The organism is Streptomyces sp. NBC_00038 (assembly GCF_026343635.1).
Taxonomy (GTDB): domain Bacteria; phylum Actinomycetota; class Actinomycetes; order Streptomycetales; family Streptomycetaceae; genus Streptomyces.
In genome coordinates this window covers 3,896,739-3,954,409 of record NZ_JAPELQ010000001.1, presented here as the reverse complement: position 1 = coordinate 3,954,409, position 57,671 = coordinate 3,896,739, and the positions used below count along the sequence as shown (strand labels likewise).

General features: G+C 69.7%; 48 protein-coding genes and 1 pseudogene (2 of these 49 cut by a window edge). 23 read left to right on the top strand and 26 right to left on the bottom strand.

Annotated features, from left to right (window positions below; genetic code table 11):
• From OG219_RS17945 to OG219_RS17935, 3 genes are all read left to right on the top strand, one after another.
• Positions 1–3,502 carry the 3' portion of an ABC transporter ATP-binding protein gene (locus tag OG219_RS17945; RefSeq protein WP_266827770.1) on the top strand. It extends 218 nt beyond the left edge of the window, so only the last 3,502 of its 3,720 coding nucleotides appear in the window; the start codon falls outside the window, past its left edge; the stop codon is at positions 3,500–3,502.
• Between the two features lie 89 nt (positions 3,503–3,591).
• The gene (locus OG219_RS17940; protein WP_266827768.1) at positions 3,592–3,981 is read left to right on the top strand and encodes a hypothetical protein; all 390 of its coding nucleotides are present in this window, start codon (positions 3,592–3,594) and stop codon (positions 3,979–3,981) included.
• 175 nt (positions 3,982–4,156) lie between these two features.
• On the top strand, positions 4,157–5,605 hold the full coding sequence (locus OG219_RS17935) for a S28 family serine protease (RefSeq protein WP_266827766.1): 1,449 nt from the start codon (positions 4,157–4,159) through the stop codon (positions 5,603–5,605).
• Between the two features lie 64 nt (positions 5,606–5,669).
• Here the strand turns inward: OG219_RS17935 and OG219_RS17930 are convergent, their stop codons facing one another.
• From OG219_RS17930 to OG219_RS17920, 3 genes are all read right to left on the bottom strand, one after another.
• Complete coding sequence (locus OG219_RS17930; RefSeq protein ID WP_266827764.1) at positions 5,670–6,371, bottom strand: hypothetical protein; 702 nt, start codon at positions 6,369–6,371, stop codon at positions 5,670–5,672.
• Positions 6,372–6,491: 120 nt separating this feature from the next.
• Complete coding sequence (locus OG219_RS17925) at positions 6,492–8,315, bottom strand: glycoside hydrolase family 3 protein (RefSeq protein WP_266827762.1); 1,824 nt, start codon at positions 8,313–8,315, stop codon at positions 6,492–6,494.
• A gap of 442 nt (positions 8,316–8,757) precedes the next feature.
• Positions 8,758–9,675 (bottom strand): LysR family transcriptional regulator, encoded by a 918-nt coding sequence (locus OG219_RS17920; RefSeq protein ID WP_266827760.1) that lies wholly within the window; start codon positions 9,673–9,675, stop codon positions 8,758–8,760.
• Between the two features lie 110 nt (positions 9,676–9,785).
• Between OG219_RS17920 and OG219_RS17915 the strand changes: the two genes are divergently transcribed.
• Both OG219_RS17915 and aroA read left to right on the top strand, forming a co-directional pair.
• Positions 9,786–10,706, top strand: coding sequence for an EamA family transporter (locus OG219_RS17915; RefSeq protein ID WP_266827758.1), 921 nt, complete (start codon positions 9,786–9,788; stop codon positions 10,704–10,706).
• A 4-nt stretch (positions 10,707–10,710) separates the two neighbouring features.
• Entirely contained in the window at positions 10,711–11,940 is a 1,230-nt protein-coding gene (aroA, locus tag OG219_RS17910; protein ID WP_266827756.1) for a 3-phosphoshikimate 1-carboxyvinyltransferase, read from the top strand.
• Here aroA and hemC read toward each other — a convergent pair.
• Together hemC and OG219_RS48155 are read right to left on the bottom strand one after the other, a co-directional pair.
• Positions 11,937–12,872 (bottom strand): hydroxymethylbilane synthase, encoded by a 936-nt coding sequence (hemC, locus tag OG219_RS17905; protein ID WP_266827754.1) that lies wholly within the window; start codon positions 12,870–12,872, stop codon positions 11,937–11,939. The genes aroA and hemC overlap by 4 nt on opposite strands.
• 69 nt (positions 12,873–12,941) lie before the next feature.
• Positions 12,942–13,151: pseudogene (locus OG219_RS48155) on the bottom strand (Arc family DNA-binding protein); the annotation flags it as partial.
• A 25-nt stretch (positions 13,152–13,176) separates the two neighbouring features.
• On the opposite strand from OG219_RS48155, the gene OG219_RS17895 reads away from it, so the two are divergent.
• Both OG219_RS17895 and OG219_RS17890 read left to right on the top strand, forming a co-directional pair.
• Positions 13,177–14,460 (top strand): transposase, encoded by a 1,284-nt coding sequence (locus OG219_RS17895; RefSeq protein ID WP_266827752.1) that lies wholly within the window; start codon positions 13,177–13,179, stop codon positions 14,458–14,460.
• 32 nt (positions 14,461–14,492) lie between these two features.
• A complete protein-coding gene (locus OG219_RS17890) occupies positions 14,493–15,005 on the top strand; it encodes an AAA family ATPase (RefSeq protein ID WP_266827750.1) in 513 nt (170 codons plus the stop codon).
• Between the two features lie 421 nt (positions 15,006–15,426).
• Here OG219_RS17890 and OG219_RS17885 read toward each other — a convergent pair whose 3' ends face one another.
• Together OG219_RS17885 and OG219_RS17880 are read right to left on the bottom strand one after the other, a co-directional pair.
• Positions 15,427–16,089 carry a hypothetical protein gene (locus tag OG219_RS17885; RefSeq protein ID WP_266827748.1) on the bottom strand — a complete coding sequence of 221 codons (663 nt, stop codon included), beginning with the start codon at positions 16,087–16,089 and terminating at the stop codon, positions 15,427–15,429.
• Positions 16,090–16,522: 433 nt separating this feature from the next.
• Entirely contained in the window at positions 16,523–17,248 is a 726-nt protein-coding gene (locus OG219_RS17880) for a hypothetical protein (protein WP_266827746.1), read from the bottom strand.
• Between the two features lie 542 nt (positions 17,249–17,790).
• On the opposite strand from OG219_RS17880, the gene OG219_RS17875 reads away from it, so the two are divergent.
• Together OG219_RS17875 and OG219_RS17870 are read left to right on the top strand one after the other, a co-directional pair.
• Positions 17,791–18,420 (top strand): GNAT family N-acetyltransferase, encoded by a 630-nt coding sequence (locus OG219_RS17875; protein ID WP_266827744.1) that lies wholly within the window; start codon positions 17,791–17,793, stop codon positions 18,418–18,420.
• Entirely contained in the window at positions 18,417–18,785 is a 369-nt protein-coding gene (locus OG219_RS17870; RefSeq protein ID WP_266827742.1) for a DUF6086 family protein, read from the top strand. Before OG219_RS17875 ends, OG219_RS17870 begins: the two co-directional genes overlap by 4 nt.
• Here OG219_RS17870 and OG219_RS17865 read toward each other — a convergent pair.
• The gene (locus OG219_RS17865; RefSeq protein WP_266827740.1) at positions 18,778–18,969 is read right to left on the bottom strand and encodes a DUF397 domain-containing protein; all 192 of its coding nucleotides are present in this window, start codon (positions 18,967–18,969) and stop codon (positions 18,778–18,780) included. The two genes, OG219_RS17870 and OG219_RS17865, sit on opposite strands and share 8 nt — an antisense overlap.
• A complete protein-coding gene (locus OG219_RS17860; protein WP_266827738.1) occupies positions 18,966–19,784 on the bottom strand; it encodes a helix-turn-helix transcriptional regulator in 819 nt (272 codons plus the stop codon). Before OG219_RS17860 ends, OG219_RS17865 begins: the two co-directional genes overlap by 4 nt.
• A gap of 120 nt (positions 19,785–19,904) precedes the next feature.
• On the opposite strand from OG219_RS17860, the gene OG219_RS17855 reads away from it, so the two are divergent.
• Positions 19,905–20,327 carry an ATP-binding protein gene (locus OG219_RS17855; RefSeq protein ID WP_266827736.1) on the top strand — a complete coding sequence of 141 codons (423 nt, stop codon included), beginning with the start codon at positions 19,905–19,907 and terminating at the stop codon, positions 20,325–20,327.
• On the opposite strand, the gene OG219_RS17850 is transcribed toward OG219_RS17855, so the two are convergent.
• Positions 20,320–21,258 (bottom strand): LysR family transcriptional regulator, encoded by a 939-nt coding sequence (locus tag OG219_RS17850; RefSeq protein WP_266827734.1) that lies wholly within the window; start codon positions 21,256–21,258, stop codon positions 20,320–20,322. The genes OG219_RS17855 and OG219_RS17850 overlap by 8 nt on opposite strands.
• Before the next feature lie 50 nt (positions 21,259–21,308).
• On the opposite strand from OG219_RS17850, the gene OG219_RS17845 reads away from it, so the two are divergent.
• Positions 21,309–21,893, top strand: coding sequence for an alpha/beta hydrolase (locus OG219_RS17845; protein ID WP_266827732.1), 585 nt, complete (start codon positions 21,309–21,311; stop codon positions 21,891–21,893).
• A 15-nt stretch (positions 21,894–21,908) separates the two neighbouring features.
• Here OG219_RS17845 and OG219_RS17840 read toward each other — a convergent pair whose 3' ends face one another.
• The 3 genes from OG219_RS17840 to OG219_RS17830 form a co-directional block, all read right to left on the bottom strand.
• On the bottom strand, positions 21,909–23,204 hold the full coding sequence (locus OG219_RS17840; protein ID WP_266827730.1) for an MFS transporter: 1,296 nt from the start codon (positions 23,202–23,204) through the stop codon (positions 21,909–21,911).
• A 188-nt stretch (positions 23,205–23,392) separates the two neighbouring features.
• Entirely contained in the window at positions 23,393–24,193 is an 801-nt protein-coding gene (locus OG219_RS17835) for a sugar phosphate isomerase/epimerase (RefSeq protein WP_266827728.1), read from the bottom strand.
• A 17-nt stretch (positions 24,194–24,210) separates the two neighbouring features.
• Positions 24,211–25,149: a helix-turn-helix domain-containing GNAT family N-acetyltransferase gene (locus OG219_RS17830; protein WP_266827726.1), complete on the bottom strand. Its 939-nt coding sequence runs from the start codon at positions 25,147–25,149 to the stop codon at positions 24,211–24,213.
• A gap of 339 nt (positions 25,150–25,488) precedes the next feature.
• Here OG219_RS17830 and OG219_RS17825 point away from each other — a divergent pair, with 339 nt between their 5' ends.
• Positions 25,489–26,916, top strand: a complete 1,428-nt coding sequence (locus OG219_RS17825; protein WP_266827724.1) for an alkaline phosphatase family protein — start codon at positions 25,489–25,491, stop codon at positions 26,914–26,916.
• A 201-nt stretch (positions 26,917–27,117) separates the two neighbouring features.
• Here OG219_RS17825 and OG219_RS17820 read toward each other — a convergent pair whose 3' ends face one another.
• Complete coding sequence (locus OG219_RS17820; RefSeq protein ID WP_266827722.1) at positions 27,118–28,155, bottom strand: S9 family peptidase; 1,038 nt, start codon at positions 28,153–28,155, stop codon at positions 27,118–27,120.
• A 218-nt stretch (positions 28,156–28,373) separates the two neighbouring features.
• A complete protein-coding gene (locus OG219_RS17815) occupies positions 28,374–29,423 on the bottom strand; it encodes a LacI family DNA-binding transcriptional regulator (RefSeq protein WP_266827720.1) in 1,050 nt (349 codons plus the stop codon).
• A gap of 302 nt (positions 29,424–29,725) precedes the next feature.
• On the opposite strand from OG219_RS17815, the gene OG219_RS17810 reads away from it, so the two are divergent.
• From OG219_RS17810 to OG219_RS17800, 3 genes are read left to right on the top strand one after another with little or no spacing between them, the layout of a single operon-like run.
• Entirely contained in the window at positions 29,726–30,877 is a 1,152-nt protein-coding gene (locus OG219_RS17810; RefSeq protein WP_266827718.1) for a Gfo/Idh/MocA family protein, read from the top strand.
• Entirely contained in the window at positions 30,874–32,028 is a 1,155-nt protein-coding gene (locus tag OG219_RS17805) for a dihydrodipicolinate synthase family protein (RefSeq protein WP_266827716.1), read from the top strand. Before OG219_RS17810 ends, OG219_RS17805 begins: the two co-directional genes overlap by 4 nt.
• Before the next feature lie 26 nt (positions 32,029–32,054).
• Positions 32,055–32,852 carry a sugar phosphate isomerase/epimerase gene (locus OG219_RS17800; protein WP_266836132.1) on the top strand — a complete coding sequence of 266 codons (798 nt, stop codon included), beginning with the start codon at positions 32,055–32,057 and terminating at the stop codon, positions 32,850–32,852.
• 158 nt (positions 32,853–33,010) lie between these two features.
• On the opposite strand, the gene OG219_RS17795 is transcribed toward OG219_RS17800, so the two are convergent.
• Positions 33,011–34,000 carry an AraC family transcriptional regulator gene (locus tag OG219_RS17795; RefSeq protein ID WP_266827714.1) on the bottom strand — a complete coding sequence of 330 codons (990 nt, stop codon included), beginning with the start codon at positions 33,998–34,000 and terminating at the stop codon, positions 33,011–33,013.
• An 89-nt stretch (positions 34,001–34,089) separates the two neighbouring features.
• Entirely contained in the window at positions 34,090–35,565 is a 1,476-nt protein-coding gene (locus OG219_RS17790; protein ID WP_266827712.1) for a subtype B tannase, read from the bottom strand.
• A gap of 327 nt (positions 35,566–35,892) precedes the next feature.
• On the opposite strand from OG219_RS17790, the gene OG219_RS17785 reads away from it, so the two are divergent.
• The 4 genes from OG219_RS17785 (at position 35,893) to OG219_RS17770 (ending at position 39,354) form a co-directional block, all read left to right on the top strand.
• The gene (locus OG219_RS17785) at positions 35,893–36,147 is read left to right on the top strand and encodes a hypothetical protein (protein WP_266827710.1); all 255 of its coding nucleotides are present in this window, start codon (positions 35,893–35,895) and stop codon (positions 36,145–36,147) included.
• Between the two features lie 701 nt (positions 36,148–36,848).
• Positions 36,849–37,910: a helix-turn-helix transcriptional regulator gene (locus OG219_RS17780; RefSeq protein ID WP_266827708.1), complete on the top strand. Its 1,062-nt coding sequence runs from the start codon at positions 36,849–36,851 to the stop codon at positions 37,908–37,910.
• 69 nt (positions 37,911–37,979) lie between these two features.
• Positions 37,980–38,399 (top strand): hypothetical protein, encoded by a 420-nt coding sequence (locus OG219_RS17775; RefSeq protein WP_266827706.1) that lies wholly within the window; start codon positions 37,980–37,982, stop codon positions 38,397–38,399.
• 79 nt (positions 38,400–38,478) lie between these two features.
• Positions 38,479–39,354 (top strand): hypothetical protein, encoded by an 876-nt coding sequence (locus OG219_RS17770; protein WP_266827704.1) that lies wholly within the window; start codon positions 38,479–38,481, stop codon positions 39,352–39,354.
• A 32-nt stretch (positions 39,355–39,386) separates the two neighbouring features.
• On the opposite strand, the gene rbsD is transcribed toward OG219_RS17770, so the two are convergent.
• Genes rbsD through OG219_RS17745 form a run of 5 tightly spaced genes read right to left on the bottom strand, consistent with a single transcriptional unit; the run spans position 39,387 to position 45,218 of the window.
• Positions 39,387–39,776, bottom strand: a complete 390-nt coding sequence (gene rbsD / locus OG219_RS17765; protein ID WP_266827702.1) for a D-ribose pyranase — start codon at positions 39,774–39,776, stop codon at positions 39,387–39,389.
• Positions 39,773–40,675, bottom strand: coding sequence for a ribokinase (locus OG219_RS17760; protein ID WP_266827700.1), 903 nt, complete (start codon positions 40,673–40,675; stop codon positions 39,773–39,775). The genes rbsD and OG219_RS17760 overlap by 4 nt, the downstream gene beginning before the upstream one ends.
• 34 nt (positions 40,676–40,709) lie before the next feature.
• Positions 40,710–42,659, bottom strand: a complete 1,950-nt coding sequence (locus tag OG219_RS17755; RefSeq protein WP_266827698.1) for a substrate-binding domain-containing protein — start codon at positions 42,657–42,659, stop codon at positions 40,710–40,712.
• The gene (locus tag OG219_RS17750; RefSeq protein ID WP_266827696.1) at positions 42,649–44,202 is read right to left on the bottom strand and encodes a sugar ABC transporter ATP-binding protein; all 1,554 of its coding nucleotides are present in this window, start codon (positions 44,200–44,202) and stop codon (positions 42,649–42,651) included. The genes OG219_RS17755 and OG219_RS17750 overlap by 11 nt, the downstream gene beginning before the upstream one ends.
• Positions 44,199–45,218, bottom strand: coding sequence for a LacI family DNA-binding transcriptional regulator (locus OG219_RS17745; RefSeq protein WP_266827694.1), 1,020 nt, complete (start codon positions 45,216–45,218; stop codon positions 44,199–44,201). The genes OG219_RS17750 and OG219_RS17745 overlap by 4 nt, the downstream gene beginning before the upstream one ends.
• A gap of 161 nt (positions 45,219–45,379) precedes the next feature.
• Between OG219_RS17745 and OG219_RS17740 the strand changes: the two genes are divergently transcribed.
• Together OG219_RS17740 and OG219_RS17735 are read left to right on the top strand one after the other, a co-directional pair.
• Positions 45,380–47,608 (top strand): ATP-dependent RecD-like DNA helicase, encoded by a 2,229-nt coding sequence (locus OG219_RS17740; protein WP_266827692.1) that lies wholly within the window; start codon positions 45,380–45,382, stop codon positions 47,606–47,608.
• A 261-nt stretch (positions 47,609–47,869) separates the two neighbouring features.
• The gene (locus OG219_RS17735; protein WP_266827690.1) at positions 47,870–49,159 is read left to right on the top strand and encodes a citrate synthase; all 1,290 of its coding nucleotides are present in this window, start codon (positions 47,870–47,872) and stop codon (positions 49,157–49,159) included.
• Between the two features lie 565 nt (positions 49,160–49,724).
• Here the strand turns inward: OG219_RS17735 and OG219_RS17730 are convergent.
• From OG219_RS17730 to OG219_RS17720, 3 genes are all read right to left on the bottom strand, one after another.
• On the bottom strand, positions 49,725–51,986 hold the full coding sequence (locus OG219_RS17730; RefSeq protein ID WP_266827688.1) for a cation-translocating P-type ATPase: 2,262 nt from the start codon (positions 51,984–51,986) through the stop codon (positions 49,725–49,727).
• Positions 51,987–52,094: 108 nt separating this feature from the next.
• Positions 52,095–52,334 carry a heavy-metal-associated domain-containing protein gene (locus tag OG219_RS17725; RefSeq protein WP_266827686.1) on the bottom strand — a complete coding sequence of 80 codons (240 nt, stop codon included), beginning with the start codon at positions 52,332–52,334 and terminating at the stop codon, positions 52,095–52,097.
• A gap of 107 nt (positions 52,335–52,441) precedes the next feature.
• A complete protein-coding gene (locus tag OG219_RS17720) occupies positions 52,442–53,392 on the bottom strand; it encodes a PrsW family intramembrane metalloprotease (protein WP_266827684.1) in 951 nt (316 codons plus the stop codon).
• 148 nt (positions 53,393–53,540) lie between these two features.
• On the opposite strand from OG219_RS17720, the gene OG219_RS17715 reads away from it, so the two are divergent.
• On the top strand, positions 53,541–54,740 hold the full coding sequence (locus OG219_RS17715; protein WP_266827682.1) for a cation:proton antiporter: 1,200 nt from the start codon (positions 53,541–53,543) through the stop codon (positions 54,738–54,740).
• 6 nt (positions 54,741–54,746) lie between these two features.
• On the opposite strand, the gene OG219_RS17710 is transcribed toward OG219_RS17715, so the two are convergent.
• A complete protein-coding gene (locus tag OG219_RS17710; RefSeq protein ID WP_266827680.1) occupies positions 54,747–55,448 on the bottom strand; it encodes a TetR/AcrR family transcriptional regulator in 702 nt (233 codons plus the stop codon).
• A gap of 188 nt (positions 55,449–55,636) precedes the next feature.
• On the opposite strand from OG219_RS17710, the gene OG219_RS17705 reads away from it, so the two are divergent.
• Positions 55,637–57,671, top strand: the 5' portion of a protein-coding gene (locus OG219_RS17705; protein WP_266827678.1) for an MMPL family transporter. 242 nt of this gene lie beyond the right edge of the window; only the first 2,035 of its 2,277 coding nucleotides appear in the window; it begins with the start codon at positions 55,637–55,639; its stop codon lies off the right edge, out of view.

Genomic DNA, 57,671 nt, shown 5'->3' with positions numbered 1-57,671 from the left:
CGTCCTCACCTACATCCGCCGCTACTACGGCGGCCGCCTCGCCCTCGACGTGCAGCACGACCTCCGTACCGAGATGTACGAGACGATCACCCGGCTCGACGGCCGCCGCCAGGACGAGCTGTCCACCGGGCAGGTCGTCGGGCGCGCCACCAGCGACCTCCAGCTGATCCAGGGCCTGCTCTTCATGCTGCCGATGACCATCGGCAACGTGCTGCTCTTCCTGATCTCGCTCGGGATCATGGCCTGGCTGTCCCTCCCGCTCACCCTCGTCGCGCTCGCCGTCGCCCCCGCCCTGTGGGTCGTCGCCAAGCGCAGCCGCTCCCGGCTGCACCCCGCCACCTGGTACGCGCAGGCCCAGGCCGCCGCCGTCGCGGGTGTCGTCGACGGCGCCGTCAGGGGCGTACGCGTGGTGAAGGGCTTCGGGCAGGAGGAGCAGGAGACCGGGAAGCTCCGGGAGGTCGGGCGCAGGCTCTTCGCGGGGCGGCTGCGGACGATCCGGCTGAACTCCAAGTACACCCCGGCGCTCCAGGCCGTCCCCGCCCTCGGGCAGGTCGCGATGCTCGCGCTCGGCGGCTGGCTCGCGGTGCGCGGACAGGTCACGCTCGGCACGTTCGTCGCGTTCTCCTCGTACCTCTCGCAGCTGGTCGGCCCGGTGCGCATGCTCGCCGTGGTGCTGACCGTCGGGCAGCAGGCCCGTGCCGGTGCCGAGCGCGTGCTCGAACTGATCGACACCGAGCCGTCGATCAAGGACGGGACGAAGACCCTTCCCGCCGACGCGCCCGCGACCGTCGAGTTCGACGACGTGTCCTTCGGGTACGAGGAGGGGCGGCCGGTTCTCGACGGGCTGAGCTTCGAGATCCGGCCGGGCGAGACGCTGGCCGTCGTCGGCTCCTCCGGGTCCGGGAAGTCGACCGTCTCGCTGCTGCTTCCCCGCTTCTACGACGTGACGCACGGCGCCGTTCTCGTCGGCGGCCACGATGTGCGCGAGCTGACCACGGAGTCGCTGCGGGCCGCGATCGGGCTCGTCCCCGAGGACTCCTTCCTCTTCTCCGACACCGTCCGCTCCAACATCGCGTACGGCCGCCCGGAGGCGAGTGACGAGGAGATCGCGACCGCCGCCCGCGCCGCCCAGGCGGACCGTTTCATCAGCGAGCTGCCGCACGGCTACGACACCAAGGTCGGCGAGCACGGCCTCACTCTCTCCGGCGGCCAGCGCCAGCGCGTCGCCCTCGCCCGCGCCATCCTCACCGACCCGCGCCTGCTCGTCCTCGACGACGCCACCTCCGCCGTGGACGCCCGCGTCGAGCACGAGATCCATGAGGCGCTCAGCCAGGTCATGGAGGGCCGCACCACCCTCCTCATCGCACACCGCCGCTCCACCCTCAACCTCGCCGACCGCATCGCCGTACTCGACGACGGGCGCCTCGCGGACATCGGCACGCACGACGAACTCCAGGAACGCTCCCCGCTGTACCGTCGGCTGCTGACGGACCCGGACGAGCTGGGCGGCGTCTCCCCGGGACACGCGCTGCCCGTGGCGCCGCAGGAGGACACCTCCGTACGGGACGAGCTGGACGCCGAGTTCGACGCCGAGCGCGGGGTCACCCCACGGCTGTGGACCGGCGACCGCGAGCCCAAGGACAACGCGCTCGCCGGGATGCCTGCGACCCCCGAACTCCTCACCCAGGTCGAGGCGTTGCCCCCGGCCACCGACACCCCCGGCATCGACGAGGCACGAGCGGTCAGGCCCGAGGACTCGTACGGGCTGCGGCGGCTGCTGCGCGGTTTCGGGGCGCCGCTGCTCATCAGCCTCGGGCTCGTCGCCGTCGACGCCGGTATGAGCCTGCTGCTGCCCGTGTTGATCCGGCACGGCATCGACCAGGGTGTCTCCGAGGTCGCGCTCGGTGCGGTGTGGGCGGCGTCCGGGCTCGCGCTGATCACCGTGCTCGTCCAGTGGGTGGCGCAGATCGGCGAGACGCGGATGACGGGACGGACCGGGGAGCGGGTCCTGTACTCGCTCCGGCTGAAGATCTTCGCGCAGCTGCAGCGCCTCGGACTCGACTACTACGAGCGGGAGTTGACCGGGCGGATCATGACCCGGATGACGACGGACGTCGACGCGCTGTCCACGTTCCTGCAGACCGGTCTCGTCACCGCCTTCGTCGCCGTCGTCACCTTCTTCGGCATCATGGCCGCGCTGCTCGTGATCGACGTACAGCTGGCGCTCGTCGTCTTCGTGACGCTGCCGGTGCTGGTCGTCGGCACGTTCTTCTTCCGCCGGGCGAGCGTGAAGGCGTACGAACTCGCCCGCGAGCGGGTGTCGGTGGTCAACGCCGACCTTCAGGAGTCGGTCTCCGGGCTGCGGATCCTGCAGGCGTTCCGGCGCGAGGGTTCCGGTGTGAGGCGGTTCACGGAGGGCAGCGACAGCTACCGGCAGGCGCGTACCCGCGGGCAGTGGCTGATCTCCGTGTACTTCCCCTTCGTACAGCTGCTGGCGTCGGTGGCCGGGGCGGCGGTGCTCGTCGTGGGCGCGCACCGCGTCGACGCCGGGACACTCACCACGGGCGCGCTGGTGGCGTACCTCCTCTACATCGATCTGTTCTTCGCGCCCGTGCAGCAGCTCTCGCAGGTCTTCGACGGCTACCAGCAGGCGACGGTGTCGCTGGGCAGGATCCAGGAACTGCTGCAGGAGCCGACGTCGACCGAGGCCGCGGACAAGCCGCTGGATGTGCTCTCGCTGCGGGGCGACATCGCTTTCGAAGACGTCGACTTCGCGTACGGGGACGACGAAGAGGCCCTCAGTGACGTGTCGTTGAGCATCCCCGCCGGGCAGACCGTCGCCTTCGTCGGCGAGACCGGCGCGGGCAAGTCGACGCTCGTGAAGCTGGTCGCGCGCTTCTACGACCCCACCGGCGGGCGGGTGACGGTCGACGGCACGGACCTGAGGTCGCTGGACCTGACCTCCTACCGGCACCGGCTCGGCGTCGTCCCGCAGGAGGCGTACCTCTTCCAGGGGACGGTCCGGGACGCCATCGCGTACGGCCGTCCCGACGCGACCGACGCCCAGGTGGAGGCCGCCGCACGCGCGGTCGGCGCGCACGACATGATCGCCACCCTCGACGGCGGCTACCTCCACGAGGTCGCCGAGCGCGGCCGCAACCTCTCCGCCGGACAGCGCCAGCTGATCGCGCTGGCCCGCGCCGAACTCGTCGACCCGGACATCCTGCTCCTCGACGAGGCCACCGCCGCCCTGGACCTGGCGACGGAGGCACTGGTCAACCAGGCCACCGACCGCATCGCCGGCCGCCGTACCACCCTCGTCGTCGCCCACCGCCTGACCACGGCGGCCCGCGCGGACCGGGTCGTGCTGATGGCCCATGGGCGGGTCGCCGAGGACGGCACCCACGAGGAGCTGCTCGCGCGGGGCGGTCAGTACGCCGAGCTGTGGCGGACCTTCGTGGGGGCGGCCGAACCCGGGGAGCCCGTGGGCCGCCCGGCCTGAACCTTGCCCGCCTTCGCGCAACCATTCGACGTACCTCGTGCGTCCGTACACCAGTACGCTCATGGGCTGCCGGTACGGGAGGGACGACAGTGGACAGTGGTGCGCTGCGCCGACGGGTGGCGCTCGGTCTGGCCGTGCTCACCGTGTCCGGGCTGCTCGCGCTGGTGAGCCCTGGCAGCGCGGTGGCGGCCGCGTCGTACTGCTCGGGCCGCGAGGTCCGCAAGCTGCCCTTCTCGACCGGGACCGTACGGGTCTACAAGAGCCGCGGCTACGTCTGCGCCGTGACCTTCCCGAAGAGGCAGGGAGCTCGGAAGCAGATGTCCGTCAGCGTGCGGGCGCGCGGCGGCCGGCCGGACAAGGACGAGGGGCTGTTCTCGCACCACGCGGGCCCGGCGAAGGTGCACGCGGGACGGCGCTGCGTGTGGATCACGGGCTCCGTCGGCCGGGGGTCGGTCAGTTCGGGCTGGATCCTCTGCTGAAGCACCTTCCAGGACCATTGCTGAATCACCTTCGAGCACCATTGCCGAAGCACCCTCCGGCACCTTCTCGGCCGAATCACCGCAATCCCACAGGGTTTGCTCAATCACCCCTGGTGTCACGCGAGTTGCTCCGCTAGGTTCCGGCGGACATCTGCGTAACTCCAGGGGAGGGTGCATGCGCAAGGCGCTCAGATGGCTGCTGGCGCTCACGGTGCTCATAGGCACGTTGAGCACGGCGGGGGCGGCCACCGCCGCCCAGCCGGAGGCCACCACCGGCACCAGCACGACCAGTGCGGACATACTGGACAGACTTCTCGCGATACCCGGGATGAGCCTGGTCCAGGAGAAGCCGTACACCGGCTACCGCTTCTTCGTCCTCAACTACACCCAGCCGATCGACCACCGGCACCCGTCCAAGGGCACGTTCCAGCAGCGCATCACCGTGCTGCACAAGGACACCGCCCGCCCGACGGTCTTCTACACCGGCGGCTACTTCGTCTCCACGACGCCCAGCCGCCGCGAGCCGACCCAGATCGTGGACGGCAACCAGATCTCGATGGAGTACCGCTTCTTCACTCCGTCCCGGCCCGACCCGGCCGACTGGTCCAAGCTCGACATCTGGCAGGCGGCCAGCGACCAGCACCGCATCTTCAAGGCCCTCAAGCCGATCTACGACAAGAAGTGGGTCTCCACGGGCGGCTCGAAGGGCGGCATGACCGCCACGTACTACGAGCGCTTCTACCCGCGTGACATGGACGGCGTCGTCGCGTACGTCGCCCCCAACGACGTGGTGAACAACGAGGACTCGGCGTACGACACCTTCTTCGCCAACGTCGGCACCAAGGAGTGCCGCGACAAGCTCAACGCCGTGCAGCGCGAGGCGCTCGTACGCCGTGAGCCGCTGGAGAAGACGTACGCGGCCTACGCGGCCGAGAACGGGTACACCTTCACCACGATCGGCAGCCTGGACAGGGCGTACGAGGCGGTCGTCCTCGACTACGTCTGGGGCTTCTGGCAGTACAGCCTGCTGGCCGACTGCGACACGATCCCGGCGGACGCGGCGAACGCCACGGACGAGGAGATCTGGACCTCCATCGACACGATCTCCGGGTTCTCCTTCTACACGGACCAGGGCCTGGAGCCGTACACGCCGTACTACTACCAGGCGGGTACGCAGCTGGGCGCGCCCACGATCGGGTTCCCGCACATCGAGAAGAGCCTGATCCGCTACGGCTACCAGCCGCCGCGGAACTTCGTGCCGCGGGACATCGCCATGAAGTTCCAGCCGTCGGCGATGCGTGACGTGGACTCGTGGGTCAAGAACAACGCCAACCACATGCTGTATGTCTACGGCCAGAACGACCCGTGGGGCGCCGAGCGCTTCCGTCTCGGCAAGGGCGCGCGTGACTCGTACGTCTTCACGGCACCCGGCCTGAACCACGGCGCCAACGTCGCGGGTCTCGTCGCCGACGAGAAGGCCCTCGCCACGGCCCGCATCCTGGAGTGGGCGGGCGTCGCCTCGGCGGCGGTCCAGTCGGACCCGGCGGCGGCGAAGCCGCTGGCCAAGTTCGACGCGAAGCTGGACCAGCGGGATGTGGAGCGCGAGCCCGCGTTGCGGCCGTAACTCCCGGGCCCGGGGCTGAACTTCAATCCCGGGCATCAACTCCCTTGCTGCGCCCGCCCTTTCGCTACACCGGGCGGGCGCAGCCCACCGGCTTGACGCCTCCGAGCTGGACGTACAGGTCCGTCGAGGGCGGGCACTGCGAGCGGTCCTCGACCGCCGAAGTCACCTTGTACTCCGGGGGTTTGTCGCCCTTGCCGTCGCAGGCGGTCTCGCGGACCTCGCCGCTGCCGGAGCTGTAGACGCAGTCGCCGACGACGGTGCGGGGGCCTCCGCCGCCGCCCGGGTCGCCGGGGTGCGGGGGCGCGAGCTTGCGCATACAGGCGTAGCCCTGCGGGACCGCGCCGTCGCCGTCCTCGTCCGAGGCGGGCCGCGTCTCGCTGATGTGCAGGACGAAGTCCGTGTTCGCGGGGCAGGAGGGGCCGTCCGCCACCTTGCCGTCGTAGCGGGCGACGACCCGGGCGGCCGCCCGTTCGCTGGTGCACGGCACCTCGGTGAAGCTGGTCGTCCCGAACGAGCTGCACTCGTCGACCGCGAGGAACACGGCGCCGTAGCCCGAGGGCCGGACCGACGCGGTGCCTCCGGCGGATGCGGACGCGGAAGGCTCCGAAGGCCCGGAGGAAGTCGACAGTGCGTCACAGCCGGTGAGCGTCGACACCGCCAGCGCACAGGCCGACAGCGCGCCCAGCACGCTGCGGCACAGCGCGCTTCTGCGGAGCCCGCCCCGCCCCGGCGCGCTCCGGCCCAGCACGATATGTGCACCCCGCATGGCTCGCATGGCAATCCCCCCGATACCCCCGCCCAGCGTGACCCGCGACAGCGGCCCACGCCAGGCATACGGGGTGCTTTGCGCTACTTGGGTGGGGTGCGCCGGGTGTGCGGCGTACGTCTAATACGTCAACCCGTGCCCGATCGGGTACAGCACCTGCGTCGGATCGTCCGCCCGCTGCACCGGCACCGGCAGCTCGCCCCGCGGCTCCGCGCGGCCCGCGATCACCCGCGCCGCCGCCCGCAGTTCGACATCGGTCCAGGAGTACGCCGCCAAGTAGGCTGGAACATCGGGGAGTTGGGCCACGTCGTACGGGTTGCGGACGGCGACCGCGACGACCGGGACGCCCGTGGCGAGGAGCTGGCCGACCAGGGTCTTCTGGGAGCTGGTCGCCGACACGTTGTACGTCCCGACGACCACCGCGTCCGCCTCGCCGGCCGCCGTGACCGCGCGGGCGATCGTCGCGGCCGAGGGTGCCGTCCCGGTGGACAGAGCCGTCGCCGAGAAGCCCAGCTCGGTGAGGGCCCTGGCCAGGACGGTGGTGGGCGGTCCGTCGCTGCCGGACGGGGAGGCCGGGTCGGCGCCCACGACCAGCACCTTGGGGGAGTGGCGACGGGAGAGCGGCAGCAGGTCGTCCTTGTTGACCAGCAGCGTCGTCGTGCGCTCGGCGATCCGGTCGGCGCCCCTGAGGTGTGCCGCCGTGCCGACGGCTCGGTCGACACCGGCGTCCGTGACGTACGGGTTCCTGAGCAGCCCCAGCTTCGACTTGAGGCGCAGGACGCGCAGGATCGACTCGTCGAGGCGCGCCTCGGTCAGCTCGCCGTCGCGGACGGCCTTGAGGACGGCGTTCCAGGCGATGTCGAGGGACGGCGGGTTGAGGAGCTGGTCGACACCTGCCTTGAGGGCCAGCACGGGGACGCGGTCGTCGCCGTACTTCGTGCGTACGCCCTCCATGCCGAGCGAGTCGGTCACCACGAGCCCGTCGTAACCGAGTTCGCCGCGCAGGATGCCGGTGAGGATCGCCGGCGAGAGCGTGGCCGGGTCACCGGAGTCGTCCAGGGCAGGGACCATGATGTGCGCGGTCATGATCGAGTCGATGCCGGCGCGGATGGCGGCCCGGAAGGGTGCGGCGTCGAGGGTCCCCCACAGTTCGCGGCTGTGCGTGATGACCGGGAAGCCGTAGTGGCTGTCCACCGCGGTGTCCCCGTGGCCCGGGAAGTGCTTGGCCGTGGCCGCGACGTCCGCGCCCTGATACCCCTTCACCTGGGCGGCGACGAGACCCGCCACGGCGTCCGGGTCGGCACCGAAGGAACGTACGCCGATGACCGGGTTGGCCGGGTTCACGTTCACGTCTGCGACCGGGGCGTAGTCCTGGCGGATGCCGAGCGCGCGCAGTTCGGCGCCGGCGATCCGGCCGGCCGTGCGGGCGTCCGCCCTCGATCCTCCCGCACCCAGGGCCATCGCGCCCGGGAGCAGCGTCGCGGGCTTGCCCACCCGTGCCACTATCCCGTGTTCCTGGTCGGTGGAGATGAGGACGGGCAGGCCTCGGGGCTGTTCCAGGGAGGCCCGCTGGATCCCGTTCGAAAGGCCCGCGATCTGGTGCGGATCACGGGTGTTGTGCGCCCAGGCGAAGTAGATGATCCCGCCGACGCGGTACTTGGCGATCAGCTCGGCGGCCGTCCTGACGCCGATCTCCTTGAGGTTGGCATCGATGTCGGCCTGGTCGGGCGCGGTCGCCGAGTGGCCGTACACCCGCATCACGAAGAGCTGGCCGACCTTCTCCTCCAGCGTCATGCCGGAGATGAGGGCGCGGAGTTCGGTGTCGTCGTGCGGGCCGGCGTACGCGCTGGTGCCGGTGGCGAGGGCGGCGGTGACGCCCGCCGTGGCGGCGAGAACTGTACGTCTGGACGGTCGTGCCGTGCTTCCCGTGCTGGAGTCGCGCACGTGGCGCTCCTTCCCTCATGAAGGAAACTTCCGAGGAGTCACGAATATCCGGGAAGTTTCTTCCAGTCAAGGGTGTGCGCACTGACGCGCGGCGGGGCCGTCACCGGCGCTGTTGGAGGGGGGCGCGCCGGTGACGGCGTGCTGCCGGCCGCAGGCGGCGGAGAGGGTAAGTCAGCTTTCGCAGCCAGCAGCGATGCCGACACCGCTCTGCGGAGACTCATCCGACAGCGTGCGGATTGGACGGAGGGGTCGGGGTCCGGGTTCCCCAACTACAGGGGAAGCCCGAAAGTCGGGACGGGTGGGACAACTGTGGCAACCCCCCGCTGTGGGCATGCGTGCCGCTAGGGGCGGCACGGGTGGGCACAGCGGCACCCCGCAAGCGCCGGGCCGCGCGACCCACCCCGACCCCAGCCCCCACGCCGGGCAACCGGCAATCAGAACCTCAGCCGGACCGCCGCTCGGACACGGACGCCCAGTGCCCCTGCAAGGTCCGCACCATCTCCGCGATAGCGGGCCGCCGAGAAGCCCCGCTGCGCCACAACGCGTACAACCGCCGCACAGGCATGGGATCGAGCGGCACCTCCACAACCCCCTCGGGCAACACCCCCCGCCCGAGCCGAGGAATCAACGCAACCCCCAACCCCGCCGCGACAAGCGCAACCAACGTCGGATTCTCATCGGCCTGATGCACGATCTCCGGCTCACACCCCGCCCCCCGCAACGTCCGCACCAGCCACTCATGACACACCCGCCCCGGCGGCTGACAGATCCACCGCTCCCCCTGAAGATCCTCCCGCCGCACGGCCGCCTGCCCGGCGAACGGATGCCCGGCCGGCACCAGCAGATCGCACAGGTCGTCCCCGATCACCGCCTGCTCCACCCCCTCGGGCGCGGGCAACGGCGCGATGTCCCAGTCGTGCGCGACGGCCATGTCCACCGCCCCCTTGGCGACCAGATCGACGGAGAGATGCGGATCGACCTCGGTCAGCCGGGTGTCCAGCGCCGGATGCCGCCGCGCGAGATCCGCAAGCACGCCAGGCAGCAGCCCCCGCGCCGCACTAGCGAACGCCGCCACCGTCAGCCGCCCCGCCGGCAGCCCACGCCGCTCCTCCAGCTCGGTCTCGGCGCGCTCCACGATGGACAGCAACTCCTGCGCGGCGGCGGCCAGATGATGCGCCTGCTCGGTGAGCCGTACGCCCCGCCCCTGCCGTTCCAGAAGCACGGTCCTGGTCTCCCGCTCCAGCTTCGCGATCTGCTGGGAGACGGCGGACGGCGTGTACCCGAGCGCGGCCGCGGCGGCGCCGACGGTCCCGTGGACGGAGACCGCGTGCAGGGCGCGCAGGCGTTGGAGATCGAGCACGGGGCCTCCCGGGATGCGACGACGCACCCACCTTACGTAAGCATCGCTACATCCGACCATGCAGATATCCGCGCTGGTGCTACACGGTGCGCAAGCCCGATGCTCGACCCATGAGACCCACCCACACCGCTCTCGCCGTCCTCGTCGCCGCCGTCTGGGGCGTGAACTTCACGGTCATCGAGATCGGCCTCGACCACTTCCCGCCCCTTCTCTTCTCGGCCCTCCGCTTCCTGGTGGCCGCCCTGCCCGCGGTCTTCTTCGTGGGCCGCCCGAAGGTGGCGTGGAAGTGGATCGTGGCGGTGGGCCTGGTGCTGGGCGTCGCGAAGTTCGGCCTGCTCTTCATCGGCATGGACGCGGGCATGCCGGCCGGCCTGTCCTCCCTCGTACTCCAGATCCAGGCGGTGTTCACCGCACTGATCGCCATCACGTTCCTCGGCGAACGCCTCACCGGCATACGGCTGTTGGGCATGGCGGTGGCACTCGGCGGGGTGGTCCTGGCCGCCGTGGACGAGGGAGCGGCCGGCCCGCTCGGCGCCTTCGCCCTGGTCATCGCGGCCGCCGCCTGCTGGGGCCTGTCCAACGTCCTCACCCGCAAGGCGTCCCCGCCGGACGCGCTGAACTTCATGGTCTGGGTCAGCACCGTCCCCGTACTGCCCCTGCTAGGGCTCTCCCTCCTCACCGAGGGACCGTCCCGCGACCTCGACGCGCTGCGCGCCCTGGACTGGCAGGGCGCGGGTGTCGTGGTCTACGTCGCCTGGATCACGACGGTCTTCGGCTTCGGCGCCTGGGGCTGGCTGCTGCACCGCCACCCCGCGTCCACGGTCGCCCCCTTCTCCCTCCTGGTGCCGGTCTTCGGGATGTCGTCCGCGGCGGTCTTCCTGGGCGAGTCGATCAGCCCGCTGCGGTGGGGAGCGGCCGCACTGCTGGTGGGAGGGGTGGGGCTGACCTCGCTGGCGACCGGGAAGAGCCGGAGCGCGAGGGTCCACTTGGCGGACGCTCCAGCGCCGGGGCAGGTCAAGGAGCCAGCATGACCCCATGGCCGCAGTCGACATTCCCGGTTCCAAGTCCATCACCGCACGCGCCCTCTTCCTCGCCGCGGCGGCCGACGGTGTCACCACGCTGACCCGCCCGCTCCGCTCGGACGACACGGAGGGTTTCGCCGAGGGCCTGCTGCGGCTCGGCTACCGCGTCGGCCGGACCCCGGACGCCTGGCACGTCGACGGCCGCCCGCAGGGCCCCGCGGCCACGGAGGCGGACGTGTACTGCCGGGACGGCGCGACCACCGCCCGCTTCCTCCCCACGCTGGCCGCCGCGGGCCACGGCACCTACCGATTCGACGCCTCCGCGCAGATGCGCCGCCGTCCGCTGGCCCCGCTGACGAACGCGCTCCGCGACCTCGGCGTCGACCTCCGGCACGAGGAGGCGGAGGGCCACCACCCGCTGCGGATCGCGGCCGCGGGCGTCGAGGGCGGTGACGTGGTCCTCGACGCGGGCCAGTCCTCGCAGTACCTGACCGCCCTGCTCCTCCTCGGCCCGCTGACCCGCAAGGGCCTGCGCATCACCGTCACGGACCTGGTCTCGGCGCCGTACGTCGAGATCACGCTCGCGATGATGCGGGCGTTCGGGGCGGACGTACGACGTGACGGCGAGGTCTTCGTCGTCGAGCCCGGCGGCTACCGCGCCACCACCTACGCCGTCGAACCCGACGCCTCCACCGCGAGCTACTTCTTCGCAGCCGCCGCGCTGACCGGCCGCGAGGTCACGGTGAAGGGCCTGGGCGAGGGCGCGCTCCAGGGCGACCTGGGCTTCGTCGACGTACTGCGGCGCATGGGCGCACGCGTGGAAGTGGGTTCCGACGGTACGACGGTCACCGGCACCGGCGAGCTGCGCGGCCTCACGGTCAACATGCGCGACATCTCCGACACCATGCCGACCCTCGCCGCCCTCGCCCCCTTCGCCTCGGGCCCGGTCCGCATCGAGGACGTCGCCAACACGCGGGTCAAGGAGTGCGATCGCCTGGAAGCCTGCGCGAAGAACCTCCGGCGGCTCGGCATCCGCGTCGAGACGGGCCCGGACTGGATCGAGATCCACCCCGGCACACCCGTCGCAACGGCCCCGGTCACGACGTACGGCGACCACCGCATCGTCATGTCCTTCGCGGTGACCGGGCTCCGGGTGCCCGGCATCTCGTTCGACGACCCCGGCTGCGTACGGAAGACGTTCCCGGGGTTCCACGAGGCGTTCGCGGCGTGGGCGACGAGCTAGTGGGGGATGTTGTCGATGAGTTCGCGCGCCCCCTGGCGGAGCAGGGCAACGGCGACCGACGTGCCCAGGGTCGCGGGGTCGAGGCGGCCCGCCCACTCGTGGGCGTTGAGCACGGTCTTGCCGTCCGGGGTGAACACGCAGGCCCGCAGGGACAGTTCGCCGCCGCGCTCGGACTTCGCGTAGCCGGCGATCGGTGAGTTGCAGTGGCCCTGCAGGACATGCAGGAACATGCGCTCGGCCGTGGCCTCGCGGTGGGTGGCCGGATCGCCGAGGTCGCTGACGGCCTCGATCACGGCCGTGTCGCCCTCGCGGCACTGGAGGGCCAGAATGCCCGCGCCGATCGGCGGCATCATCGTCTCGGGCGACAGGATCTCGGTGATCACGTCCGATCGCCCGATGCGTTCGAGGCCGGCCGCCGCGAGCAGCAGGGCGTCCGCCTCACCGGCCGCCAGCTTCGCCAGGCGCCGGTTCGCGTTCCCCCGGAACGGCACGCAGTCCAGGTGTGGATGGGAGGCGGCGAGCTGCGCGACCCGGCGCACGGAGGAGGTGCCGATCCGGGTGCCCTGCGGCAACTCGTCGAGGGTGAGCCCGCCGGGGTGGATCAGGGCGTCGCGGATGTCGTCCCGCGCGAGGAAGGCGGCGAACATCGTCCCGGCCGGCAGCGGCCGGTCCGCGGGGATGTCCTTGACGCAGTGCACCGCGAGATCCGCCTCGCCCGCCAGCAGCGCGGCGTCGACCTCCTTGGTGAACGCCCCCTTGCCCTCGACCTGGGCCAGATCGCCCATCCATTTGTCACCGGTCGTCTTCACGGGGACGACCTCGGTGCGGATGCCGGGGTGGAGCGCGGCCAGTTCGGCTCGGACCCGCTCCACCTGGGCCAGTGCCATCGGCGAGTCGCGGGAGACGATACGGATGAGTTCCGGGGCGGTCATGGCGTCCACGGTAGCCGCCTGACACCCCTACCGGGATCCACCTTGCTTTCTCGCAGGGTGCCCGGTCCTTCAGGGCCGGGGTGAATGCGAGCCCCTGCGGAGCAGGGCTGGAATAGCCGAATCGCCGCGGGGTGATTCGGCGTCCACGCAAACGGTGGCGAGCCCGACCTCAAGCAGGTAGATGATCTCTGAGTTGAGAGACCGCCGGTCGGCAGCCGCCTGGGTGTCCAGCCGTTCGCGGAGTTCGTCGGGGAGGCGAACGTTCAGCTTGTTCATGGCCCCACTGTAGGGCTAACGTGGGGCCATGGCCAGGTTCCGGATGTACCCCGACACGCAGCAGGAGCAGCAGATGCTCGAACACTGTGCGTCCGCCCGGTACGTGTGGAACCTTGCCGTCGAGCAGCATTCGTACTGGTTCAAGGGCCGGAAGGCCGCTCCGGGCTTCGCGGAACAGTGCAAGCAGCTCACCGCAGCGCGCCGCGATAATGACTGGCTGGCGTCGGGGAACGCGGATGTGCAGCAGCAGGCGTTGAAGGACTTCGCCAAGGCCAAGGCCGCGAAGTTCAACTCGGGGTTCGGCGAGCCGACTTGGCGCAAGAAGTTCACGCATGAGGGCTTTCGGGTCATCGGGACCGACCGCGTTCCGGAGTTCCATGACGACGGCACGGCAAAGATCAGTCCGAAGACCGGTAAGCAGGTCATGAACCGGTCAGTCGTGGTGCAGAAGCTCAATCGCAGTTGGGCTCAGGTCAAGGTGCCCGGATGTGGCTGGGTCCGGTTCCGGCTCAGCCGCGCCGGGCTGCCGCAGGCGAAGACTTTCCGTGTGACCTTCCGCAACGGCCAGTGGCACATCGCCTTCGCGATCGTCCCCGAGCCGATCGCCGCGCCCGGTACGGGTGAGGTCATCGGCATCGACCGGGGCGTGAAGATCACTGCCGCACTGTCAGACGGCCGCAACCTCAACTGCCCCCAGTTCACGACTCGGGAGCGGGCGCAGATCCGCAAGCACCAGCGCCGGGCCGCACGCGCCCCCAAGGCCAGCCCCGCCAAGACTGCCGAGTATGCCAAGGTCGCCAAACTCAAGGCCCGTGAGGCGGACCGCCGCAAGGACTGGTGCGAGAAGCACAGCACCATGCTCGCCCGTACCTACGATCTGGTGCGGTTCGAGAAACTGAACATCAAAAACATGACGCGCTCAGCGAAGGGAACCGTCGAGGAGCCGGGTAAGCGGGTCCGCCAGAAGGCCGGGCTGAACCGGGCGATTCTCGCCCAGGGGTGGGGCCTGCTCCGGCAGCGCACCGAACACAAGGCCCCCGGCCGGGTCGAAGACGTCCCCGCCCCCTACACCTCCCTGCGATGCAGCGAATGCGGATGGATCGACAAGAACTCGCGCAAGAGCCAAGCCGAGTTCGTCTGTTCGTCCTGCGGTTTCACCTGCAACGCAGACACGAATGCAGCAACCAACGTCGCGGCAGGACAGGGCGCAAGCCCCGGGCGCCCAGCCCGTGCCGGAGGGACGGCAACGGCCACCCGCCGTTCGAACGCCCGTGAACCTCAACCCGCCTGGGTTGGAATCCCACTCATTTAAGAGGGGGAGGATGTCAAGTACGCTCGTCCGCCATGATCCTCTGGCTGAACGGCACCTTCGGCGCGGGCAAGACGACCACCGCCAAGGAACTCACCTCCCGCATACCGGAGTCCAGGCTCTTCGATCCGGAGCAGGTGGGCTACATGCTGTGGCACGTCCTCGGGCAGCCGCGGGAATTCCAGGACTTCCCACCGTGGCGCGGGCTGGTGGTGGAGACGGCGCGCCAGGTCCTGGACCACGTGGGCGGCACGCTGGTCGTCCCGCAGACGGTTCTAAATGAGGGGTACTGGCACGAGATCCGCACGGGCCTCGCGAAGGCGGACATCCCCGTACGCCACTACCTCCTCCACACCGACGACGACACCCTCATCCACCGCATAGAGACCGACACCGACCCCGAGAGCATCGGCGCCCGGCAATGGCGACTCGACCACCTCGCCGACTACCAACGCGCCCTGCCCTGGCTCCGCGAGCAGGCGGAAACCGTCGACACGACCGACATCCCGCCCTCTCGGGTCGCGGAACTTATCGAGGGATCTTGGTGAGCTGGGACTTTGCAGATCAGGGGCCTCCTTCTTCGCACCTGAGAGGTCGTCATTGGTAGCCGCTGCCGTAAGAGCGTGCCCCGTGAGTCAGGGTGGCGCCTGCCTGGCGAGAGACGGGCCTTGGCAAAATATGGTCTCCGAAGTCGCGCAATCAGCTTGGGAAGCTGCGATCCATTGCGGCCCGCCATTGCGCTGACCTGAAAAACGGCCGGGTCGAGGACTCGGCGGGCTCGGCTGTGACTCCCCGCAATTCCCCGCTCGTTCTCGTGTGTTTGTGGTGTGGTGCCCAGACGAATGAGTACTCAGGAGGCCGCCCAACGACGCGTACTGCACTCCCGCCTCGCCCGTACTGGCACCTGCTGACAGCACGACAAGGCCTTCCCTCCCTTTGGTTGAAGGGCGAAAGCTCGACGGTGGCTGGTCAGGTGAGGTCGACCAGGGTAGGTGTCACTTCGTTCTCGAGGTCGTACTCGGAGAACTCCCATGTCGTGACTACCGCGTCTTTGGGGAGGCGGTAGACGAACTGCATCTCGTCGTCGAAGCCGGGCTGCAGCTGCGCGTTGCATTCCGGGTTGCCGGCGACGTCGTAAAGATCTTCGATCGTGTCGAAGCGTCGGCCCTGGTCGTCGATGAGAGCGTTGACGATGGGCAGCGAGCAGGTCAGGTCCATGCTGGCCTGGCCCTCGTTACTGACGACGGTCTTGAGGATGACGTATTTGGCGTCGGTCCCTGCGGATTTGCGGGCTCCGGCGAGCGTGATGGTGTCGGTCTCCATCACCTTCGTGACCTTGACGACGGCTCCACCGTTCTTGGCCTCCTCGTCGACCTTGGCGTCTGTGTTCTGGTCGGTTGCCGCTGCGGCGTCCTCTTCGACTGCGGCTTCGGGCTGGACGGTTTCCGTCACGGTGACGGTGGGCTGCGGCCTCGCTGTGTTGTCGCCGCCGCCGGAGATGGCGATCCCGGTGGCGATGATGGCGGCGGCAATGATGCCCGCGCTGCCGATGATGTAGGCGTTGGTGTGGTTCTTCTTATCGGGCCGCGGCGGCTGAGCTGGCATCGGCGGCTGCGTGATGTTGGTACTCATGATCCCCCCTGGGATGGTGCTGTTGTGAGGCGAATCATCCACTGTGGACGGTGGAGCCGATAGCAGATGCGGCCACTCCAGGACATGGACGGTGTGGCGCTGTTGTCGTCGCGGGGGTGGTGGCGATGCGGAGAGCTGGCTCACTTCGACGGCCCGGCTGCGGATCTCTCGGCTGGTGCCGATGACCGTGACGACGTCGACCGTGCCGAAGCGCGGCACCCGCTTCAGGAGTTCGATCTCACTCCGGTGTCGCTGCGGTCCCCCCGGCACACGGGTGCCGCACGTGGCTGCCGGTTGTCAACGCTGTTCGTCGTCGTTGATGTCAGTGTTGGATGTCAGCCGAACAGCTCCGGCATCGGGCAGACCTCCAAGGTCTCGTCCGGCCGGTCGGCCCAGTTCCACAAGACATGTCGACCGGCGCCTCGTGTTGCCTTCAGGGGCGTTGTGCGTTCTGCAGCCGTTCGACTTGTCGGTTGACCAGATCGGTGGGGAAGGACGCGCTGTCGCCGACGTTCAGCTTGTGGAACGTCACGATGGTGTTCCCGGCCCGCACCACGGTGAACTGCTCGTTGCGGTCCCCTGGTTGCTCAGGGCCCATGGGGATGGTTTCCCGGAATCGCACGGCTTCGTCCCCAACGCCCGGGGCCTGTTCCGTCGTCAGCGTGGCCTTGAACTTCCCCACCCAGCCTGTGCCCTCATACGAGCGGCAGGAGCCGAGTGTCTGCTTGAGCTGTGCGAAGGCCTGCTGGGCCTTACCGTCTTCGTAGGCGGCAAGCGTCGAGCCGCCACCCCAGATGTCACCCTTCCAGTTGAAGAGTTGAAGGACGACGGTGGACGCGCGCTTCCCGTTGCGGATGTCGAGCATGGTCTGGCAGGTGGGGTCGGACACCGGCGGGAAAGAGTGCTGTTCCTCTTCCGGCTGGGGGTCCTGCACCGGTATGCCGGCCTCGTGCGCTCCTGCAACCTCGCCTTCCTTGAAGGTGAGCGCCCGCAGCTGTGTCCGCGTCAGAGGTGCGATGGCGGCCTTGGCCGATACGGTCGCCCGTGGGCCTATTGAGTCTGGTGGCGCATCTGAACCGGTGGAACACCCGGAGGCCACCAGGACCCCGGCAATCACAGGTCCGAGTACCGACAAAGGCCGCAGCTTGCGGACGCGCATGGATGCCCCCCCAAGGACAATGAGAATGAGGACGCTGACGGTAGCCGTGCTGGGTCGTCCATGACCAGGGACTTCCTAGGCGAACCAGACGTTCCGCTGCCATGGTGGATTGGCCAGAGCCAGAACAACAGGTACGAGGTGGACTCGGTGGCTCGCAATGAGGCGGATGCCTTCGCTCACGAGGCCGAGCCCAGCGACGCAATGCTGTGGACGCGCCGGTGTTCCTGGGTAGCCGATGACACAAAACCACATCGCCTGAGCCCGCAGCTTGGGAAGCTCGCGTTTTCGGGAGTCGTTGGAGGAGCTTCGATTCCGCACCACTACGTACGCGCCTGTTGAATCTCGTGGCTCGCAGTCGAGAACGCCGATGTAGCGGTCGCGGTTGGGCCTTCGCGGATGATGCTGAACTCGTCATCGCCGGTCTGGGCGACGAGTGAGCTGACGTCGCTGAGCCCGGGTGCCGGGTATTTCGTTCGACGGGTGCAGGTGAGTGGGGGGAGACTCTCCCGGACTTCACAGACTTGCGCGAAGGGGTGCCGGCGTTGGGTTTCATGCTGGAAGGGCCGGTTCTCGAAGGTGCGCTCGTGCGGCTGGAGCCGCTGGACCGACGTCATGCGGCCGACCTCGCGGTGGCGGCGGAGGAGGACCGCGGCTCGTACGCGTTCACCTGGGTGCCGAGGGCCGACGAGGTGGACGCGTACATCGACGCGCAGCTCGGCCGCGCCGCGACGGGGAAGCTCGCGCCGTACGCGCAGATCGACCGGGCTTCCGGGCGGGCCGTCGGAGCGACCTCGTTCTGGGAACCGCGGAGCTGGCGCACGGATGATCAACTCGACGCCATCGAGGTCGGGTTCACCTGGCTCGCGTCCCGTGCGCAGGGGACGGGGCTGAACACCGAGGCCAAGTTCCTCCTCTTCCGGCACGCCTTCGAGGAGTGGGGCGTGGCACGCGTCGACCTGAAGACGGACGCGCGCAACGGCCGTTCCCGCGCGGCGATCGAGCGCACGGGCGCGCGCTTCGAGGGCGTGCTGCGGAACTGGTCCCGCTCGTGGGCACCGGGCGAGGACGGTCGGCTCCGCGACTCCGCCATCTATTCGGTTACGGCGGCGGAGTGGCTGGAGTGCAGGAAGCGGCTGGAGGAGCGGCTGGCGGGAATCCCGGGGGCGCGATGAGCCAGTTCTTCGACCTGGGCGACGAAACCCTGTGGAATCCGTCCAACGGGGCGGCCCGGCTGTTCCTTCGGCAGGTTGCCGTGTTCGAGGCGGAACTCGGTCTGCGCTCGGGCATCGGCCCGATGGAGAACGACGAGTGCCAGATCGAACCCGCTGTCCTCGAAGTCTTCGCCAACGCTCTGCTGGCGCGACACAGGCAAACGAGTCACGCCGTCATCTGGGCCCTCTCCGTAGGGTTCACCGCCACGCTGCTGGCGCTGGCGGAGCGGGCCCGCGTCGAGGTGCGGTGGTTACCTGACGACGGCGACCAGGTCCAGGGACTTCGCGCGAAGGTGCGGGAACTGGACCGTCGCATGGTCAGGTGACCGGCCCGCAGTCTTGCGTGGCGAAGTTGAGGAAGTCTGCCCAGGCGGTGGGGGAGACGGTGAGGTGGGGGCGGTGCGGGGCCTTGGAGTCGCGGATGTGGATGGCGGAGGTGGTGGCCACCTCGACGCATTCGCCGCCGCCCGAGTCGCTGTAGCTGCTCTTGAACCATTTCAGCTCGGTCATAGCTCACCCGCCAACTGCCCGATCAGGTCTACGGATTCCTCCGGCCGGAGGGCCTGGCTTCTGATCATCGCATAGCGACGGGCGAGGACACCGACCTCGGCGGGCTTGGATACCAGCAGGCTCTTGCCCAGTGCCTCCGTGTACACCAGGGAGGTCTGCTCCGAGGTCTCGATCACTGTCATGGGTCCGCGCAGTCCTGCATGGGCGCCGAGTTTCGAAGGCATGACTTGGAGGACAAGGTTGGCGCGCGCGGTGCAATCGACCAGGTACTCGTATTGGCTGCGCATTACGTCCTTGCTGCCGATCTTCCGCCTCAGCGCCTCCTCTTCGAGGATCACATTGATGACACACACAGGCCTGCGGTCGAAGAGAGCCTTGCGTTCCAATCGGGCCTGCGTCAGCTGCTCGATCTCTTCCTCGTCCAGAGGCGGGAAGTCGCTCTGGAGTAGCGCCCGTGCGTACGTCTCGGTCTGCAACAGGCCGTGGATCAGTTGAGCGCTGTACGAGGACACGCTGAGCGCACCCTGCTCCAACTGCACGAACCCCTGGAAGTACTCCGGATACCGCTCCAGCCGCAGATGCTTGGCCGCGGCTGCGATGATCCCGAACGAGTCCAGCGCTTTCTCGGCGGCCTCGATGAACTCGTCCGTCGCGGGCTTGGCGCATGTCTCCACCGCGCTCACGGCCGCGCCCGAATACGCCATCAGGTCGCCCAACTCGTTCTGTGAGAGTCCAGCCCTTGTACGCAGTAGACGCAGCACCTCCGCGAAGTACTGCGCGGCGGGTGAGGACGAGTTCTTCTTGGGCTGCCCCATCGCAGCGACCCCCTCTACGCGGCTCTACGTCAATCAACGCGCGCACAACTCCAGTTGCCGATCGCGGCTGTCGACGCTCGGTCACTGGTGACGGTAGCGACCAGCGCCGACAGTGGTCCCATGAACACAGAAAGTGACGGCGTAAACCCCCGCCCCCGCACCTGGCGGCGGAGTTTTATGCCGGTGACCGGAAACGTCCCGGAGGCCCGCCACGGCGCCCGGCGCGTCCTGGCGGAGTGGGTGATCCCGGAGGACACGTCCTACACGATCGCGCTGATCATCTCGGAGCTGGTGACGAACGCGGTCCGGCATGCTCGCGTACCGGGCCGCTGCTTCGAGGTGGCGCTGACCTACGACGGCGAGAAGACGGTCGAGATCGAGGTCTCGGATGCGTCCCCCCGCCACCCGGTCGCGGTCCTCAACACGCCTGATGTGGAGGCGACTTCGGGCCGTGGCCTTCCCCTGGTGGAGGCTCTGTCCGACGCCTGGGAGGTCCGGGACCGGGAGTACGGCAAGACCGTGTGGGCCCGCGTACTCAGCTAATCAACTCCACTGCCGTAGCGCGTAGTTGTTCCTGTACCGCGGTCAGTACGGGGTCGCCCTCCGAGCCCGTTCGTACGGCCATGAAGACGTTGCGGGACGGTGGTGTTCCGTCGGTGGTCAGCAGGGTGAGGCGGCGGTGGGCGTACAGGGGTCGCACCATGCGGGGGACGAGGGCGACTCCCTGGCCTACCTCGACCAGGGCGGCGAGCGCTGCCCAGTCGTTGACGGCGTGGCGGATGTCGGGCGTGAAACCGGCCGCCGCGCAGACCGTGCGGGCGACCGCGCCGCAGCAGCTGTCGGCGTCGCCGACGATCCAGGGGTCCCTGGCCAGGTCGCAGAGGGCAACCCGGTCGCGGCCGGCGAGGCGGTGGCCGGCCGGTACGGCGAGGTCCAGGACATCGGTCAGCAGGTCGGTGCGGGCGTAACGGCGGTCGGTGTGCGGGGGCGTGGCCGGGAAGTCCACGGCGACGGCGACATCGACCTGGCCCGCGTCCAGGGCCGTGAACAGGTCGGGCGGCTGGGACTCGACGACGTCGATACGGACGTGGGGCAGGCGCTCGGCCAAGCGGCTCAGCGCGCCGGGCAGGAGGCCGAGGATGCCGCTGGAAAGCGCGCCGATGGTCACGGACGCGCGCCCGCCGCCCTCTCCGTACGCCGCCAAGTCGGCCCGTGCACGCTCCAGTTGGGCTGCGATGAGATCGGCGTGCGCCAGCAGTACCCGGGCCTGACCGGTCAGCCGTACGCCCCGGCCGTCCCGCTCCGTCAGCGGGACGCCCGCCTCACGGGCGAGCGCGGCGATCTGCTGGGAGACCGCCGAGGGCGTGAGGTGCAGGGCCTCCGCGGCCCGGGCGAGGCTGCCGCGGCGCTGGAGCTCGCGCAGGACGGTGAGGCGGCGGAGGTCGACAGTGAAGGGCTCGCTTACCTGTTCCACTCGGAAAGATTAACTGGACCGTCGTACCGGTGATCGGAAACCATCACCCCATGACCTCCCGCAGCTTCCTCATCCTCCATGGCTGGCAGAACCACCGGCCGCACGACCACTGGCAGCACTGGCTGTCCGACCGGCTGACCGAGCTCGGGCACCACGTCGTGTACCCGCAGCTGCCCGACCCCGACGACCCGGATCTGGACGTGTGGCTGGCGGAGCTGACCCGGCACCTTGAAGGGCTTCCAGGTGGCGCGGAGCGCGTGGTGATCGCCCACAGTGCGTCCGTTCTGCTGTGGCTGCACGCGATCGCCCGCGGCGTCACGGGCCTCGACGTCGACCGGGTGCTGCTCGTGGGGCCGCCGTCCGGGCCCGTACTCCTGGGGTTCCCGGAGGTCGCGGCGTTCGCCCCGCCCGCGTTTCCGCTCACCCTGCCCGGGGCCACCCGGCTGGTGGCGGGCGACGACGACCCGTATTGCCCGGAGGGTGCGCTCGCCGTCTATGGGGATCCGTTGGGCATCCCCACCGAGATCATCCCGGGGGCGGGGCATCTTGACCTGGTCGCCGGGTACGGGTCCTGGCCTGCCGTACTGGACTGGTGCCTCGACGGTTCTACGAAGTTCACAGCTCGGCCGGTGTAAGGCCGGGCCGGGTGCTCAGCCGACGGCGACGTTCTTCTCGGGAGGCTCGTCGGGCTCGTTGGGCGTGCCGGGTTCGTCGGACCCGGCGGACTCGGAGCCCCGCAGCTCCGGCGTGGTCGCGGCCACTGCGGCGACCGCGAGCACGCACAGCACGCCGCCGCTGACCAGCGCGGTCGTGCCGGACGTCCACCCGGCGACCAGGCCGCCGCGCAGGTTGCCGAGGTTGGGTCCGGCCTGGCCCACTATCTGCTCGGCGGCCGTCACCCGGCCGAGCAGCGCGTCCGGCGTACGGGTCTGCACGATCGTGCTGCGCGAGATGACGGAGGTCGTGTCGGCGGCGCCGGCCACGACTAACAGGCCCAGGCCCGCCCAGGGGTTGGTCACCAGGCCGAACAGGGCCAGCGTGATCCCCCCGGTCGCCGCGCTGCACAGCATCACCAGGCCCGGGCGGCCGAGGCGGGTGAGCGAGCCGGACAGCGCCGACGCGGCGATGCCACCGACCGCGACGGCGGACAGGAACAGGCCGAGGGTGCGCGGGTCGTCGCCGAAGCGTTCGGCGTTGACCAGCGGGAACAGGCTCATCGGCATCGCCAGCACGGTCGCGGCCAGGTCGGTGATCAGCGCACCGCGCACCGCCCGGTGCCCGGCCAGGAAACGCAGCCCGTCCGCCACCCCGCGCAGCCCGGCCCGCGCGGGCTCGCCCTCGGGCGGCAGCTTGGGCAGGCCGAAGGCGCCGTAGAACGCCATCCCGAAACTAAGCGCGTCCAGCAGATAGCAGCCGCCGACGCCCAGCCAGCCCACCAGCAGTCCGCCCAGCGCCGGGCCCACCAGCATCGTCCCCTGGAAGGAGACCTGGTTGAGCGCGAGCCCCGCCCCCACCTGGTCCTTGGACAGCAGGCGCGGGACGAACGAGCCCGCCGCCGCGCCGCCGACCGCGCCGAAGCCGGACTGCACGGCGACCAGCGCGAGCACGCCGGCCACCGGCACATTGCCGAGGAAACCCTGCACCGCGAGCAGCAGCGACACGGCCGCCTGGCCGACGGTGCCCACCAGGTAGATCTGCCGCCGGTCCCGCCGGTCGGCCAGCGACCCGGCGAACAGTCCGAACGCCACCATCGGCAGCGCCTGCGCCAGCCCGACCGCACCGGTCCAGACCGTGCTGTGCGTCATCTGCCAGACCTGGTACATGACGGCGACCATGGTCATCATGGCGCCCAACATGGACACCGTCCGCCCGATCAGCAGCCTTCGGAAGGTCGGGGACGTCCGCAGCGGGGCGATGTCGAGCAACGTACGGGACAGCAGGCTCATGAGAGGGGGAGGGCGAGGGCGGCAGGGCGCGCGGGTGGAATCACCGGGCGGAGGCTAACCCCTTGTCCCCGGGTGCGGCCAATCAATTACCTGGCCGCGGCTGCGCCTGCGACCCGGAAGGGCTGCGCGACACCCCGGAAGGGCTGCGCGACAACCCCGGAGCGGCTCCGTCGATAACCCCGGAGCAGTTACGCCGACTCGTTCAGCAGCCTTGCGAGGTGCTCCCGGCCCGGGCCCAGTAGACCTTCGAGCGGCGCCGCCTCCTCGTACCAACGCTTCTCGTACTCCCAGCACAGCCAGCCGTCCCAGCCCGCGCGGGAGAGCAGCTCCACGCACTCGGTGAGCGGAAGCACCCCCGCTCCCAGCGGCAGCGGGGTCGTGTCCTCGGCGGACGCGATGTCCTTCACCTGGACGTAGCCGAGGTGCGGGGACAGCGCCGCGTACGTCGACGACGGCTGCTCGCCGCCGAGCCAGGTGTGCATGACGTCCCACAGCGAGCCCACCTGCCGGTGGCCGACCGGGCCGAGCACACGGATCGCGTCCGCGCCCGTACGGTGCGAGTCGTGCGTCTCCAGCAGGATCCGTACGCCCGCCTCGGTGGCGTACTCCGCCGCCGTGCCCAGGCGTCGGGCCGCCGTCGCGTCCGCCTCCTCGGGGCTCTGGTCGGTCCCCGCCCCCGGGAAGACGCGAATGAACGGTGCGCCCAAGTCCCTTGCCAGGTCCAGGAGTTCACTGATCTCCGCGAGTACGGCACTGTCGTCTCCCGGCGCCGCCACCCGTGCGTATCCCGCCAGGCCCAGGATCTCGATCCCGCCCGCCTTGAACTCCGCGGCCACGTCGGCCCGTTCGGCCGGGCCGATACCGGGGTGCACCGGCTCCTCGGGATGGGCGCGCAGCTCGACGCCGTGGAAGCCGTGCGTGGCGGCCAGGCGTACGACATCGGGCACGGGGAGTCCGGGGACGCCGAGGGTGGAGAAGGCCAGCTTCATGCCCCGGACCTTACCCGTCACTCACCGTTGCCGTGCAGGTCCAGGCGCCAGTCCTGGCCGACCAGATCCGCGCCGAAGGAGCGGTGCGGTTTCTCGGAGACCAGGACGAAACCGTGGCGCTGGTAGACGCGGCGGGCGGCGGCGAGGACGTCGTTCGTCCACAGGACGAGTTCGTGGTAGCCGACGCCGCGGGCGAAGTCGGCCACGGCTGTGACCAGTTGGTCGCCGATGCCGAGTCCGCGGGCCTCCGGCTCGACGAGGAGGAGGCGGAGGCGGGCGGCGCCGGGTGCGTCGTCCCTTACGCACATCACGCAGCCCATGGGTTGGCCGCCGAGTTCGGCGATCCACACCCGCTCCAGGTGCGGATCGTGGTCCTCCGCGAAGTCGGCGACGATCCTCGCCACCAAGCCCTCGTAGTCCGCGTTCCACCCGTACTCGGCCGTGTACAGCGCGGCGTTGCGCTGCACCATCCAACCGAGGTCGCCCGGGCCGGGCTCGCGCAGCACGACGTCCTCGGCGCGGGGGGCGCGGCCCCGTCCGTCCCCCAGGATCGTGCGCACCGTGCGCATCGCCTCCGCGAGTCGCGGCCGCTCGGCGGGGGGCACCGTGGCGAGCAGCGAGCCGACGGTTTCCCGTGCGCGCTCGTCCAGCAGGCCGGCGGCCTCCCGGCCCCGTGCGGTGAGCGTGACGCGGCGGCGTCGTGGGTCCTTCTCGGACGGGGCGCGCTCGACCAGGCCGTCCTGCTCGAACTTGTTGAGGATCCGGCTCAAGTACCCGGCGTCCAAGGAGAGTTCGGACCGGAGGTCGGCTGCGTCCGTGTGCGCGGCGTGCGCGAGTTCGTACAGGACTCGGGACTCGGTGAGGGTGTAGGGGGCGTAGAGGTGGCGGCCGTAGTCGAGGGCGCCGATGACGTTCGTGTAGAAGCGGTTGAAGGAGCGGATGTCCTGGACGGTCATGATCGGCCCCGGGGTGGTCGGGTCGGATGTTCGGCTTCGAGTGTCGGGTCGGGTGTGTTCGGCTCTGGATAGTTGACTCAGTCAGAGATTCCTGTACGAGCGTAAGCCGCGTTCGGCCCGTCGTCCACGGGTGTGCTCCGAACCGTTCGCTCAGGCCTTGACCATGCGTGGACCAAGCCCCGGCAACGGCTCGGCAACGGCCCGATATGGCCGGTCACGGCTTGGCCAACCGCTTCCTGCCCGTTGTCCGCATGTTCATCGCCTGCCCCTGATGACCCTCGCCGAGCCCGGCGGAGAGTGATGCGCGGATCTCGCTCACTCGCTCAAGAAGGGGCAATAATGACTGAGTTGACTCGTCGTAGACTCCTGGGTTCGGCCGCGGGTGCGCTGGGTGGCGCCGCGGCGCTGTCGGTACTGCCGCCCAGTGTGCAGAAGGCCGTCGCGGCCGGGCAGCCGCGGCGCGGCTCGCTCCGCGACGTCGAGCACGTCGTCATGCTGATGCAGGAGAACCGGTCCTTCGACCACTACTTCGGCACGTTGTCCGGCGTGCGCGGCTTCAGTGACCCGGAAGCGCTGAAGCTGGACGACGGGCGGTCGGTGTTCTATCAGCCCGATGCCGAGAATCCCAAGGGGTATCTGCTTCCGTTTCATCTCGACACGCGTACGTCGAGCGCGCAGGCGATACCGTCCACGAGCCACGCCTGGTCGGTGCAGCACGAGGCGTGGAACGGCGGCAAAATGGATCGGTGGCTGCCGGCGCATCGGAAAGCCGATGGGGTGAACGGGCCTTATGTCATGGGGTATTACACCCGCGACGACATTCCGTTCCAGTTCGCTCTCGCCGAGACGTTCACTGTCTGCGACAACTACTACTGCTCCGTGTTCGGGCCTACCTGGCCCAACCGGCTGTACTGGATGACCGGGTCGATCGACCCGAGTGGTACCCAGGGTGGGCCGATCCTGTCCAACGTGGCGCCTACGCCGTACCGCTGGACTACGTACGCGGAGCGGTTGCAGAGTGCCGGGATCAGCTGGAAGGTCTATCAGCAGGACGACGACTACGGCTGCAACATGCTGGAGCAGTTCGCGTCCTTCAAGAACGCGGCGCCCGGGTCGGAGTTGTACGAGCGGGGGGTGCGGCCGCAGGCCGAGGGCACCTTTGAGGACGACGCCCGCAACGACCGGCTGCCTGCGGTCTCCTGGATCATGCCGACCAGTTATCAGTCGGAGCATCCGGACTATCTGCCCGCGGCCGGGGCCGACTTCGTCGCCTCGAAGATCGAGGCGATCGCTTCCAATCCCAAGGTGTGGGCGAAGACCGCGTTCATCCTGAACTACGACGAGAACGACGGGCTGTTCGACCACGTGGCCCCGCCCACCGCTCCGGCGGGCACGGCGGACGAGTTCGTGCAGGGGCTGCCGATCGGGGGCGGCTTCCGCGTTCCGGCGATCGTCATTTCGCCCTGGACCGTGGGGGGTTGGGTGGCCTCCGAGGCCTTCGACCACACGTCCGCCCTGCAGTTCCTGGAGCGGTTCACCGGCGTTGAGGAGCCGAACATCAGCGGCTGGCGTCGCGAGACGTTCGGGGATCTCACCTCCGCGTTCCGCTTCTCGGCGGCGCGGCCTCGTGCGCCGCGGCTGCCGGACGATACGGCGGAGCAGCTGGAACGGGCGAAGTCGGAGGTCGCGAACTTGCCGAAGCCGACGCTTCCGGGGGGCGAGCAGTCGTTCCCGCTCCAGGAGAAGGGGCGGCGGCCGCACGTGTAGTGCTTGCCGGCGGGGGGTGGGGTGGGTCGGGGGCGTGCCGGTACGTCCAAGCCCGTCGCCGCCGGATCAGGACTTGGGCAAGTGGGGACGGGTCCGGTGACGCGAACGTACGCGACGGGCATTTTGGACGTACCGGCACGCCCCCTTCCGTGGTCTTTCGGCTGCGGGGGCGTGGGCGGCGGCTTGCGTCGCCTTGGTTGCTCAGCGGAGGTGCTTGGCGAAGAAGGCCATCGTTGTGTCCATGGAGGCCGGCCACTGGGGGCCGAAGGCGTGGGACTCGCCCTTGTACTCCTTGAGTTGTACGTCCTTGCCTGCCGCCTTGAATGCGGCCGTGGTCTGGCGTGACCAGGTGATGGGGCAGGTGTCGTCGGCTGTGCCGTGGTGGATCAGCAGTGGCTCGGTCACGCGGTCTGCGTAGGTCATGGGGGAGACCTCCCGCCAGAACTTCGGGTTCTGCTCGGGTGTGCCGTGGGCCGCCTCGATCTCGGCGACGATCGGGTCGCCTTCGCTGCGCTGGAAACGGTCGACGTTCTCGGCGGGGCGCGAGCTCACCGGGGCGAACACCACGGCGGCGTCGACCAAGCCGGGTTCCACCACCAGCGTGTTGTACGTGACGCCGCCTCCCATCGATCGGCCGAGCAGGCCGATCCGCTCGCCGTCGATCTCCGGGCGGGTGGACGAGCGCAATGCCAGTACGGCGCCGATGACGTCCTCTGTATATCCGAGGCGGAGGTTGACGTCGTTGTCCGGGTCCTTGTCGGAGGTGGCGTGGTTGCGGTAGTCGGTGTGCAGGACCACGTAGCCGTTGCGGGCCAGGAGGTCTTGTTCCCGGGCCAGGCCGCGGCCGGTGGTGTAGACGTCGGGGTCGATGTATCCGTGCGCCAGCACGAGGGCTGGGAAGGGCCCCTTGCCTGTGGGGATGTTCATGATCCCCGAGATCGTCAGCCCGTTGGCCTCGTACGTCACCGCGTAGCGGGTGTAGGCGGTTGTTCGGGTGAGTACGTCGCCGAGTTTGAGGTTCGAGCCCGTGTGCTCGCGCTCGATCAGGCCCGGGATCGACACCGGCTCGGCGGCGGGGGAGGGGGAGGAGGGGGTGGTCGGGGTGGGCGTCCTGGTGGCGGCAGGGGGCGCTGCACCGGTCGACGTCCCGGCGTCGGCCCCATCACCCCCGGTACACCCGACCACCGCCACGAGCACCATCCCGGCACCGACAGAGGCAACATCCCGAAGCAGCCGCATGGGACCAGTATCCCCCCGGCAACCGCCCTAGCCGTGGGCATGCGCCCGCTCCACAACCGCCCCCGCTGTGGGCATGCGTGCCGCTAGGGGCGGCACGGGTGGGCACAGCGGCACCCTGCAAGCGCCGGCAAGCGCACCCACCCCGACCTCAGCCCCAACGCCGGGCACCCCGAACCCAAGGCACACCCGGCCCCGGGGGCCCCGAAACCGACGCCCACCTACAACCGCGGCCCTCCGGTGGACCCCCGCACCATCAACTCCCCCCGCACCGTAGCGATCCCCCCGGGCGGCGGCTCCTCCCGCCCCATGGCGATCCGCCCGGCCCGCGCCCCCGCCTCGGAAAGAGGCAACCGCACCGTCGTCAACGCAGGCACCGCATCGATGCTGAACGGCAGATCATCGAACCCGGCGACGGACACGTCGTCGGGAATCCGCAGCCCCGAGTCCCGCAGCGCGGCACACGCACCGAGCGCCACCGTGTCGTTCGCCGCGACGACAGCGGTCAACGACGGGTCACGCCGCAGGAGTTCGAGCGTCGCCTCGTACCCGGACCGGCGGTCGTACCGCCCGTGCACGGTGTGCTCCGGAACGTCCTCGATGCCGTGCGCGGCGAGCGCCGCCCGGTGGCCCTCCAGGCGGTGCCGGGTCGTCGTCCGCTCCTCGGGCCCGGCGATGTAGCCGAGCCGCCGGTGGCCGAGGCCGATCAGATGCTCGGTGAGCTGCGAGCCGCCCCCGCGGTTGTCGAAGGTGAGGGCGATCGCCTCGGGAGCCTCGGGTGAGGGCGGCCGCCCGCAGAGGACGACCTTGGTCCCGGCCTCCGCCAGCCTGCGCAGCTTCGCGGCGACGGCCGTGGCGTGCGCGCTGTCCTCGATCGCGCCGCCGGTGAGGACGACCGCGGCGGCACGTTGGCGCTGGAGGAGCGTGAGGTAGGTGAGCTCGCGTTCCGGGGAGCCGCCCGTGTTGCAGACGACGCCGAGCCGTTCTCCGCCCGCGCGGCCCCCTGGGCCACCGATCTCCGACTGGATCGCGGCCGCCATGATCCCGAAGAAGGGGTCGGCGATGTCGTTGACGAGGATTCCGACGAGGTCGGACGTCGCCGCGGCCAGCGAACTCGCGGGCCCGTTCAGTACGTAGTCCAGCTCGTTCACCGCGCGCAGCACCCGCTCACGCGTGGACGCCGCGACGGGATAGTTCCCGTTCAGCACCCGGGACACGGTCGCGGGCGAGACCTGCGCACGCGCCGCCACGTCCGCCAGGGTCACGGTCATCTCGTCGTCCTCCGGTCGCGCAATTCGTTGTGGTCTTGGTCGTGCTCTTCGTCAGGGGAACGCGGGCACGCAATGCCCGGGCTCCGGGTGTTCGGATGCCCCCCATATCCGGGTACATCCGATCCTGACCATGCCCCCCGCGTCCACCCGTCCGACCGATCGAACATCTCGTCCCCCGTGTGGTCTTGTCCAATGGGCTCGACAGAGGCTAGCTTCTCCCTAGATAGAAAGCGCTTGCTGTCACGCTCACCAGTTCCTCAGAGGGCGTACGAGGCGCGGAAACCGCGTACGAAGGGAATGACGTGACACGCAAGACGGTGCGTATCGCCATGAACGGCGTGACGGGGCGCATGGGCTACCGCCAGCACCTCGTCCGCTCGATCCTCGCCCTGCGCGACCAGGGCGGCCTCGACCTGGGCGACGGCACCGTGCTGTGGCCCGAACCCGTCCTCGTCGGCCGCCGCGAGCACGTCCTCAAGGCGCTCGCCGAGCAGCACGGCCTTGAGGAGTGGTCGACCGACCTGGACGCCGTCCTGGCCGATCCGACCATCGACATCTACTTCGACGCGCAGGTCACCTCCGCCCGCGAGGAGTCGATCAAGGCGGCCATCGCGGCGGGCAAGCACATCTACACCGAGAAGCCGACGGCCACCGGGCTCGACGGTGCGTTGGAGCTGGCTCGGCTGGCCGCCGCCAAGGGCATCAAGCACGGCGTCGTCCAGGACAAGCTCTTCCTCCCCGGCCTGCTCAAGCTCAAGCGCCTCATCGACGGCGGCTTCTTCGGCCGGATCCTGTCCATCCGCGGGGAGTTCGGCTACTGGGTCTTCGAGGGCGACTGGCAGTCCGCCCAGCGGCCCTCCTGGAACTACCGCGCCGAGGACGGCGGCGGCATCGTCGTCGACATGTTCCCGCACTGGGAGTACGTGCTCCACGAGCTCTTCGGGCGGGTCACCTCCGTCCAGGCCATCGCCGCGACCCACATCCCGCAGCGCTGGGACGAGCAGGGCAAGCCGTACGACGCCACGGCCGACGACTCCGCGTACGGCATCTTCGAGCTGGAGAGTGGTGCGATCGCCCAGATCAACTCGTCGTGGGCCGTGCGCGTCAATCGTGACGAGCTGGTGGAGTTCCAGGTGGATGGGACGGAGGGGTCGGCTGTGGCCGGGTTGCGCAACTGTCGTGTGCAGCACCGTAGTTCTACGCCCAAGCCGGTCTGGAACCCCGACATCCCGGCCACTTATTCCTTCCGGGATCAGTGGCAGGAGGTTCCCGACAACGCCGAGTTCGACAACGGTTTCAAGGCCCAGTGGGAGCTGTTCCTCCGGCACGTCTACGCCGACGCGCCCTACCACTGGGACCTCCTCGCCGGCGCCCGCGGCGTCCAGCTCGCCGAACTCGGCCTGAAGTCCTCGGCCGAGGGCCGCCGTCTCGACGTACCGGAGATCTCCCTGTGACGACCATCCGACTGCCGGGTGCGGGTGGGGAGTTGCGTGCCTATACGCCGCGCTCCGAACCCCTCGCCCTGGCCACCGGCGCGCCTTTCACCTCTCGTACGGTCTTCTCGGCCGCGCATGTGGTCGCCGACCCGTACGCGGATGTGTCCCCCGACTCGCCCGCCGCCGTCGACTGGGACGCGACCCTCGCCTTCCGCCGTCACCTGTGGTCCCACGGGCTGGGTGTGGCTGAGGCGATGGACACCGCGCAGCGTGGGATGGGGCTCGACTGGGCGGGTGCGGCGGAGTTGATCCGGCGGTCGGCCGCCGAGGCCAAGGCAGTTGGCGGGCGGATCGCGTGCGGTGTCGGCACTGACCAGCTCACCGGGGGCTCTCTGGAGGAGATCCGGAAGGCCTACGAGGAGCAGTTGGCCCTCGTCGAGGAATCGGGCGCCCAGGCGATCCTGATGGCCTCGCGGGCGCTGGCAGCGGCAGCCTCCGGCCCTGAGGACTACCTGGAGGTGTACGGGCATCTGCTCCGGCAGTCGTCGGAGCCGGTGATCCTGCACTGGCTGGGACCGACGTTCGACCCGGCCCTTGAGGGCTACTGGGGGTCCAGTGACCTCGACGCCGCCACGGATGTGTTCCTCCAGGTCATCGCGGCCCACCCGGACAAGGTGGACGGCATCAAGGTGTCGTTGCTGGATGCCGGGCGCGAGATCGACATCCGGCGCCGTCTGCCGCAGGGCGTGCGCTGCTACACCGGGGACGACTTCAACTACCCCGAACTGATCGCGGGCGACGAGCAGGGCTTCAGTCACGCCCTGCTCGGGATCTTCGACCCGCTGGGGCCGCTGGCGGCGGAGGCGGTCCGGGTCCTGGACACGGGTGATGTGAAGGGGTTCCGTGAACTCCTCGATCCCACCGTCGAGTTGTCCCGCCATCTCTTTCAGACGCCGACGCGCTTCTACAAGACGGGTGTGGTGTTCCTGGCCTGGCTGGCCGGTCATCAGGAGCACTTCGCGATGGTCGGCGGCCTGCAGTCGGCGCGCTCGCTCCCGCACTTCGCCCGCGCCTATGAACTGGCCGACGGCCTGGGCCTGTTCCCGAACCCGGAGCTGGCCGAGACGAGGATGAGGACGATGCTGTCCCTGTACGGAGTGGCCCAGTGAGCCTTTCGCGTTTCTCCATCAACCAGATGACGGTGAAGCAGCTGTCGATGCCCGAACTGGTCGACGCCTGCGTCGAGTTGGGTGTCCCGGGTGTCGGTCTCTGGCGCGAACCGGTCCAGTCGTACGGGCTCGACGCGACCGCCAAGCTCGTGCGTGACGCGGGGCTGGCGGTGACGACCCTGTGCCGGGGCGGTTTCCTCACGGCGATCGAACCGGCCGAGCGAGCCGCCGCACTGGCGGACAACCGCTCGGCCATCGACGAGGCGGCCACGCTCGGCACGGACACGCTGGTCCTGGTCTCCGGCGGACTGCCGGCCGGCAGCAAGGACCTGCACGGCGCGCGTGAGCGCATCGCGGACGCGCTGGGGGAGTTGGGCCCGTACGCGGCGGAACGGGGCGTACGCCTGGCCATCGAGCCGCTGCACCCCATGTTCGCCTCGGACCGGTGCGTGGTGTCGACCCTGGCCCAGGCGCTGGACCTCGCGGAACGCTTCCCGGCGGACCAGGTCGGCGTCACGGTGGACACGTACCACATCTGGTGGGACGACACGGCTCCCGCTCAGATCGCCCGCGCGGGTGCCGCCGGGCGCATCCACACCTTCCAACTCGCCGACTGGATCACCCCGTTGCCGGAGGGTGTCCTCAACGGCCGCGGCCAGATCGGCGACGGCTCGGTCGACATGCGGGAGTGGCGCTCGTACGTCGAGGCGGCGGGCTACACCGGTCCCATCGAGGTCGAGCTGTTCAACGACGGGTTGTGGGCGCGGGACGGGCGTGAGTTGCTGGCGGAGACGGCGGCACGGTTCGTGGAGCACGCGGAGTAGCCGACTGAGGTGTGGCACGTTGCGGAAGCGCCCGGGTGCTCCATCCCTCCCCGGTTGGGATGGAGCACCGAGGTCGGGTCACCGTGCGCATGACCAGGATGCCGGGTGATCGCTGTGGCTGTCGTTGGCCGTGCGTCCACAGGTAGTTGACGTTGCGTCTACTCCCCTACAGCCGGCGCCTGGAGCCGGTACTCCTTGGGTGAGAGCCCGTACGTCGTGCGGAAGACGCGGGTGAATCCGGAGCTGCGGGGGAGGCCCCAGCGGGTGGCGATGGTGTGGATCGGGGTGGCTCGCAGCGCGGGGTCCGCCAAGTCGCGGCGGGCGCCCTCCAGTCGCCGGCTGCGGATCCAGGCCGCGACCGTCTCGCCCCGCACCTCTTCCTGGAAGAGGCGGTGCAGATAGCTGAGCGAGATGTGGTGCGCGGCGGCGATCGCGGGCGGGGTCAGTTCCGGGTCGTGCAGGTTCTGCTGGATGAACGCGCGTATGCGTTCGGTCAGGGCCCGCTGACGGGTCTCCGGCGGCAGGGCGGCCTCCACCTCGAGCATCTGGGCGAACCAGGCTGCCAGCAGGTCGAGCACGACGATGCCCAGGCGCGGCGCGTCGGACGGCTGGAGGGAGTCGGACTCCCTCTCCAGGCCGGTGAGGAACCCCGTCAGCAGGGCGCCCACCCCCTCCCGCGCCGACAGCCGCCTGCCCAGCAACTCCCGGACCCGGTCGGGTGACACGGGCAGCAGCGCCTTGGGGAAGTCCACCCCCACCCCCGTGACCAGGCGGCGGTTCCGGTCGTCCGGCGGCCGTACGTCGTAGGGCCGCGAGCTGTCGGTCACCCACAGGTCGCGCGGGCCGTAGATGTCGCTCCGCCCCGCGTGGTCGAGGCCCAGTCCGCCGCCGAGCATCAGCGAGAGGTGGAACAACTCGGGGTCGGTCTGCCGTACCAGCTTCTCGGTGCGCCGGAACCGGGTCGGCATGAACGACGCCGGCCACACCGTCACAGGACCGAGTTCCAGCAACCGCTGCTCGGCCCAGAAGTCGGCGGCGTGCTCGCTGCTCATGTCGCTGGGCGCGATCGCCCTGTGGACCAGCTCCCGCCAGTACTCGAACCTGTCCTCCGCGGGCAGGTCCTCGCTCCGGAACACGGTCCCGATCATCCCGCCCCGACCTCCCCTGAGCCTCTGTCAGGCGCCCCGTCGGCGCGGAGGGAACCCTATCCGCGCCTTCGGGGCGGGAACCGCTCGTGTCACCTGGTGTAGCCGGTGACCCTGCCGATCCAGGTCATGAAGGCGGGGGCGTCCTGGTTCGCGCCGTGCCCGCCGTCCCAGTACATGTAAGTGTCGACGTGGTCGCCGAGGTTCTCCAGGCTCGCGGCGAGGTTGCCGACGACGGTCAGCGAGGTGTCGCTGTCCTTGGTGCCGACGCGGATGAACCAGTTCCGGGCCCGGTGCGGGTTCTTGCGCTCGATGAAGGGCATCGGGTTGAGCAGTTCGATCTTCTCGGGCAGGTCCGTGTCCAGGCGGGCGGCCGCGTCGCCGGTGGCCTTGCGCAGGCTCCACTCCGTGAAGTGGCGTGCTTTGGTGGTGTCCACGCCGAACAGGTTGTTCTCGCCGGAGGACAGGTCGAAGAGGTCGAAGGAGGGGACGTTCTTCTTCCGGGCGCCCACGTGGGTTAGGAAGTCGCTCCAGGCGAAGGACGCCTTGCCGGCGGACCAGGTGATCCCGGGGTGGGCGGCCAGGTAGGCGGTGCGGTCCGCGTCGGACAGAGCAGCCAGGTACTTGGTGGCCGAGGGCTCCAGGTACGTCCTGACCAGGTACTCGTCGTAGTTGCGTGCGGTGAGGCGGCCGAATCCGCCCTTGCCCTTGAGCTTCAACGACGCCTGGTACTCGGCGAAGTTGCTCCGCAGCTCCTTGGAGAGGGCCTGGTCGACCTGCGCGCCGCTGGAGAGCGGGTTGGTGCCCCAGTTCCACTCGTACGCCATGTCGGCGTGTTCGAGGTCGGTGATCGGGCAGTACGGGGCGGCGGCGAAGACGGAGTCGCTCGCGTCGGCCGCGCCCAGCTCGCTCAGGTAGGAGTCGTAGAGGCGGCTGTCGCCGGTGGCGCCGAGCAGCGAGGTGAGGGCGCCGCCCGCGCTGACGCCGGTGGCGACGATGCGGTCGGTGTTGCCCGGGACGCGGCCCTTGTTGTGGCGGAGGTAGCGGACCGCGGCCTTGAGGTCCACGATCGCCGCCGGGGCGACGCCGTAGTAGACGCCCTCGGCGTCGACCAGGGACCGGCCGCGGGCGCCCGGTTCCGCCACGATGTAGCCGGACGCGAGTGCCAGGCCCGGGTTGGTGCCGCGCCCGATGCCGGTGTTGCCGGCCGTGGAGGACGGCATGTAGCCGCCGACCGCGTTGTTGAAGAGGATCGGCGCGTGCGAGGCGTCGACCGCCACGCCGTCGATCTCCACCGGGACGCTGACGTTGAGGGTCTGGTACGTCACGTCGACCGGTTCGGCGACGTACGGGATCGCCTTGTAGAAGCGGTACGTCACCGCCTTGACGCCGTCGGCGGTGGTGACGGACGTGGTGAGGGTGGTGTAGGTCGCGGGGTCGAACGCCAAGGGATCCGCCGCCAAAGGGGCCTTGGCGGCGGGGGAGGCCCACGCCCCGCCGGCCGAGCCGGCAACCGCCGGTATGGCGGCCGCCGCGGCCAGAACCTTCACCATGTGTCTGCGCTGCATCGCGTCTCTCTCTCCACTGGGGGGCGGCCCGGAAGGCGAGGAACCGCTTCCGGCGCCTGCGAAGGTATGCGTCCGCCCAATGATCGTCAACAATTTCGTCAACTTTTCAGCCGTCTGTGAGTGCCACCCCAGGAGGGCCTCCGTCCGGCGACCCGGGTCGGGCGTCCCGGTCGGGTCGGTGGGCTCCAGAAGTTTTCCTCGGAAAGTTTTCCGCGGCTCAATTCCACAGGCCTTTCAAATGCGCACAGTTCAGGGTCGGTGTGTCTGACACGCTTCCTGTGATTTACCTGTCGACCTGGCCTTTCTTGCGAATTGACGGAACCGCAATTGCTTAGGCCGTGTCTGTATGGTCAAGTTCGACAGTCGGTCGCCTTCACCGGCAAGGTCGCCGGTCTGAAGGACGGCAGCAAGGTGACGCTCCAGGAGAAGGTCAAGGGCAAGTGGGTCTCCCTGCCGGTGACCACCACCGTCAAGAAGAGCACCTACAAGCTCTCCGACAAGTTCAAGACCAAGGGCACCGAGACCCTGCGCGTCGTGGACGGCAAGACCGTCTCCAAGACGGTGACCGTCACCGTCCGCTGATAACCGCGCTCGCGTAATGCCCCACCCCCGGAGTTAAGGGGTGGGGCATTGCCGCTATTTCTTCGCGCCCCGCACCGGCCAGGAGGCCACCGGTGGCGAATCCGCCGAGCGTCGACACGCCCTGAAGTGGCGCCTCCGCCCGCCTCCGCCTCCGGAACGGGCGCCTCGCGCACCTCGCCCGAGAGCGCCGACACCGTCGTTCCGGCCATCTGGCGGGCCTCGGTGCCGTCCGTTCCCAGCAGGGCCCGCGATCTCATGGAGCTTGTCCTCGTCGAGCTCGTCGAGGACGTCGGCCTCCAGGGACGTACCGGAATCTTCATTCGTGACGAAAGCACTGTGTCTGCCCCGTTTCGTCCGCACGCCAAAAAAATCTCAGAAGTCCGTACAACCCTTCCCGCACATGGCGGGTCGTACTTGGCATCAGGACTTCTGGAGGGGGATCTGGGGGGATCGCGGGGGTTCTGATGCGGAGGGGAACCCGAGGGGGCCCGGTCGACGGACCGGGCTCCCTCGAAGCATTTCCCCCACGAGCGCCCGGGGTCACCGCCCGCGCTGTCAACCCCCTGTTTCGGCCCAAGTGACGGCAGGGAGCGGCCGGATAACGCGTTCCCTCCTGTGGCAGCTGTCGCTCACTCTGCTCCGTGAACAGAACTGAGCAGAGGTGAGCAGAGCGGCGGCGGTCAACGCGGGGGGCGAGCTTTGTGCTGCGTATCCACTTCGAGCCCGAGGACTTCGCACGTATCCGGCTGGCAAGGGATCCCGATCCGCTCTGGGAGATCGTCTGCAGTCTGCACCGGCTGCAGACCTCGCAGGGGCGCTGGGCCTACGCCGACTGGTACCGCGCCGCCCGGGACACCCTCGTGGGCACCCCGCTCGGTGACGCGGTGCGCCGGCTGCTCGTCCCGGTCGTCCCCCGGGCAAGCTACTTCCCCGACTTCCTGACCCCGCAGGAGTCCGCGGACGGGCTGGGCCCAGGGCTCACGGCGATCGTCGACACCCCGCCCATCCGGGTCGCCCGCGAGGTCGACAAGCTGATCCAGGTCAACGGCGCTCCCTCCTGGGCTCCCACACTGGCCGAACGCGCGAACCGCGAGGAGCTCGTCAAGGTCCTCCGCGCCTACCACAAGGCAGTGATCGCGCCTCATCACGACCGCATCGGCGCGAGAATCGCCGGTGAGCGCGCCCTGCGGGCCCGCGAGACCCTCGACACGGGCATCGACGGGCTGCTCAACGGCCTCACGCCCACCATGCGCTGGCAGCCACCGGTTCTCCGGGTCGACTACGTCGAGGACCGGGATCTCCATCTCGGCGGGCGCGGACTGCGCCTCGTACCCTCGTACTTCTGTTGGCGGACCCCGATCGCGCTCGCCGACAACAGCCTGCAGCCGGTGCTGATCTATCCCCTGCACCGCTCCCGGCTCCCCACGCCCGCGCCACCGTCCGAGGCCTCCCTCGGCGCGCTCCTCGGCAAGACCCGCGCGACCGCGCTGCGTACGCTCGCCGAGGGCGCGACCACGTCCGAACTGGCGCGTCTCCTGGGCGTCTCGCCCGCCACCGCCACGCATCACACCACCGTGCTGCGCGATGCGGGCCTGATCATCAGCCAGCGCTCGAACAACACCGTGCTGCACACAATCACCCCGCTCGGGGCGGCGATGCTCCGTCCCGTCAGCCCCAAGGGCATCGGGGACCCCGTGGACACCACCGGATTACCGGAGTCCGCCGCCGGGTCTCGGTCTTTCGACTGCGGTCGAAGTACGTAGTACGGGTCTGCCCCGGTCTGCGAGCGTCATCGGCGAAGTACCCGTACCGCCAAACAAGGGGGAACACCCATGAACAGAACCGTCATGGCCGGCGCACTCGCCCTGGTCTCCGCCGCGACCTGCGTGGTGGCACTCGCTCCGGCGGCGTCGGCAGCGCCGCAGGCCTGCGTGACGCAGAGCCTGACCACCGGGCCGTGGGACTCCCAGGGCACCGTCCGCACCAAGTCGGCCACCAGTTCCTGTGGCGACCTCAACCTCACCTACTCCTTCAACACGACGGCCAGGAACTACGACGCCTATGCAGGCCGCCTCCGCCGCTCCGACGGGAGCTGGTTCACCTGCGCCAAGCGGTATGTCCTCGCCTACGACGGCTACCACAGCGTCAACGACTCCACGTACTGGCTGTGCACCGACGTCAGCGACAACACCGGGTTCTCGGTGGCGAGCCTCTACGAGAACGGCGGCGACCGCGTCGAGATCACCCACTGACCCCTGAACCGCGTCCCGTCGGGGGTGCTGTCGTGACGCGACGGCACCCCCGGCAGTCGGGAGGAGAGGAGTGATCCTGATGATCCGTCCGGCGAACCCGCGCCGGTTCGTGGCGCGCACCGCCGTCGCCGCGGCCACCGCCCTGCTGGCTGTCGCGTGCTCGAACGATCCGGGCGCGTCGAGCAGTACGTCGTCCGCGCCCGTGGCCCCCGCCGGACTCAGCCACGCCCTGCCGGACGACCCCGTCCGCATGGTCCTCCCCGCGACCGGTCCCGAGAGCCGCTGGGCCCAGGGGCTGGACGTCCTCGCGCAGCAGACGGCGCGCACCGTCGAGGCCTCGTGCGCGCGGCGCGGTGGGATCAGCCTGCCGGAGCAGCCGCCGGTCTCGTTCATCTCCTACTCCGAGATTCCCGACCTGGACTTCCTCGCCCGGCACGGCTTCGGCCACGGCGCGACGGTCCCCACCCCCGTGGCGAGCCCCGCTCCGCCCCGCTCCGTGAGCCCCGCCACGATCGGCGACTGCCGTGACCAAGGTGCCGCGGCCGCCGGGAAACTGCGTGACACCTACGCCCCGCTCCAGGGGCAGTGGTTCCGCGAACTCGCCTCTGTGCAGCGGCTTCCGGCCACGCTCAGGGCCCTGGAGACCCTGCCCGACTGCCTTTCCGGGTACGGCTTCCAGGTCCGCGACGAGAACGGCTTCTTCGCCCTCGTCGACTCCCGTCTGCTCGACGCGCCTTCCGCCGAGTACCCGTACGTCGACCGCGAACTCGGCCGCGCCTACGCCACCTGCATGCGCCCCGTCGAGGCCGTCCGCGAACCGGCCCGCCAACAGGCGCGCACCCGCTTCCTCACCGAACATGCCGACGAGGTCCGTGAGTTGCGCCGAACCCTGGTCCCGTCACTCCGCCGGGCCGAGGACCGGTTCGGCGTGCGCCTCTCCTTCCCGGCGCCCTGAAGGGCAGCTGGAACCGGCGCCCCGAAGAGCGGCTAGAAGAAGACCCCGCACCGCAGCAGCACATTCGCGTACGGCCGGGCCTCCCCGGTCCTGACGATCAGGCGCGCGCCCGCCGACAGCGACTTCAGCTCCTCGTGCGAGACCGTCCACAGACCCGGGAAGCGCTTCTCCAGCAACGCCGACGCGTCCGGGTTCGCCTCCCGGACCTCACGGGCGGCCGTGGCGCCCTCCACCACCAGCTCGTCGAGCAGCCCGTCGAGCACCTCGGCGAACGACGGCACCCCGGCCCGGAACGCCAGGTCCACGACGCGCGGCCCCGCCGGTATCGGCATCCCCGCGTCGCACACCAGGACCCCGTCCCCGTGGCCCAACTCGGCCAGCGCGCCCGCGAGATGGCGGTTCAGAATTCCGGCCTTCTTCACAGAGCGGCCACTTCCTCGGCGGTCGGGAAGGACTCCTGGGCGCCGTGCCGGGTGACCGCGACGGCCCCGACCCGGGCGGCGTACGCGGCGGCCTCGGCCAGTGACTCGCCACGCCCCAGCCGCCAGGCCAGCGCCGCGGTGAACGAGTCGCCCGCCCCGGTGGTGTCCACGGCCTCGACCCGCACGGACGGCACCCGGACCCGGGCCCCGGCCCGCTGGGCCACCAGCGCGCCCTGCTCGCCCAGCGTGATGACCACCGAGCTCGGGCCCATGGCCAGCAGATCCCGCGCCCAGTCCTCCGGCTCGGGACCCGCCCCGGAGCCGATCAGCACACGCGCCTCGTGCTCGTTCACGATCAGCGGGTCGCAGGCCGCCAGCACCTCGCGGGGCAGCGGCCGGGGCGGCGAGGGATTGAGTACGAAGCGACCGCCCTCGGCGAGACTCCGTACGACCTCCACGACCGTCTCCAACGGGATCTCCAGCTGCGCCGAGACCACCCGGGAGGCCTGGAACAGGCTCCCGGCCGCGCGGACGTCCTCCGGCATCAGGTGCCCGTTCGCGCCGGGCGAGACCACGATGCTGTTGTCCCCGGACGGATCCACCGTGATCAGCGCGACCCCGGTGGGCGCACCGCCGACCAGGACGCCCACGGTGTCGACACCGGCCGCCCGCTGCGAGTCGAGCAGCAGCCGCCCGTACGCGTCGTCGCCCACGCGGGCCAACAGGACCGTACGGGCCCCGAGCCGGGCGGCGGCGACCGCTTGGTTCGCGCCCTTGCCGCCCGGGTGGACGGTCAGGTCGGAGCCGAGCACCGTCTCCCCGGCCGCGGGCCGCCGCTCGACCCCGATCACCAGGTCGGCGTTGGCCGACCCCACGACCAGGAGGTCGTAGTCGTACATGAAGTGTCTCCCCACCATGGTGACTTGACCGCTGTCAGCCGGTGAACCCGGCCACGTTCTCCTTCGTGACCACCTTCACCGGCACCTTCACCGTCGTCTGCACCGTCTTGCCCTGGGCGGCGCGCAGCGCGTTGTCCACGGCGATCTTGCCCAGCTGACTCGGCTGCTGCGCCACGGACGCGTACAGGCTGCCCTGCTTGACCGCCGTCAGGCCGTCGGGCGTGCCGTCGAAGCCGACGACCGAGACCGACTTGCCGGCCTTGGAGCCGAGCGCCTTGATCGCGCCGAGGGCCATCTCGTCGTTGGCGGCGATGACGCCCTGGACGTCGGGGTGGGCCTGGAGCAGGTTCGACATCACGTCGAGGCCCTTGGTGCGGTCGAAGTCGGCCGGCTGCTGGGCGAGGACCTGGATGCCGGGGTAGGCCTTGAGGCCGTCGGCGAAGCCCTGGGCGCGCTCGCGGGCCGCCGATGTGCCCGCCTGGCCCTGGAGGATCACGATCTTGCCGGTGCCGCCGAGCTTCTCGGCGATCGTCTTGGCGGCGAGTTCACCGCCGGCGATGTTGTCGGAGGCGACCAGCGTGTCCACGGCCGCCTTGTTGACGCCTCGGTCCACGGCGATGACCGGGATCTTCGACTTGTCGGCGGCATTCACCGAGTTGCTCGCCGCGTCCGAGTCCACCGGGTTGACGATGATCGCGCCGTAGTTCGAACTGGTGAAGTTCTGCAGCTGGTTGGCCTGCTGGGAGGCGTCGTTCTGGGCGTCGGTGACCGTCAGGTCCAGGCCCAGCTTCTTCGCCTCGGCCTGGGCACCCGACCGGATCTGCACGAAGAACGGGTTGTTGAGTGTGGAGAGGGACAGGCCGACCTTGGGCTTCGCGGTCGTGGAGGAGTCGTTGTGAAGGAACGAGGTCGCGCCGACGATCGCCACCGTGACCACGGCCGCGAGTACGTACGTCGTCGCCTGCTTGCCCTTGCCGCCACCGCCCGCACCGGCGGTCACCGGCGTGGCACCCGCCTTGCGGCGCACGGTGTCGAGGAGGACGGCGAGCGCGATGACGACACCGATGACGACCTGCTGCCAGAAGGCGGACACCGAAAGGAGGTTGAGGCCGTTGCGCAGCACCGCCAGGATCAGCGCGCCGATCAGCGTCCCGGACGCCTTGCCGGTGCCGCCCGCGAGGGAGGCGCCGCCGATGACGACCGCGGCGATCGCGTCCAGTTCGTAGCCGTCGGCGGCCTGCGGCTGCGCGGAGGACAGCCGGGAGGCGAGGACGATGCCCGCGGCGGCGGCGAAGACGCCGGACAGGGCGTAGATGGCGAGCTTCTGCCTGGATACGCGCAGACCCGACAGGCGCGCGGCCTCCTCGTTGCCGCCGATCGCGTACATGGACCGGCCGATGTACGTCCGGCCGAGGATGAAGGCAGCGACGAGCCCCATCACGATCATGACGAGGACGGGAACCGGCAGCCAGCCGCCCAGGGTGTCGCCGAGGTGCGAGACAGAGTCCGGGAAGGCGATCGGGGAGCCCTGCGAGATCACCAGGGACAGACCGCGGGCCACCGACAGCATGGCCAGCGTCGCGATGAACGGCGGCAGTTTGCCGTAGGCGATGAGGAAGCCGTTGACCAGGCCGGCCGCGATGCCCGTGGCGACCGCGAGGACGACGGCGAGGAAGACCGGGACGCCGTCCTGCGTGGCGCTCCAGGCGAGGACGGTGGCCGACAGGGCCGCCACCGAACCGACCGACAGGTCGATGCCCGCCGAGACGATCACGAAGGTGACGCCGAAGGCGAGGATGGCGGTCACGGCCGCCTGGACGCCGACGTTCAGGAGGTTGTCGGTGGTCAGGAAGTCGCCGGAAAGCGCCGACATGCCGATGACCAGGACTATGAGCGCGGTGAGCGCTCCGTTGTCGAGCAGGAGACGGCGAAGCGCGGAGGCGCCACTCGCGCCCGTTGTGCTCTTGAGCGTGTCAGTGGCCACGGTGGCCCTCCACAGCGGTAGTTGCATGGGTTGGTGTGCTGACGGCGAGTGCCATCACGGAGTCCTGGGTCGCCTCGTCGGCGGACAGCTCGCCTGCGATCCGGCCCTGTGACATCACCAGCACCCGGTCGCTCATGCCGAGCACTTCCGGGAGATCGCTGGAGATCATCAGTACGGCGGCGCCGGCGGCCGTCAACTCGTTGATCAGCTGGTAGATCTCGACCTTGGCGCCGACGTCGATACCGCGCGTCGGCTCGTCGAGGATGAGCACCTTGGTGTCGGCGAGCAGCCACTTGCCGATGACGACCTTCTGCTGGTTGCCGCCGGACAAGGTCCGTACGTGCTGGCCGAGTCCGGCCATCCGCACGCCCAACTGCTCGGCGATCCGCGCGGCGGCCTCGCGCTGCCCCTTGAGGTCGACGAGCCCGCCCTTGGTCGCGGCCCGCATGGTGACGAGCCCGAGGTTCTCCTCCACCGACTGGTCGAGGACCAGGCCCTGGCCCTTGCGGTCCTCGGGCACAAGGCCGATGCCCGCGGTCATCGCCGCGCTGACGTCGTGCCTGGGGACCGGGGCGCCGGAGACCTTGACGGCCCCCTTGTCGTACGGGTCGGCTCCGAAGACCGCCCGTACGACCTCCGTACGTCCGGCCCCGACGAGCCCGGCGATACCGACGACCTCACCGGCCCGGACCTCGAAGCTCACGTCGTGGAAGACACCGTCCCGGGTCAGTTCCTCGACCGTGAGCAACGCGGCCCCGGAGTCGGCCCGTTCGCGCGGGTACTGCTGCTCGATGGAACGGCCCACCATGAGCCGTACGAGCTCGTCCTGAGGAGTGGACGCGGGCACCTGGCCGACGCTCTTGCCGTCCCGGATGACCGTGACGCGGTCCCCCAGGGCGGCGATCTCCTCCAGGTGGTGCGTGATGAAGACGATGCCGACACCGTCCTCGCGCAGCTGGCGCACGATCGCGAAGAGCTTCTCGACCTCCTCGGAGGTGAGCACGGCGGTCGGCTCGTCCATGATCAGCACGCGGGCGTCGAGGCTCAGGGCCTTCGCGATCTCGACCATCTGGAGGCGCGCGATGCCCAGTTCACGGACACGCGCGCGTGGGGACACATTGACGCCGACGCGCTCCAGGAGGACGGCGGCGTCGGCCTCCATCTTCTTCCGGTCGATCATCCCCAGGCGGCGCGGCTGCCTGCCCAGGAAGATGTTCTCGGCGACCGTCAGGTCGGGGAAGAGGTTGAACTCCTGGTAGATGGTCGCGATCCCGAGACGCCCGGAGTCCTGCGCCCCCTGGATACGGACTTCCTTGCCGTCGACGAGGACACGCCCGGCGTCGGGGTGGTAGGCGCCGGAGAGCATCTTGATGAGGGTGCTCTTTCCCGCGCCGTTCTCGCCGAGCAGCACGTGCACCTCACCGCGGCGCAGATCGAAGTCCACGCTGTCGAGCGCGACGACACCGGGGAAGGTCTTGCGTATGCCCTCGATACGCAGCAGTTCGCCTGAATCGGTACCAGGCAACTCGTCTGGGCGGCTCACGGGTTGCTCCTCTCTGTGGCAGGGGCCTCGCCGCACGAACGGCGTACGACGAGACGGGCGGGGAGGGCGACGGACTGCGGCGGGGGCCGCCCCTCGATGCGGTCGACCAGGGCGCGTACGGCGGCCCGGCCCAGCTCGCCCGTCGGCTGGGCGATCGCGGTGATCGGCGGATCGGTGTGCACGAACCACGGGATGTCGTCGAACGCGGCGAGCGCGATGTCGTCCGGAACCCGCATCCCGCGCGCGCGGATGGCGTCCAGCGCACCGAGCGCCATCAGGTTGTCGGCGGCGAAGACGACTTCGGGCGGCTCGGGAAGTGCGAGGAACCGCTCGGTGGCCCGCCGTCCGCTCTCGGCCTGGAAATCGCCCTGCCCTATGTAGGCGTCGGGGAGGGGCATCCCGTACTCGGCCATGGCCGCCCTGAAGGCCTCGACCCGCTCGCTGCCGGTGGTGGTCGCCGCCGGGCCCGCGATGATGGCGAGCCTGCGGTGGCCGAGCCCGTGCAGATGGGCGACGAGATCGCGTATCGCCGCGCGCCCGTCCGCCCGTACGACGGGCACGTCCAGGCCCGGGATCCAGCGGTCCACGAAGACCATCGGGGTCCCCGCGCGCGCGGCGTCCAGCATTCCGGGGGAGCCGCCGTCGGTGGGGGAGACGAGCAGGCCGTCGATGCGCCGGTCGAGCAGGGTCCGTACGTGGTGGTCCTGGAGGTCGGGCCGCTCGTCGGCGTTTCCGATGATCACGCTGTAGCCGAGGGCGCGGGCCTCCTCCTCGACGGAACGGGCCAGCTCGGTGAAGTACGGGTTCATCACGTCGCTGATGACCAGGCCGAGGGTGTGGGTCCGCTCGGTGCGCAGGGAGCGGGCGACGGCGTTCGGGCGGTAGCCCAGAGTCTCCACGGCGGTCAGCACGCGGGTGCGTGCGTCGATACTGACCGACGGATGGTCGTTCAGGACCCGCGAGACCGTGGCGACGGATACGCCGGCCTCGGCAGCAACGTCCTTGATGCTCGCCATCGCCGATCCACCTCCTCGTGGAATCGATTACATGGAGGATTGGAATCGATTACACGGGTGTTTGACAAGACCCCGAGACCGGATCGTGATGAAGCGGAGCGGCGAGGGGGAGTTGTCCGCACGCGTCCCGGGCTGTCAGACCTGGGCGGTAGCGTCGGATCATGTCTCAGCTGGCTGTCCTGGAGGGCGTACTCGAGCGGATCACGTACGCCAACGAGGAGAACGGGTACACGGTCGCGCGGGTCGACACCGGCCGCGGCGGCGGCGACCTGCTCACCGTCGTGGGCTCGCTGCTCGGCGCGCAGGTGGGGGAGTCCCTGCGCATGGAGGGCCGCTGGGGCTCCCATCCGCAGTTCGGCAAGCAGTTCACGGTGGAGAACTACACGACGCTGCTGCCGGCCACCGTCCAGGGCATCCGCCGCTATCTCGGCTCGGGCCTGGTCAAGGGCATCGGACCGGTCTTCGCCGACCGGATCACCCAGCACTTCGGCCTGGACACCCTGCAGATCATCGAGGAGGAGCCGAAGCGGCTCATCGAGGTCCCGGGGCTCGGCCCCAAACGCACCAAGAAGATCGCCGACGCCTGGGAGGAGCAGAAGGCGATCAAGGAGGTCATGCTCTTCCTCCAGACCGTCGAGGTGTCCACGTCCATCGCGGTCCGCATCTACAAGAAGTACGGCGACGCGTCGATCTCGGTGGTCAAGAACCAGCCCTACCGGCTCGCGTCCGACGTCTGGGGCATCGGCTTCCTCACCGCCGACAAGATCGCCCAGTCCGTCGGCATCCCGCACGACAGCCCGGAGCGCGTCAAGGCCGGTCTCCAGTACGCCCTTTCGCAGTCCACCGACCAGGGCCACTGCTACCTCCCCGAGGAGCGGCTGATCGCGGACGCGGTGAAGCTCCTCCAGGTGGACACCGGCCTTGTCATCGAGTGCCTCGCGGAGCTGGCGGCACCGGCCGAGGAGGGCGAGGACCCCGGTGTCGTACGGGAGAAGGTGCCGGGCCCGGACGGCGGCGACCCGGTGACGGCCATCTACCTCGTCCCCTTCCACCGCGCCGAACTCTCCCTCTCCGCCCAGCTGTTGCGCCTCCTGCGCACCGACCAGGACCGGATGCCCGGCTTCCACGACGTGGCCTGGGACAAGGCGCTCGCCTGGCTGAAGGGGCGTACGGGCACGGAGTTGGCGCCCGAGCAGGAGGAGGCGGTCCGGCTCGCGCTCACCAAGAAGGTCGCCGTCCTCACCGGCGGCCCCGGCTGCGGCAAGTCCTTCACGGTCCGCTCGATCGTGGAACTGGCGCGCGCCAAGCGGGCGAAGGTCGTCCTGGCGGCGCCGACAGGACGCGCCGCCAAGCGGCTTGCCGAGCTGACCGGGGCCGAGGCCTCCACCGTGCACCGGCTCCTGGAGCTGAAGCCTGGTGGCGACGCGGCGTACGACAAGGACCGGCCGCTGGACGCCGACCTGGTGGTCGTGGACGAGGCCTCGATGCTCGACCTGCTCCTCGCCAACAAGCTGGTGAAGGCGGTGCCCCCGGGCGCCCATCTGCTCTTCGTCGGCGACGTCGATCAGCTCCCCAGCGTCGGTGCCGGCGAGGTGCTGCGCGACCTGCTCGCCGACGGCGGCCCGGTCCCGGCGGTCCGCCTCACCCGGGTCTTCCGGCAGGCCCAGCAGTCCGGGGTGGTGACGAACGCGCACCGGATCAACTCGGGGCAGCACCCGCACACGGAGAACATGAAGGACTTCTTCCTCTTCGTCGAGGACGACACCGAGGAGGCGGGACGGCTCACGGTGGACGTGGCGGCACGGCGGATTCCGGCCAAGTTCGGGCTCGACCCGCGCCGCGATGTGCAGGTGCTCGCGCCGATGCACCGGGGCCCGGCGGGCGCGGGCGCCCTCAACGGCCTCCTCCAGCAGGCCATCACACCCGCCCGCCCGGACCTCCCCGAAAAGCGCTTCGGAGGCCGCGTCTTCCGCGTCGGCGACAAGGTCACCCAGATTCGCAACAATTACGAGAAGGGCAAGAACGGCGTCTTCAACGGCACGGTGGGCGTCGTCACCTCGCTGGACGCGGAGGAGCAGCGCCTGACCGTGCTGACCGACGAGGACGAGGAGGTGCCGTACGACTTCGACGAGCTCGACGAGCTGGCCCACGCTTACGCGGTGACGATCCACCGCTCCCAGGGCAGCGAGTACCCGGCGGTGGTGATCCCGGTGACCACGGGCGCGTGGATGATGCTCCAGCGCAACCTCCTCTACACGGCCGTCACCCGAGCGAAGAAGCTGGTCGTCCTCGTCGGCTCCCGCAAGGCGATAGGCCAGGCGGTCCGCACCGTGTCCGCCGGACGGCGGTGCACGGCCCTGGACTTCCGGCTGTCAGGGGCGCACCTCTGACGGCCCCCGGTCTCCCCTGGAAGCCTCCGGAGAGCCCCCCGAACGCCCCCTTGGCAAAAATGATCGATCAAACGAGTCGCAAAGGTCACAGAGCACTTCCGGAACCAGGGCGAAGGGGGGCAGGATGAGTAGGTTGGCGGCACTCAGTGCCGCCAATAGGCCCAATGGTCGACCCCGAGTGCACTCTCCAGGGCCAAATGGGGGATGGTAGAGACAGTCAGGGCACCTCGAAGAAGAGGGACAACGTCGGTGAGGGATGACGTGAGCGACAACTCTGTAGTAGTGCGTTACGGCGATGGCGAGTACACCTACCCGGTGATCGACAGCACCGTCGGCGACAAGGGCTTCGACATCGGGAAGCTGCGCGCACAGACCGGTCTGGTGACGCTGGACAGCGGATACGGGAACACCGCCGCATATAAATCCGCGATCACCTACCTCGACGGTGAGGAGGGCATCCTCCGGTACCGCGGCTATCCGATCGAGCAGCTGGCCGAGCAGTCCACCTTCCTTGAGGTGGCCTCGCTGCTGATCAACGGCGAACTGCCGAACGTGGACGAACTCGCCACCTTCAAGAACGAGATCACGCAGCACACCCTGCTGCACGAGGACGTCAAGCGCTTCTTCCAGGGCTTCCCGCGCGACGCCCACCCGATGGCGATGCTGTCGTCGGTGGTCAGCGCCCTGTCGACGTTCTACCAGGACAGCCACAACCCGTTCGACGAGAAGCAGCGTCACCTCTCCACGATCCGCCTTCTCGCCAAGCTTCCGACGATCGCGGCCTACGCCTACAAGAAGTCGATCGGCCACCCCTTCGTCTACCCGCGCAACGACCTCGGGTACGTCGAGAACTTCCTCCGCATGACGTTCTCGGTCCCGGCGCAGGAGTACGAGCTCAACCCGGTCGTCGTCTCCGCGCTCGAGAAGCTGCTCATCCTGCACGCGGACCACGAGCAGAACTGTTCGACCTCCACGGTCCGCCTGGTCGGCTCCTCGCAGGCGAACATGTTCGCCTCCATCTCCGCCGGCATCTCCGCCCTGTGGGGCCCGCTGCACGGCGGCGCCAACCAGTCCGTCCTGGAGATGCTGGAAGGCATCCAGGCCAACGGCGGCGACGTCGACTCCTTCATCCGCAAGGTGAAGAACAAGGAGGACGGCGTCCGCCTGATGGGCTTCGGCCACCGGGTGTACAAGTCCTTCGACCCCCGCGCGAAGATCATCAAGGCCGCCGCGCACGACGTCCTCTCGGCCCTCGGCAAGTCCGACGAGCTGCTGGACATCGCCCTCAAGCTGGAGGAGCACGCGCTCTCCGACGAGTACTTCGTCTCGCGCAACCTCTACCCCAACGTGGACTTCTACACCGGCCTGATCTACCGCGCCATGGGCTTCCCGACCGAGATGTTCACGGTCCTCTTCGCCCTCGGCCGCCTCCCGGGCTGGATCGCCCAGTGGCACGAGATGATCAAGGAGCCCGGCTCCCGCATCGGCCGCCCCCGCCAGATCTACACGGGCGAGGTCCTGCGCGACTTCGTTCCGGTCGAGAGCCGCTGAGCACCGGAACTCGCTGAACAGCCGCGCGCGTAGCGGCGTACACGTAAAAAACGGAAAGCGCCCTGCTACCGGTCCCCCCACGGGCCGGCAGTCAGGGCGCTTTCCTTGTCCCGGTGCGGATTCCCCCCACGGGATCCGGCCGGGCGTCTGTGGACAGCGCCTGAACCGCTGTGGACTCGCTGCGAGCCGGTGGACCCGCTGCGAGCAAAACGAGCAAAACTCCAGTTACCTCAGTGCGGTTGGCCGGGACGCGTACCGACGGGAGGGCCGCTCAAAGCTCCCCGGCGTACGTGTCCCGGCAACGCAGTTCCGGGAACGTCCCCCAAGACATCCCCAGATGCCAGTCACGCCCCCCAAGACGCTTCTGACATCGCCAACTTAGACTCACGAACCCCTTCGATGGTTACGTTCACATCACTGTGACCTGCGTCTCTTGCAAATGTCCTGAAGATGAGCAAGAGACCCCAAATGGGAATCGGGGCCCAAGCGTAAGGAAGATGCGCGAGCCTTGTGAAGAGCTTATGTGAGGCTCTCGCCGGACTCTAGGGGGGCTCTCACCCGAACATCATGAGAATGCCCGCAGCCGAAGGCTGTTCGTGACCACGAACACCGACGAGAAGGCCATCGCCGCCCCCGCGATCATGGGGTTCAGCAGCCCGGCCGCCGCCAGCGGCAGCGCCGCCACGTTGTATCCGAAGGCCCAGACGAGGTTCCCCTTGATGATGGCGAGGGTCCGGCGCGACAGCCGGATCGCGTCCGCGGCCACCCGCAGATCCCCGCGCACCAGCGTCAGATCGCTCGCCTCGATCGCCGCGTCCGTACCCGTGCCCATCGCCAGACCCAGGTCCGCGGTGGCGAGCGCCGCCGCGTCGTTGACCCCGTCGCCCACCATCGCGACGCTCCGCCCCTCGCCCTGGAGCCGCTTGACCACGCCGACCTTGTCCTCGGGCAGCACCTCGGCGATCACGTCCCCGGCGTCGATGCCGACGGCACGCGCCACGGACTGGGCGACCGCCCGGTTGTCGCCGGTGAGCAGTACCGGCGTGAGTCCGAGGGCGCGCAGTTCGCGCACGGCCTGGGCGCTGGTCTCCTTGACCGCGTCGGCGACGGTCAGGACACCGATCGCCACGCCGTCCCGGGTGACCACCACGGCGGTACGCCCCTCAGCCTCGGCAGCGGACTTGGCGCGCGCCAACTCGGCGGGGAGTACGTCCTCGAACCGGCCCACCGTCACCTCGTGGCCGTCCATGCGCCCCCGCACACCGCGCCCCGGAACGTTCTCGAAGTGCTCAGGCGACGAAAACGCGCCAACGCGCTCCTCAGCGCCCGCGGCGATCGCCTGGGCAACCGGATGCTCGGAGGCGTGCTCCAGGGCGCCTGCGAGCCGCAGGGCCTCGTTCTCGGCGGTGTCCCCGACGACGTACACCTCTTGAAGTTTCATTCGTCCCGTCGTCACCGTCCCGGTCTTGTCCAGGACGACGGTGTCGACGCGGCGCGTGGACTCCAGGACCTCGGGCCCCTTGATGAGGATGCCGAGCTGGGCGCCGCGCCCCGTGCCGACCATCAGGGCGGTCGGCGTGGCAAGGCCCAGCGCGCACGGGCAGGCGATGATCAGCACCGCGACGGCGGCGGTGAAGGCGGCGACCGTGTCGCCCGTGACCGCCAGCCAGACCCCGAAGGTGCCGAGCGCGATCAGCAGCACCACCGGCACGAAGATCCCGGAGATCCGGTCGGCGAGCCGCTGCACCTCGGCCTTGCCGTTCTGCGCGTCCTCGACGAGCCGTGCCATCCGCGCGAGTTGGGTGTCCGCGCCGACCCGGCTCGCCTCGACGACCAGCCGGCCCCCGGCGTTCACGGTCGCGCCGGTCACCGCGTCGCCGGCCGACACGTCCACCGGCACCGACTCGCCGGTCAGCATGGAGGCGTCGACCGCCGAAGTGCCCTCGACGACGGTGCCGTCGGTGGCGATCTTCTCGCCGGGTCGCACGACGAAGCGGTCCCCGACGGCCAACAGGGCCACCGGGACACGTACTTCACGGCCGTCCCGCAGCACGGACACGTCCTTCGCGCCCAGTTCCATCAGCGCACGCAGCGCGGCCCCCGCCTGCCGCTTGGAGCGGGCCTCCAGATAGCGGCCGAGCAGGATGAACGCGATGACACCCGCGGCGACTTCGAGATAGATCGCCGAAGTCCCCTCCGCACGCGAGACGGTGAACCGGAAGCCCTCCTCCCGCATGCCCTCCATCCCTGCGTCCCCGAAGAACAGCGCCCACAGGGACCAGCCGAACGCGGCCAGCGTGCCGATCGAGATGAGCGTGTCCATCGTGGCCGCGCCGTGCCGCGCGTTCGTGAACGCGGCCCTGTGGAACGGGAGTCCGCCCCAGACGACGACGGGCGCGGCGAGGGTGAGCGCCAGCCACTGCCAGTTGTCGAACTGCAGCGCCGGGATCATCGAAAGGAGCGCGACGGGGACGGCCAGGAGGGTGGAGACGACGAGCCGCTCGCGCAGGGAGGCCAGTTCGGGGTCGCGCTCCTCGGAGGCGTCCTCGGCGGGCTGTGGCGGCGCGGGCTCCTCGGCCGTGTACCCGGTCTTCACCACCGTGGCGATGAGATCGGCGACCCGCACCCCCTCCGGATACGAGACCTTCGCCCTCTCCGTCGCGTAGTTGACGGTGGCGGTGACGCCGTCCATGCGGTTGAGCTTTTTCTCGACGCGGGCCGCGCAGGAGGCGCAGGTCATTCCGCCGATGGTGAGCTCGACCTCCGACGCGGAGGCGTTCTCGGTTATGGGTGCGGGTGTGGGTGTCTCGGGTGCTGCGGTGGTCATGTCCGGCTCCAAGGAACGAACCAGGCCGTACGGATCCAGTATGAGCTGGTCGGTACGGCCCGGTGTGGAGAGCTAGGTGTTGCGGAGGGTGCCGCGGAGGGGCTCTGCTCAGGCCTTGCCGACGAGCTCGAAGCCCGCTTCGTCGACCGCCGCGCGCACCGCGTCCTCGTCGAGGGCGGCGGCGGAGACGACGGTGACCTCGCCGGTGGCGGCCACGGCCTTCACCGAGCTGACCCCCGCGATCCCGGAGAGCTCACCTGAGACGGAGCCTTCACAGTGCCCGCAGCTCATCCCGCTCACCTGGTAGACGGTCGTGACGGAACCCGGGGTGTCGGTCTGCGCGGTCATGGCGTTACTCCTCAGTGAGGTCCTCGTCGAGGCACGTCGGGCGTGCGTACGTACACAGGAGAGACCCTGCGACTCCAGGGTTGCCTCCTGCTACGCAGGCTATACCCCTAGGGGGTACTTCTCCAAGTGGGGTCCCGGCGCGCCAGCGAGCGCACCCAGCCCACCCCTGCGAGCGAGACGATGACCATGGCGCCGACCGAGAACAGCGTGAAGAGATGCTTCTGCTCGCCGGTGGGCCCCGGCATGTAGCCCTGTGCGAACAACGCCTTGTCGAGTCCCGTACTGGTCAGCCGTGCCACCAGCCACAGCGCGATGCCGTGCGTCGAGTCCCACAGGGCGTGCAGCAACGCGACTCCGAGGTAGGTGCCGAGCACCGGTCCGTTGAACTGGAAGCGCCCGTTCGGGTGGCGGTGGGCGAGCAGCACGGCACCCGCGATCGCGGTCCACAGGCCGTGCCCGAAGGGGGCGAGCACCCCGCGCAGGATCTCGGTCTCCAGGAGTGCGCGCAGGTCGACGCCCTTGAGCGAGACGGCGGCGTTGAACGCGTACCCCGCGCTCTCCAGTGCCGCGAAGCCGAAACCGACGGTCGCGCCGAGCACGAGACCGGCCCGCAGCCCGTGGATCCGGGGGTGCCTGCGCAGCATGAACATCAGCGCGGCGAGCTTCACCGCCTCCTCGATCAGTCCGACGCCGACGTACATCCACAGGGACGGGTGCAGCAGGTAGTACTCCATGACCGACGCACCGAGCACGCCGAGGGTGCCGCCGGTCAGGAAGCAGCCGAGGATCAGGTTCACGCCCAGATCGCGGCCGTGCCGCTCGTACGCCCAGAGCACGAAGGTGACGGGGACCAGGAAGCTGCCGAGCAGGATCAGGGTCGGCAGCAGCGTGGTGTTCTTCGTCGCGTACGTGACGAGCGCGGTCAGCACCCAGAGCGCGAGCCCGCCCCACAGGCACCGCTTCCAGAGTCCGGCGCGGATCGGGAGGTACGAGGACGGGGGCTGCTGGGGTCCGGGAATGCGGGCTCGCGGTGCACCGGGCGGCTGATTCTGGGTCACGGCTCATCCCTCGGGCTTGGGCGGGGGCTGTCCGTCCGTCTGGACATCCGTCTGTACAGGGGTTGTCCGCTCGGGCGGAGGCTGCCTGGCTGGCGGGCGCACCACTCGACCAGGCTGATTTGTCCGAACCTTATGGTAAATACCCCCTATGTCGCAGTCCGGGACGCTCATCCTGATCATGTCCATCGCGGTGCTCGCCCCGCTGCTGTCCTACGGAATCGGCCGTTGGCTGCCGGTCCCTCTCGTCATCTTCGAGATCGTGCTCGGCGTCCTGGTCGGCCCGGACGTACTGGGCTGGGCCGGTACGGGCGAGGTCATCGACACGCTCTCCGACCTCGGCCTGGCGATGCTGATCTTCCTCGCCGGTTACGAGATCGAGTTCGACAAGGTCCGCGGGGACACCCTCAAACGCTCGGTCGGGGCCTGGCTGATCTCGCTGGCGGTCGGACTCGCGCTGGGCATGCTGCTGACCGGCGCGTCCAAGGGCGTCTACATCGGTACGGCCCTCACCAGCACCGCGCTCGGCACGGTGCTGCCCGTCCTGCGCGACGCCGGAGACCTGCGCTCCCGGTTCGGCTCGGTGATGATGGCGATGGGCGCGGTGGGGGAGTTCGGGCCGATCATCGCGATGGCCCTGCTGCTGAGCGGGCGCTCGCCGGGCAGATCGACGGTGCTGCTCGCCGCGTTCGCGCTGCTGACCGCCGGGGCGGTGTTCTGGGCGATGCGGCCGCGCCGCCCCTGGTTCTCACGTGTCATCGCCAAGACCCTGCACAGCAGCGGGCAGTTCGCGGTCCGTCTCGTCGTCCTGCTGCTGGCGGTGATGCTCGGCCTCTCGGGCGCCCTCGGCCTCGACACCCTGCTCGGCGCCTTCGCCGCCGGGATGATCACCCGGCTGGTGCTGTACGGGGCGGCGCCGGAGAGCGCGGGCGAGGTCCTGGCGAAGGTCGAGGCGATGGGATTCGGATTCCTGGTGCCGATCTTCTTCGTCGTCACGGGAATCGAGTTCGACCTCGACGCCCTGCTCTCCGGCGGCCGGGCGCTTCTCCTTCTGCCCGTCTTCCTGCTGCTGTTCCTCCTGGTGCGCGGCCTCCCGGTGTACGCCCTCGCCCCGCGCGATCTCCTCGGGCGCGACCGCAGGGCCCTCACCCTCTTCGCCTCGACGGCCCTGCCCCTGGTGGTGGCCATCACGACCATCGGCGTGGACGACGGCGTACTGAAGACCGAGGAGGCGGCGGCGCTGGTGGGCGCCGCGATGGTGTCCGTGCTGGTGTTTCCGCTGGTGGGGCTGAAGTTGCGGCGGGAGAGGGTGGGGAGCGGGGGTGCCGCGCAGGGGGCGGAGTCGTGGTGAGCCGCCTCAGTGGGCCGCCGGGTCCCCGCAGTCGACGAGCGGCTGGAGATAGCGGTACATGACCGTCTTCAACTCGGCGATGTACGCGTCCCGTTCGGCACCTTCGTGGGACAGGATCAGGGTGAGTCCGGCCTTGAAGAGGGCGAGCACCATGTTCGCCGTACGGGAGAGCTCGTCGGGGGCGGCGTCCGGCAGGAAGCCCGCGACGATCTCCTCGACCCGGGTGAAGACGGTGTCGTGCAGGGAGCTGATGTCCTCCGTTATCCGGCCCGGGGTGTCGGTCCCGTGCATCAGGACGGCGAAGGCGGGGTTCTGGAGGTTGAAGGCGATCATCGGGTCGAGGACCGCGTCGAGCATGGCGTCCAGCGGGAGTTCGACGTTCTCCGGGGCGAGGGCCTGCCCGTGCGTCGCGCGCCAGTCGTGGAGCAGCTGGTCGCTGAGGCCGACCGCGATGGCCTCCTTGTTGGGGAAGAACTGGTACAGCGTGCCGGGCGAGACGCCGGCCTCGCGGGCGATGGCATTCGTGCTCGCGGCCGTGTAGCCGCTCCGGCAGAACACCGCCGCCGCCGCTTCCAGGAGTTGCGCGATACGGCGCTCACCGCGGGCCTGGCGACGGCGCGGCTTCTCCTCGGCGGGGGTGGCGGTCTGCGGGGCCCCGGCATTCCGCGGGGCCTGCGCCTGCTCCTCTGTCCGCTGCTTCTCGGGCACGGGTTATCCCCAGCTTCTCGGGACGCGATTGACAAACGCGAGTGGTCGCTCGCATTCTTGAGAAATGCGAGCGATGGCTCGTGTTTGCCATTCTATGGCAATGGGCGACCCATGCTGCCTGCACGGATGTACGCGGATGCACGCGGATGTCCGGGACACAGGGGTCACGGTGAAGGGGACACCGCATCATGTCCGAAGTCAACAGCGCAGGTGGCGGCGCGAGGGTGGGGCCGGGCGGCCGGTCGGACGACGGCTCGGGCGGCGGGCCGCGGGTGGGTGGCTGGACCCGGTTCGTGACCGCGCGGCCACGACTGTCGCTGCTCGTCGCACTCGTGCTCACCGCACTCGCCGTGGTCGCCGGCAGCGGGGTCGCCGACCGGCTCGGCAGCGGCGGCTGGGAGGACCCGGGCGCCCAGTCCACCTACGCGACGGAGGCGCTGGAGCGGGAGTTCCCGGCCTCGCAGCCCAATCTGCTGCTGCTCATCGACTCGGGATCCGCGTCGGTCGACGATCCCGCGGTCGCCGCCGAGGCGAAGCGGCTGGTGGAGAGGCTCGCCGGCGAGAAGGGCGTCACGGGCGTCGGCTCGTACTGGCAGTCGGGTTCGCCGGCGCTCAGGGCGCAGGACGGGCACGAGGCGCTCGTCGCGGCGCGCATCACGGGTGAGGAGAAGGCCGCGGGCGAGACCCTGGACCGCATCGCCCCCTCCTACCGGGGAACGCACGGCCCCATCGAGGTCCAGGTCGGCGGCCCCGTCGCCGTGCGGCACGAGATACAGACGACCATCCGCGAGGACCTGACCCGGGCCGAGCTGATCGCCCTGCCGGTGACCCTCGTACTCCTGGTGATGGTCTTCGGCAGCGCGGTCGCCGCCCTCCTCCCGCTCCTGGTCGGCATCTTCGCGATCCTGGGCACGAACGCGGTGCTGCGAGGCCTCACGGAGTTCACCGACGTCTCGGTCTTCGCGATCAACCTCACCACGGCACTGGGACTCGGCCTCGCCATCGACTACGCCCTGTTCATCGTGCGCAGGTTCCGCGAGGAACTCGCCACCGGCGCCGATCCGTCGACCGCCGTCGGCAGGACCCTGCGCACCGCCGGGCGCACGGTGCTCTTCTCGTCCCTCACCGTCGCGGTGTCGCTGGCCGCGATGCTGCTCTTCCCGCAGTACTTCCTGCGGTCCTTCGCGTACGCGGGCATCGCCGTGGTGCTGCTTGCCGCGGCCGCCGCGCTGATCCTGCTCCCGGCGGCGCTGGTGCTCCTCGGACACCGGGTGAACTCCCTGGATCTGCGGCGGCTGTTCCGGCGCGGAAAGCCCCGGGCGTCGTCCGACGCGGGCGGAGGGGCCGCATGGGGGCGGATGGCCGACCTCGTCATGCGCAGGGCGCCGGTCTTCGCGGTGGCGACCTCCGTCGGGCTCGTGGTCCTCGGACTGCCCTTCCTCGGCGTGAAGTTCGGCACGGCGGACGACCGCCAGCTGCCCTCGGGCGCCGAGTCCCACGTCGTGCAGCAGCACATCCGCGAGGGCTTCCCGGGCAGCCCCGGCGGCGGCCTGGAGGTGTTCGCGGAAGGCCGCGCGACGGAGACCCAGTACGCCCAGTACAAGGAGCGGATCGGCGCCCTGCCCGAGGTGCTGCGGGTGGACGGGCCGCTGGTCAAGGGCGACTCCGCGTACTTCACGGTGCTGCCGAAGGGTGAGGCCGTCGACGAGGGAGCCCAGCGCCTGGTGGGTGAACTCCGCGCGACGAACGCCCCGTTCGACACCAAGGTGACCGGCACGGCGGCCGTCCTGGTCGACTCGAAACACGCGATAGCCGAGCAGCTGCCCTGGGCCGCAGCGTTCATAGCGATCGTCACCCTGTTCCTGGTCTTCCTGCTGACGGGCAGCGTGCTGATCCCGATCCAGGCGGTGCTGCTCAACGCCCTCAGCCTGACGGCGATGTTCGGGGCGGTGGTCTGGGTCTTCCAGGACGGCCATCTCTCCGGCCTGCTCGGCTTCACCAGTTCGGGGTCGATCGAGACGACCCTCCCCGTCCTGATGTTCTGCGTCGCCTTCGGACTGTCCATGGACTACGGGGTGTTCCTGCTGTCCCGGATAAAGGAGGAGTACGACCGGACGGGCGACCACCGGGAAGCGGTCCGCTTCGGCCTCCAGCGCACCGGCGGACTGATCACGGCGGCCGCGGTCATCCTCGCGGTGGTGATGGTCGCGATCGGCACCTCAC

Excerpts from the sequence above, each read along its gene's own strand:
- aroA (WP_266827756.1), top strand. The coding sequence starts at position 10,711 with ATGGCCGCAGTCGACATTCCCGGTTCCAAGTCCATCACCGCACGCGCC.
- OG219_RS17830 (WP_266827726.1), bottom strand. The coding sequence starts at position 25,149 with ATGACCGTCCAGGACATCCGCTCCTTCAACCGCTTCTACACGAACGTC.
- OG219_RS17820 (WP_266827722.1), bottom strand. The coding sequence starts at position 28,155 with ATGCGGCTGCTTCGGGATGTTGCCTCTGTCGGTGCCGGGATGGTGCTC.
- OG219_RS17825 (WP_266827724.1), top strand. The coding sequence starts at position 25,489 with ATGACTGAGTTGACTCGTCGTAGACTCCTGGGTTCGGCCGCGGGTGCG.
- OG219_RS17885 (WP_266827748.1), bottom strand. The coding sequence starts at position 16,089 with ATGAGTACCAACATCACGCAGCCGCCGATGCCAGCTCAGCCGCCGCGG.
- OG219_RS17890 (WP_266827750.1), top strand. The coding sequence starts at position 14,493 with ATGATCCTCTGGCTGAACGGCACCTTCGGCGCGGGCAAGACGACCACC.
- OG219_RS17880 (WP_266827746.1), bottom strand. The coding sequence starts at position 17,248 with ATGCGCGTCCGCAAGCTGCGGCCTTTGTCGGTACTCGGACCTGTGATT.
- hemC (WP_266827754.1), bottom strand. The coding sequence starts at position 12,872 with ATGACCGCCCCGGAACTCATCCGTATCGTCTCCCGCGACTCGCCGATG.
- OG219_RS17930 (WP_266827764.1), bottom strand. The coding sequence starts at position 6,371 with ATGCGGGGTGCACATATCGTGCTGGGCCGGAGCGCGCCGGGGCGGGGC.
- OG219_RS17745 (WP_266827694.1), bottom strand. The coding sequence starts at position 45,218 with ATGGCGAGCATCAAGGACGTTGCTGCCGAGGCCGGCGTATCCGTCGCC.
- OG219_RS17845 (WP_266827732.1), top strand. The coding sequence starts at position 21,309 with ATGACCTCCCGCAGCTTCCTCATCCTCCATGGCTGGCAGAACCACCGG.
- OG219_RS17775 (WP_266827706.1), top strand. The coding sequence starts at position 37,980 with ATGAACAGAACCGTCATGGCCGGCGCACTCGCCCTGGTCTCCGCCGCG.
- OG219_RS17815 (WP_266827720.1), bottom strand. The coding sequence starts at position 29,423 with ATGACCGTGACCCTGGCGGACGTGGCGGCGCGTGCGCAGGTCTCGCCC.
- OG219_RS17840 (WP_266827730.1), bottom strand. The coding sequence starts at position 23,204 with ATGAGCCTGCTGTCCCGTACGTTGCTCGACATCGCCCCGCTGCGGACG.
- OG219_RS17835 (WP_266827728.1), bottom strand. The coding sequence starts at position 24,193 with ATGAAGCTGGCCTTCTCCACCCTCGGCGTCCCCGGACTCCCCGTGCCC.
- OG219_RS17860 (WP_266827738.1), bottom strand. The coding sequence starts at position 19,784 with ATGGGGCAGCCCAAGAAGAACTCGTCCTCACCCGCCGCGCAGTACTTC.
- OG219_RS17740 (WP_266827692.1), top strand. The coding sequence starts at position 45,380 with ATGTCTCAGCTGGCTGTCCTGGAGGGCGTACTCGAGCGGATCACGTAC.
- OG219_RS17795 (WP_266827714.1), bottom strand. The coding sequence starts at position 34,000 with ATGATCGGGACCGTGTTCCGGAGCGAGGACCTGCCCGCGGAGGACAGG.
- OG219_RS17725 (WP_266827686.1), bottom strand. The coding sequence starts at position 52,334 with ATGACCGCGCAGACCGACACCCCGGGTTCCGTCACGACCGTCTACCAG.
- OG219_RS17855 (WP_266827736.1), top strand. The coding sequence starts at position 19,905 with ATGAACACAGAAAGTGACGGCGTAAACCCCCGCCCCCGCACCTGGCGG.
- OG219_RS17730 (WP_266827688.1), bottom strand. The coding sequence starts at position 51,986 with ATGACCACCGCAGCACCCGAGACACCCACACCCGCACCCATAACCGAG.
- OG219_RS17770 (WP_266827704.1), top strand. The coding sequence starts at position 38,479 with ATGATCCGTCCGGCGAACCCGCGCCGGTTCGTGGCGCGCACCGCCGTC.
- OG219_RS17800 (WP_266836132.1), top strand. The coding sequence starts at position 32,055 with ATGACGGTGAAGCAGCTGTCGATGCCCGAACTGGTCGACGCCTGCGTC.
- OG219_RS17865 (WP_266827740.1), bottom strand. The coding sequence starts at position 18,969 with ATGACCGAGCTGAAATGGTTCAAGAGCAGCTACAGCGACTCGGGCGGC.
- OG219_RS17915 (WP_266827758.1), top strand. The coding sequence starts at position 9,786 with ATGAGACCCACCCACACCGCTCTCGCCGTCCTCGTCGCCGCCGTCTGG.
- OG219_RS17870 (WP_266827742.1), top strand. The coding sequence starts at position 18,417 with ATGAGCCAGTTCTTCGACCTGGGCGACGAAACCCTGTGGAATCCGTCC.
- OG219_RS17790 (WP_266827712.1), bottom strand. The coding sequence starts at position 35,565 with ATGCAGCGCAGACACATGGTGAAGGTTCTGGCCGCGGCGGCCGCCATA.
- OG219_RS17935 (WP_266827766.1), top strand. The coding sequence starts at position 4,157 with ATGCGCAAGGCGCTCAGATGGCTGCTGGCGCTCACGGTGCTCATAGGC.
- OG219_RS17760 (WP_266827700.1), bottom strand. The coding sequence starts at position 40,675 with ATGTACGACTACGACCTCCTGGTCGTGGGGTCGGCCAACGCCGACCTG.
- OG219_RS17715 (WP_266827682.1), top strand. The coding sequence starts at position 53,541 with ATGTCGCAGTCCGGGACGCTCATCCTGATCATGTCCATCGCGGTGCTC.
- OG219_RS17895 (WP_266827752.1), top strand. The coding sequence starts at position 13,177 with ATGGCCAGGTTCCGGATGTACCCCGACACGCAGCAGGAGCAGCAGATG.